Raw genomic sequence first — 57671 nt, forward strand, 5'->3', positions numbered from 1 at the left:
GGCCTCGATTGCTGCGATCCATTCGGGCTTGGATGACCCCGGCACGTTGGCTCATGTCCTGCTGGCAGGCCTGTTCGGACATGCCCCCACCGCCAGAGCTCGCCGCGCTGTTAGCCTTCCTCACGTCAGGCTGCGGCATTAACCTCTATCTCCGGATTTAACAAACTACCGCTAATTCTCGATGCAGATGGGTCAGCGTATAACGCTGATGGCCTCCGGCATTCATTGGAATATGGCCTGCGATGCTGCTTGCAAATAACTGAGCGTTGTGCGGCGTCAACCCGAGCGCTCGGCTCAGTTCGCTGATGAACTGTTGAAGCGGCGGCTCGGTGCGCTCCGCTGCCACATGGTGCATGGCTGGTGCTGTAACGTGATGATGAATCCATTGTTCCGACGTGACGCTCTCATATTGCAAGGCGTCCCTGAACGTGCCCGTCAGCAGCGAGAAGGCATGCAGCGAATTACCGATCGGCAGCTTTTTCAGGCGTTGGTCAATAGGGCTTCCCAGTTCCGACTTCATTTCGCGAAGCGAATCGAATACGAAACTCAATACCGGAGGGACCTGTCGGTATTTTTGTGTGTGGGGTCGGGTTAGTTGATGGCGTTGGTGAAGCGCTCGCCGAACATGATGGCGAACTGATTGGCCGCTTGCTTCCATGTCCGCTGCGGCATCTTCCAGTCTTTCTCAATATTGCGCAAGGCCAGGAACAGTAGCTTGGTCGCGGCCTCGTCACTGGGGAAGTGGCCCCGGTTCTTGACGATCTTGCGCAGTCGCATATGCAAGCTCTCGATCGCGTTTGTGGTGTAGATGATGGTCCTGACCTCAGGGGGATAGGCAAAGAAGGGAATCACCTGCTGCCATTGACGCTTCCACATCGCCGCCACCGTCGGGAACTTACTGCCCCACGGGCCAGCAGCAAACTCCTCTAGCGCCGCCGCTGCCAGGTCCGCGTTCGCCGCCTGGTAGACCGGCTTGAGCGCTGCGGCCAGATCCTTGCGGTCCTTCCATGCTGCCAGTGTGGTCGAGTTGCGGATCAGGTGCACGATGCAGGTCTGGATCTGTGCCTGCGGATAGACCGCCTCAATGGCTTCCGGGAAGCCGCGTAGACCGTCAACTACGGCGATCAGGATGTCGTTCAAGCCACGGTTCTTCAGATCATTGAAGACCTTGAGCCAGAACTTGGCACCCTCGGTCTGCTCGATCCACAAGCCCAGCACTTCCTTGCGACCGTCAGCACGTACGCCCAGCGCCAGGTACACCGCCTTGTTCTTGACCGTTCCTTCGTCACGGATCTTCAGGCGCAGCGCGTCAAAGTAAACGATGGCATACGTAGCCTCCAGTGGCCGTTGCTGCCAGTGCGTCACCTCCTCGATGACTTCGTCGGTGATGGTGGAAATCAGGTCAGGTGATACTTCGGTGCCGTAGAGCTCCAGCAGGTGGCCCTGGATCTCCCGCACTGTCATGCCACGGGCGTACATGCTGATGACATGATCATCAAAGCCGGGCATGCGCCGCTGGTGCTTGGCCACCAGCTTGGGCTCGAAGCTAGAGAGCCGGTCACGCGGCACATCAAGTTGCAGTTCGCCACCCGGTGCCAGTACCTTCTTGGGCGACGTGCCGTTGCGGTGGTTCTTGCTGGACTCGCCTTCGTTCTCCAAATGGTGGGTCAGTTCGGCGGCCAGCATGCGCTCAGCCAGCATCTTCTTGAGCTGCCCGGCCAGTCCGGACTCGCCCAGAATCGATTCGGCATCCTTGTTCTGGACCGTTGCCAGCAACTGGTCGATCAGTTCGACCGGAAACGGCGGTGGTGCTTTCTGTTTTTTAGGCTTCTTGGTGGTCATTACGTCGGTCATGGAACGTCCCTTTCGGTATTATTTCATGACCCCGCTTTACACAAAAATCCTGACAGGCTCTACCAGAGTTGCATCACCCGCGCGCGGCGGTCTGCGCATGCCCGGAGCTTGTCCGCTCTCCGATTGATCAATAGTTCCTGCTGACGGAAGAGCAGGCGATAAGAAGCAGCTGGTGCCGCCATACTGTCTGAAGACCGCTCGGAAATCGGCACCGCGCGCCTGCTTCCAGGGAAGATTGCCACATTGTTGCAAGTCGATTCCCGGCTGACCCGCTACATTGGGATTCATGTTGCGTGCAGTGAATTCCGTAAATGCATCGCTATGAATATGCCTGCCCAGATGCCGGACATACTCCTGCAAGGCGGCCTGGTTCGCCTGCGGATTTCCGGGCATGTTCTGCATCCCGGCGTGCGTGCGCCACGCCGCTTCACTGACGGCATGTGCCAGCGCCTGCTGGAAGGTTTTCGGATTATCGATGCGCACCCATTTGCTCGGATCGTTCGGCGGCAGACGGTCATACAGGACAAAACCGCCGCGATTGCTGACGCCGTCGCTGGAAAGGGTGCCTTGCTTGATGTCTGCATCGTACTGGAGCATGAAGCGATTCTTCATGACTGCCTGGATGTCATTGAAAAGATGTGTGCTGAGCGGCTGCAATGGCGTGGATCGAAAGCGTGCGTCGGCTGCAAGCTGCCGGGTCAGCATGCCGGTATGCCGCGCCAGCGATCCGAGATCCGGCCTGCCTGGAATATCGGGGCCGAACAAGGCGGCAGCGCTGAACATGTCGACATGAATAGCTTGGCGATCGATCTCCGCCGCGCCGGCCAGGGTATATTCCCATGCACGCAGCAGCCTTACGTCTTCCCTTCCCGCATAGGCGTTCAGCGCGCTTGCAAGCGGATTGCCGGGCAGCGCCGGATTGGCATGATTGCGAGCGATGTGCTCGAGTATGCTCCGCTTGCTGACGCGATAGGTGATGTCTCCTTGCAGATTCATCTGCCTCAGGGCCGTGGTCACGGCCTGCTCCATCATCGGCTGCGGGATGCCGAGCGCCGTCAGCGCGGCCTGCATGCCGGGCGTCTCATGCAGCCTGTATGAAGGACCGCCATTGCCATTATTGGACGCATTGCCATGGCAAGTACCGTCCGCCCGCATCAATACCTCGATATCGAGATCGCCGGTACTGATGCGCTTGTTCAGCGGCATATCGAATTTCGTGCCGTTCCTGTCGAAGACCAGCTTGTTGGTCTCAAGCAGAGTTTTTAGATCTCTAGCGACGACTTCCGGCGCGTCTTCGTGCAGAACGATCGCCGCGGAGGTGGCGAAACAGGAACCGACCTTCCCCTGCCGCAGGTTGCCAAGCAGCGCCATGGCTGCGGCCTTGCGCGCATGCACGGCGGTCAGTTGCTGGCCGGGAGGCAGGTTGAGCGTGGCGCGCACCAGGTCGGCGGCGGGTCCCCTTAGACGTACTCCCGGATGGGCGCAAATGCTGTTGAGCGTAGTCGCCAGCTCACCGCCCTGTCCCATGTGGGCAAGCGTGCGCATCAGGTTCTCGCGGTGATGGACCGGCAATTGTGTATTGATGTTGACGTCTTCCATCAGACGCATGATGGCTCCACAATCCAGTTTGCCGCTGTCGTCGAACAGGCGTTCTACCGCCTGACGGGCGAAATCGGTGCACAGTATCCCCGGTTCGCCTTGCGTGCCGTAGTGCGCGTGGCCGGCTAGCCTTATAGGCACATAGGGACGCGGCGGCAATGGAGCTGGGAAGCGGGTCGGCGGCTGGAGTATCCATGGCCGGGCCGGCACCGGCGGTGCCGCCTGCACGGTCGTCCCATACTCTGGAGAGCCTGGCGCCGTCGACGTGCTGATCGGCGCATTGATCGGCGGACTCGGCAACTGTCTCGGCGCTGCTCTGTTCGTCATGCCTTTTGCCATGAAGGCAAATCTCCCCGCGCCATAGCCCCTCGAACGAGGAGACGCCGCTTCAACAGGTTTGGGCGGCAAAGGCGGAGGCGTTGAGGGTGCCGCCACGCGCGTACCGTCGGTGCGGCTGGAATGGGAAATGATCTGGGGCGGCGGGCCGGGATACCGGATCGGTTTCATGGCAATGGGCTCAACTCTCTCTACGTCGCTGGAAAACATGACAGCGCAATGCACTGGAACGCGAGATGCGGCGTGCTGCCTCATCCGCACTGGAACGAGCCGTGCAATTCGATGCGCTGAATGATTCGGCTGCTAGTTGTATGTAGCGAAATCCCGTTTACGGTTCCAAGACCAAATGATGCGTCCCACGGCTTGACTTGCAAACCAGTAGGCTTCAGCAGTGCAAACCGATGGTTTGCAGAACCCGCTCACGCCGCGCCTGCAGGAGAAGGGGAAGAAGTTGCATCGGCCGACTGCAAATTCATGGAACTTCATCGTCCGTCACGACACTCAGTTGCCGCAATGCCGGACATGTCTTTTCCCGGTGTCGTTTCGAACAACAGCTTGATCGAGTACACCTTGGACACCAACTTTCCACCACGTTATCTCACTCATCCTGCAAATCAACGTCCGCCTGCCGGCGTTCGCGAGGAACAAGCCACTGGACGGGCTTCGTCTCGTCCTGCTCCGCATTCGGAGCCACTATCCGGACCGCCGCATGCCATGGCAAACCCGTCGGTAACCTCTCTCAGGACGGCCGAGAATCAAATGCCGCATATCCCGAACATGCGCGGTTCGCGCCGGAATCTGCCTGGCGCCGGTCAAGGCGCCGACCAGCCGCCGCATCTGCGCTGGCTGCTGGACGGTGCGGCAAGGCATGCCAACGTTGCGGTAAGAGACGCCTCACAGGTAAGCAACGCGCGGCGGCAGTTTCAGAGAGTCCTCAGGAGTCACGGCAGGAATGCGCTTTATCTGCACGACACGGATTCGCTCGGAGATTTCGAACAGACGATTCAAGTCGGCAGCTTTGGGCGGCTCAAGCTGGCGGCTGGCCCCTTCACCAAGCTGCTCAACGACGGCGGCACGCTCATTCTCAACGTGCCGAATTTCTCGCCGCAGCATCTGGAGGCGTTCAATGCGCTGTTGACCGACGGAGTCTGGCAGGGAAAGAAGCTGAAGCGTCCGGTGCGGCTCGTCTTTCTTTGCGATGTCGCGACCTTGAAGAAGCATGTGCTTTCCGGTGCTCAGATTTCGCGGGTAGAGTTCAAGGACTTTTCCAACGTCTCTTTCGACGATGTTCCACAACCGCCCATCGCACAGCCGCGCGTCCGATACGAGGCAATCGACCGCATCATCGATTTCAAGTCGGAAACAAAGTGGCGCGATCTCGCCTACGGCGCTCCGGAACTGCAGCCCAACGGACAATGGACATACAAGCCGGGATTTATGGAAAATCTCCCCGAGGGCACGCTTTTCTTGCGCAACGCGCCGATGAATGACCCTTATTTCGAGGATTTGGTTCACGAGCTGAGAAGCAAAAAAGTCAGGGTACGGCTTGAGCAGGGTATTCCCGAAAGAAGACTCAAGGAGCGCCTCGCAACCAAGGGCCCGTTCACGGGAAGGATAGAAGACCTCCGCGCCGGAGCAGTTTGCACGGTCAATGCATCCAACATCGACATGACGTTGAAGCCGCACTACGGCATAGCGCCATCCGGGCTGACAAGGCAGCCATCGCTGCTGCAGCAGGCGCAGATGCGGCTTGGGGAAGGAAGGCGGCCTGTCGTCCATGTGTGCGAACAACTACCCGACCAGCATTGGGCCAGGTTGCTGACGTATCCACTGCCATTCGATGTGGCTGCATCGCCGGGCGTCGAAGTACCGGACAGATACAAAGCACACGTAGCAACGCTTGCGGGACTGCGGAGGATTGCCCGCAGGGCCGCCTTCGATCATGATGCGACTGCAGGCACACCGGTGACTTTCCTTCTGAGCGCCGATTCCGCACTGGTTGATTTTCCGACGGACGCCCAGCACATTTTCGTCACGCCGGCCATGCGTGCCGATACGTTGATGTGCGGCGTGGAACGCACCCATCTGACGCTGTGCGAGCGAGCCGCCGAGGGAACACTGAGACCTAACGGACTTTCCATCAAGATGGGGCAAATGCTCGTCGATCTGAGGGCAGGCCGAACCGTCATCCTGCATGGCCACAATCCCGCGCTGGAAGACGATCTCGCCACCCTGCTGCACTGGCCGCACTACTACACCACTCCCGACGGTCGGCTCTGGCACTTCGGCGAAGGAGGAGGCTTGACCGGACGGCTGATCGCCGTCACGCAGCATCAAGCAATGCTCGACAAGCATGCGCTGACGCCGGCCTGCGACGACGGCATGAACGACGATCAGGCATGGACCAACGCCATGATCGCCAAACTCGCCGCCGCATTTCCCGCGCTAGCGCCGCAGGGCCATGGCAATATCGCGGAGCAATTGCGGAGAACCGTCTGCTTTTTCAACACCTTGACGCACGATGGCCTGCTGCCCGCATGGGAACATCCTGTCAGCTACAGGACCATGGAAAAACTGTTGCGCCATCTCGACCCCCGGCAACGCGCGCATGCCGGTGACTTTGTCCAAGAAATTTGGGAACGTATCCGGCCCATGGTTTTCAAGGACATGCTTCTCGGCGACCACCGCCAGAGCGATCCGGAAAGTGAAGAAAGATACTCGAGGCTGAAGGCGATACTCAAGGCATTGTTTCCTGAACAGATGAGTGCGATGCCCCGAACAAGTGTGGATCTGGCTCGCCTGGAAAACCTTCTGATACGCGTCAAGCATCCAAATGACGTTTGCAACAATGCATACCGATTTCTCAACGTGTTCAGTCCTGACGTGATCAGAAGCATCATCGGCGTAACCAGCCCGTTGCCGGATCGCGTGGAGATGCCGGACGATATCAATGACCGGATACTGGACTGGCTGCATGCGCAGGCACCTCTGGTCCGGCCGGCGCTGCGGCCGCTGCTTACCAATACCGTCGCACTGCAGATGGGCGGAAATGCGACTTCTCCGTCCGCAAGGCGGCTGACACGCTATGACCGCCCGCCGGTGCTGTCGCCACTGCGGAAAAACCGGTTCAAGACGATCATGGCTCAGCGGCAGAGCGGAGCCGTGTTCAAGAAAGGGCCGCCAGGCACGGGAAAGTCTGCCTCCACCACGCGGCACGCGACCAAGCCGTATCGTGCGAACATTGCGACAATCAACTCGCCTGAATATGAAGAGGTAATGGAAGACTGGGCACGCGACACCGAGCCTCGGATGCTGGTGGTGGACGAGGCCAACCTAATCAGCGACGAGAGCAGCCATGATGCCCTCAAGGCGAAATTCATGAATGGAACGATCGTCGTCAACTGCGTGCGGCATCACCTGCATCCGGACAAAACGATAGTCTTCACCGGCAATGCGGACAGCTATCCCGGGCGCAAGCGCTCGCCCATGGCGGCTGAATCCTTCATCACTCAGTATTTCAAACCGATGAAACCGGAGCAGCTGAGAACGCTTTTCGTGAACCCCTTGCTGGAACATGCCGGCGACAGCCGAGAGAACGAATGGCTCGTCCAGCATGCGGTAAACATCCATACCGCCTTGCACCATGCTTATCCGGAAGCGAGCCTGTCGCCGCGCAATCTGGAGGAATACGTTTGCCAGGTGCTGAGCCATCGGCAGCGATTTCCGCACGCGGCACTTGCGCCATGGATGTTCCGCCTGGCACTCAACGTGTATGGCGGCGTCCTGCCGGCCGAAGATGCGCCCGTGATCGAATCCTGGCTTCGCTGGACGTTTGGCATCAATTCAGGGGAGGAACCGCCTGCACTGCCGCATGCGGACCTGAGTCAGTCAGGGCTTCTGCCGACGGCAAGCACGCAGGCGCTCGCAGATGAAGTGCTTTGGTGGCTGGATACGCAAAAGCTCCGTCAAAGCTTGAATCCCGGTAAAGCAGTGCTCGGACAGAGAGCGCTCCTCATCGAAGGTCCTGCATCACGCGGCAAGGATGCCGTTGTGATGGCCGTTCTCGATGCGGCGCATATCAGCTATGTCCGGGTCAATGCCGACCCCAGCGACTTGAAGCATTTGCGAACCTCGCTCAAGAATGGCTGCAAGAAGGGAAAGGTTGTCGTCATCGACGAGCTCACGAACCTGCCTTCCGGCATTCTTGAAGGAGAACTGAATGCAGTACTTGCGGGCGACAAGGAAGTGCACAGGAATTTTGCACTGATCGCGACGGTCAATCCGAGTGGGCATGCCGGCGGTTATGCCGGACGCAAGCCGATGTCGGATGCGCTGAAAAACCGCATGCTCATCAAGAAGATCGATGATTATGCGCCAAATGAACTGCAAGAGATTGCTCATCATTTCGCCCGTAACCTCTCCGCTCGCCAGCGGGGAAAAATCCGCTTTCCGGCCGTTCCGGATTCGACAATCCATGCATTGGTCCGCGACCATTTGGGTTTGGCCGAACGGCTTGCGGATGTTCCCGACGAATTCAAGCCGAAGCTGCGTGAATTGTTCAGGGCGCTGGAAGACGTCTTCAGACAGCCCCGCCTGCGTTACGATGCGGCATTCTCCAAGGCATATGCCTATTACCTGTTTCAGGCAAACAAGGCGGGGGGAAGCGCACCGCACAGGAAGCAGCCGGCCGATGCCGACCGGTCATCGGAACTTGCAGGGCAGCTTCGACGCGCGTTCATGCTTGTTCATCCCGACTGGCTGACATGGCCGCAAATCATCGCAGACAATACACTCCTTGCGACCCGGTCGGTACGATACGACGCCAAAGAGCATTGCATCAGATTCAATCCAGGCCATGAACTGGAACAACTGTGCACGGCGGTGCTGCGGATCGACATGGGGGATTCTCATGCACCGCAACCTCAAGCACACCAGCACGACACACACGGGCCCGAGCGACGAACGACGGTACGGTCCCCTCTCGATGCACCGGTCGCCCACGCTGCAGCTGCGGGCGCAACCCATCCCTGGGCACCAGTCACCAATTTCGATCCGGCGCTCCCGTTCAATTCCGCCGTCGGCAAGGAAACTCCGAAGGGAGACATCGGCCGTGTCATCAACGCCGCGGGGCAGGAACTCTATTTGGAATTAGAACGCCGTACGCTTGGCAATGAGGCCGTCCCTTTCCCGCGCGTGCGATTCGAGAACAATCAATCGGCTCTCGCCTCCACAGTATCAGACATCGAACTCCATCGCGTCCACGTGAACAGATCACTTTCTGGCAGGTCTCGGGTCTATCTTCTTGCCTCAAACGGTACCAGACCGGCCGGAGTACGGCTCGACGGCATCATGTCCGGATCAATCCGCCGTGATGATTATGGCGGCTGGTACGTCAACTTCAGTACGTCGGAAGCATCTATCGACACAGTGAGATATTCCCTCGTTCCGTTTCATGAAGAGGGACAAGGCGGAAGGAATCGAAAGGCGGGCTATCAACTTTTTTCCGGCCTCGAATTCTCCAGCGAAGGCCGCGAGGCCATGCAGGCCATTCTTGCGCTGCAAACGAACATTAAAAAATCTGGAGTGGCGTCCTATTCGGCGAAGAAAATTGCCGCCGCGTTGGCGAAAATCTTCCTTGATCCACGCTATTTTCAATACTCGCATGACGATGCAGATGCGCTGAACAATACGAATGGCATTGCCGCACGATGCCAGCGTTTTCTGGAACAGGGGGAAGGTGTCTGCGTCGAATTCGCCTACGCTTTCGCAGCGGTTCTTGAACAACTATTTCACATTCCCGCCCGCGTGTGTGGGGGTCATCGTGTCAAATCCGAAACCATTCCGGCAGCTTCACATACCTGGGTGGAATATGAAAACGAGAAGGGAAATTGGATACGGATCGATCCTACGCCGGTAGACTTGCAAGCATCCTATCTTCAGGGGGAGACCGCTTCGCGTTTCCATTCTGCTTTGATTTCGTCAGTGAGCACCATCTTCCAAACCAAGTCGTTTTACAATATCGATCGCCAGCATCTGGACATTTCCCAACAACTGCTCAAGCAGCATTTTGATCCCGCCACGCTTGATCTGGCTTACTGGGACACCGAACGCGCGACGAAGACATACAACGCTGTTGCCGGCACTCTCGACCTGAAGCGCTACATGCAGGGCAAGCCGGATTTCTATCTCGATAGCAGGCCGAGCACCAGCCTTAAACACCGTGCCATCTACATCGAAAGCCTGCCAGAGCAGAGTGACGCAAAGGAATGGATTCGATTCCTTGTCAGGATGGTTCGTCCCATTCAGGCACTGATCCATAGCGACATCCAGATCTACTACTATGGCAGCATAGGCGAACTGCTTGAGCTGAAAGAAGCGCCCGACATACAACATGCTTTGCCGATACCCGATTCGTCGGCCAGGAAGCGGAACGACGATGAAAGCGCGCTTCGCGTCACTGGCGACAGTAAAGCTTATCTTGACCGCATCGCTGCCACCTATTATGAGGCTGTGCTGGATTACAGGAATGTGGATCGCAATGACGAAAAGGCTGTGATGGATTGCTTGATCGAGGAACTCTGGTTCTTCGTCGATAAGCTCAGCAAGTCGGATGACGGCTTGCCGATCCAGATACCCCTGCATGGCAGGACACTGAGCATTACCAAGGAAGCTGTCCTTACGGGCTCCATCGCGATAAACAACAGGAAATTTTTACGGGAAATCAACCTTAGAATAGAGGATCTTATTCAGCGCGGCATGAACAATGCCGATATAGTTGATAAACTGGTCGAAGCAACCAATGTCGCCGTCTTAAATCGCGTGAATTCTTACAGGCCCACCATATCAACAAAACTTCAACTCTTGCGCGATATTCTGGTGGTGATTCAAGAGATTTGTCACGACTCCAATCGAAACAGGATGGCGCCGGCATGCATGAACGTCGCAATCTTCCTCACCAACATTATTAAAACCCGCGACATCGATTCTCCGCCCGCGTCCGCCGATGAATGGCTTGCGCAATTCCTTTCGGGATACCTTGCGGAGGCCAATCAAGACTTGATCGACCAGGCTATTGCAATATTGGGCGTGCTTCCGGCAATGCCCCGTAATTCTGGATTTCAAGAAAAAGGCGATGAATTGGTCGAGTTGGTCAATGACAGTCTTTCCATAAAAAATTCTCAAAAAGCCGCCCTGTCGGCGCAATGCCGCCGCATACTTGGATAAGACTCTCGCAATTGCACCCGCAGCCGCAGACTAGACCAAGCAGGCGGACGCGACTTGCAGGCCAGCTTCCTTGCCTACGCCACCAGCGCGGCGGTGAAAGAAGAAGTACACCGCCGGCTTTGGCCATCCGGGAACGTCAACGTGGCAGCACATGATCGATGACCGTCATGACCAGTCATTGCACGCGCCGCAGATGCGGCTTGCGCCTCTCGGTGCGCTGGCGGCCCGAACGCAGCAGCCACCAGCCGCCCGCCAGCATTGCTGCGCCCCAGGCGAGGAAAGCAAGATCCCAAACCAGCCACTGCTCCGTCGGCACGGTCTCGTTCACATGATGGATCTGCAGGACGTGGTGATCGACAATGCCTTCGACGACGTTGAAGAGGCCGAATCCCATCAGCATGCTGCCCGCCAGCATGCGCCCCGACCACCAAAGATGGCGGCGGTGCGCCGCGCGCCAGAGCAGGACCAGTCCGATCACGACGAAGACATAGGTCGATGCATGAAAAAGGCCGTCCCATAGCGTATTGAATTTCAGATTCGAAACGCTGTCCGGAGGATAGCCGGCACTGGTAAACATGTGATGCCACTGCAGTATCTGGTGCAGCACGATGCCATCGAAGAAGCCGCCCAGGCCCAGGCCGAAGAAAATTCCCGCCGCCGTGGGAAAGCGTGGACCGTCATCGCCGCGTTGATTCATGGTGTATCCGTGATGAGAGAGTCAGGAGTATCTGACTCATGCGATGAACGGCGGCGGGAAAAGTTCAGGCCTTGGTTCAGGCCTTGCCGCCTGTTCCGGCGAGCAAGGTCATGCGCTTGAATTAAAGCCTCATGGCCTGCGCGCCACCTCTGCATTGCCGAAGATCAGCTGCTGAACCAGGGGCTGGGAAACGAAGCGGTCCGGAAAGATCGGTGCCGGCGCACTCGCCTGATCGAGACGCGCAAGCTGCTCGTCGCTTAAACGCACGTCGAGAGCCGCGAGGTTTTCCAGTGCCTGCGACGCGGTGCGCGCGCCGATCACGGGCGAAACCACAGCGGCATGGCGCAGCGTCCAGGCCAGCGCAACCTGTGCAGGCGTTGCGTCGGTTTCACCGGCCACGGCGGCCACGACTTCGGCAATATCCAGCGCGCGCTCGGTCATGTGTCCGGAAGACGCGATGACGCCCTTGCGCGTTGCGGATACCTTGGCCTCTCCTTCCTGCGCCAAGTCCTTGCGGCCGTATTTGCCGGTCAGCATGCCGCCGCCCAGCGGCGACCACGGCATCACGCCCAAGCCCAGAGCCTGTGCCATGGGCATCAGCTCATGCTCGACCGTGCGCTCCAGCAGGTTGTACTCGATCTGCAGCGAAATCAGCGGCGACCAGCCGCGCAGGTCGGCAATCGTCTGCAGCCGCGACACCTGCCAGGCCGGCGTATTGCAGATGCCGAGATAGAGTACCTTGCCCGCGCGGACCAGATCGTCGAGCGCACGCATGACTTCGTCCGGCGATGTCGTGAAATCCCAGGCATGCAGGTGCAGCAGCTCGATGCGGTCGGTGTCGAGCTGCCTCAGGCTTGTCTCCACGGAGCGCACCAGATTCATCCGGTGGTTGCCGCCGGAGTTGGGATCGGCCGGATCCCTTGCCATCGTGAATTTGGTGGACAGCACGATGCGGTCGCGCCTGCCCTTGAGCAGCCGGCCGACGATGCGTTCCGAAGCGCCGTTGGTGTAGTTGACCGCGGTATCGACGAAATTGCCGCCGCGCTCCACGTAGGCATTGAAGATGCGCGTGGCCTCCGCCTCGTCGGCACCCCAGCCCCAGTCCGACCCGAAGGTCATGGTGCCCAGCGCCAACGGCGAGACGCGCATGCCGGATCGTCCGAGAAGACGATAGTGATCAAGAGAAAAATGTCCAGTCATTTGCAAACTCCTTTCAAGCGATCAAAGTGGAACGCCTTGAAGTTTGCAGGAGGCTCGCCGTTGAGCGATATCAGGAAAGTCCTTTATGATTGCACGATTGTCCGAATGAACAGCCTGGGCCAGGCGCCATCAAACTCATGGAACTCATGAATCCGCTGACAAAGCTTGCTGACATCATCGCCCGTCATGCGCCCGGCGATGGCATTTACGATACCGCGATTCCCGGCGCAAGCCTGCTGCGCGCATCGGCGCCGACCATGCCGATGCCGGTTCTCTACGAACCGACGCTGTGCCTGGTGGCTCAGGGCCGCAAGCAGGCGGTGCTCGGCACGGCAACCTATGTGTATGACGCGGCCAAGTACCTCGTGGCATCGGTCAATCTTCCCGTTACCGGCTCGGTCATCGAAGCCAGCGACGCGAGGCCCTATCTGTGTCTTCGCCTCGATCTCGATACCGCCGAACTGAGCGAACTGGCGTTGCGCCATCCCGTAAAGGAAGACAGTTCCGATCTGCCCTCGGCCGGTATATCACTGGGCGAAACGACGCCGGAACTGCTGGACGCGGCGGCACGGCTGGCCGGCTTGCTGGACCAACCCGCCGACATCGAAGCGATTGCCCCTCTGGTGACACGCGAAATCCTGTATCGCCTGCTCACCGGACCGGGCAACCGCGCCGTGAGGCAGATGGCTCAGGCCAACAGCCGCCTGAATCAGATCGTCAAGGCCATTGCCTGGCTGCGTGCGCATTACACCGAGGCATGCAGGATCGACGACGTAGCGGATATCGCCGGGATGAGCCGTTCCAGCTTTCATGCCAATTTCAAGGCGGTGACCGCGTTGAGTCCTCTGGAGTTTCGTACGCAGCTGCGCATGCAGGAGGCGCGGCGCTTGATGGTGGCCGAGGGCATGGAGGCTGCCACGGCGGGTTTCCAGGTGGGTTATGAAAGCCCTTCGCAATTCAGCCGTGACTATGTCCGCATCTTCGGCATGCCCCCTGCGCGGGATGCGAGCCGCCTGCGGGAGACGGCGGATTCTGCTGCGCACTGACACGGGCTGCCCCTGCAGTGCGGCCGCGGTGCGGGGATATGCGCCGATCGATCACAGCAGGGCATTCCCGGTGGAATCGCTTCCGCAATGCAATTCAGCAAGAAACAGATTGCGAGTTGCCTGACGGTGCATCCAACACCTTATTCATTTTTCGCGGCCCCCGTCGCAAAGGTCTTGTTGTCATTCGAGAAGGTGCGAGCACTCGTGTTATTCGACAATGCCGGCAGGCGTTTCTCATTCCATTCACTCAGGCAAATTCCAGAATCTTACAGTGTCGCTTCCGTTTTTCCACTTTTTATTAAAGCCCGCATGCGCTAATTTACTGAATATCGAATTGCCAATTTTTTCGACACAGACCTGCAGCACCTGAGGCCGTGCTTGCCTATCGCAACGCGGCGCATTATCAATCGCCCATTGGAGGAACCATGAAAATTCTCATTGCCTTGGACGGCAGTGACTGTTCCAAGCTTGTGCAGAAATATGTGACCACGCACCCCGCCCTTTTCGATGCGCCGCATGACTGCATGGCGCTGACCGTGGTGCCGGATGTGCCGCCGCATGCGGCTGCGGTCGTCGGGAAAAACGTCGTGACCAACTACATCAGGGAGGAAGCCGAAAAAGTACTCAGTCCCGTGCGCCGCTTCTTCGAGGAGAACGGCTACAACATCAAGACGCAGTTCAAGCATGGGCATGCTCCGGAGATTATTGCGGAGACGGCAACCAAGGGCGCCTACGACCTGATCGTGATGGGTTCCCACGGACATTCCGCTCTGGGAAGCCTCGTCACCGGGTCGGTCACTGCGAAGGTGCTTGCCTATTGCAAGGTGCCGGTCCTTATCGTGCGCTGAATCACCGTCCCAAAAAACATCCGTAAAGGGGGAGTAGCACGCGGCAGGCGCCGTGGCGGCATCCCGTCAATCCGGATTCGTGGCAATCACGATCCCGGGCCCGCATTGGACCGGCAAGGTCCACCAGCAAGACCCTTTACTCATATCGACAAACTACTTGCTGGAGTTTATCAATGAGTACCATTGCGCCTGATTGGCTGCTTGTCTTCTTTGTTGCCAGCGTCATTGCTGCGCTTTACGTCGATTTCGTCATGCTGCGCAAGCAGGGCGCCCATGCCGTCACGGTGAAGGAAGCGCTTAACTGGTCTCTCGCCTGGATCGGCCTGAGCTTTGCCTTCAATGCGCTCTTCTGGTGGGCGGTACGCGATACGACCGGCGATACCGCGCTGGCCAATGCCCGTGCGCTGGAATTCCTGACCGGCTACCTGATCGAGAAGTCGCTCGCGGTAGACAACATTTTTGTTTTCCTGATGATCTTCACCTACTTCTCGGTACCGGCCGAATACCAGAAGCGGGTATTGATGATCGGCGTGATCGGCGCCATCGTCCTGCGCACCATCATGATTCTGATCGGCGGCTGGCTGGTGACCGAGTTTCACTGGATTCTCTACGTCTTCGGCGCGCTGCTGGTCGTGACCGGCATCAAGATGTGGATGGCAGCGGGCAAGGAGCCGCACCTCGACGACAATCCCGCGCTGAAACTGCTGCGCCGCATATTGCCTGTCTCGTCCCGATTCGACGGCGAACGCTTCTTCACACGCGAAAACGGCAAGCGCATCGCCACGCCGCTGCTGATGGTGGTGGCAATGGTAGGCATCACCGACATCATCTTCGCGGTGGACTCGATACCGGCGATTTTCGCCATCACCACCGATCCGTTCATCGTGCTGAGCTCGAACATCTTTGCCATCCTCGGCCTGAGGGCCATGTTCTTCCTGCTTGCGGCGGTTGCGGCAAAGTTCCATCTCCTCAACTACGGCCTGTCCATCATCCTGCTCTTCATCGGCACCAAGATGCTGCTTGTGGACTTCGTGAAGATTCCCGTTGCGATTTCGCTCGGCTTCGTCGTCGTGGTACTGGCAGCCACCATGCTGCTGAGCGTAAAGACCGCGCCCAAGCTTGACCGGCAGAGCCAGTCATCCTGAAGGGGAAGGTCGATGCGCAGCACCTTGGCCGGGCCGGGACGAAGCTTAAAGTTTCCCGGCTCGTCACCGATATACATGGAAGGTGAGGGAAAACTCCATGAATATCAAAATCAACCCGGCAAGTGCCGGCCTGAACTGGCTTCCAAAGCCGGCGGCCGGTCCGCGCCCCGATTTGTCGCCGGCCAAAGACCTGGCCGTGCAGCCTGCACTGGCGGAAGTGCCTGCGCCCGCTGCGGCGGATGAGAGTGCGTTGTCAGCGGCCAGCCTGTTCCAGCCGCTGATACGAGGCTTGGGCGAATGGAGCCGGGGCGTCTCCGGTGCCGCGAATGAGGCATCGTCGGCGCAGCAAGGCAGCGGAGCGCAGGCAAACGGACGCCCCGACTATGCCGGCTCCTTTTCCCTGACGGTGAAGACGCGCGACGGCGATACCGTCACGCTGCATTTCGACGAAGCCCGCACTCATGGCCCGCAGACGAGCCAGTCCAATGCCGCCGCGTACCGCGTGGAAGGCAATCTGTCCGAGTCCGAGCGCGCAGCGCGGGACAAGGTGGTCGCCAAGATGACCGATATCGCGGACTCCTTCTTCAGCGACACGGTCGGTTTCGGCAGGCTGGTCGTGATGGATGACCTGGGCTTCTTCGATGCCGGCGAACTGGCCGGCTTTGCATTGAACGTCAGCCAGGACCGCCAATTCCAGGGCGGCAATGCCGAACGTGCATACAGCAGCCTGTCGTTCAGCTATGAAACCGATCTGGAAGCAAAGACGCAGCGCCTGAGCTCGGAAATGCTGGATGGCTACCAGCAGAAGGATGGAGCGGGCATGCACCGCTATGCCTATGACCTGACCAGCAGCATCTCTTCCGCGAGCAAGGCGCTCCTCAACGGCATGGATGTCCGGGAACTCGGCCGTCCCGGCGTGTACCAGAGCGCCCCCACCGCCTTGCCTGCCTACTATCAGGGAGCATTGCAGGCATTGGCGGGCAATATCGACCGGCTGGCGGCATTGACCGAGGATGCCGATGCGCAGGCGGCCGGCCTGGCCGATGCCAAGTCCGTCAGCGATCTGTTCCGCGGACTCGCCGCCAACCATCCTGCTTACAAGAATGCAGCCGAGCCGGTGCAAGCCGGCCTGAACAGGATGTTCGATCTGCTGCCGCCATTGATGAAGCAGGCCAATGAACTGCTCGCAAGTTTTCTGAACGGTTCGCTGCAGGTGAAGGCTTGAGGCTTGAGGCTTGAGGCTTGAGGCTTGAGGCTTGAGGCTTGAGACCTGAGCGGACATTGACAAGGATTGCCGTGCGGACCGGATGCCGTCTCACTGCGCCGGCCTTGTAACGGGCAGGAGCCGCCGTGTCACTGCCCAGAACATTAGCGCGGATGCACTGACGCCGGCGCCGAGTATGCAGACGCCCTGCCAGCCCGCGGCCGCATAGGTTGCCGTCGTCGCCATTGCGCCGGCGCCGCTACCGACTGCATAGAACATCATGTACACCGCGACAAGACGGCTGTGCGCCTGCGGGGAAGAACGGAAGATCAGGCTCTGGTTGGTGACGTGAATCGCCTGGCCGCCGAGATCCAGCAGGATGATGCCGACGGCCAGCGCCCATAGCGACAAATGCATCCATGAGAGCGGCAGCCATGCCGCCAGGAGCAGCAGCAGCGCCGCCATGCTGGTCTGCTGTTCGAAGCCCCTGTCCGCCAGACGCCCCGCCCAGGTTGCCGCAAGCGCGCCCATGGCGCCGACCAGTCCGAATGCGCCAATGGCCGTGTGCGAAAAGCCATAAGGCGGCGCACTCAACGGCAATACTAGCGCACTCCAGAAAATGTTGAATGCGGCAAACATCAGCAGCGCAAGGACGCCGCGGATTTGCAGCACCCGATCCCGCATCAGGAGAGCAAACATGGAGGCGATCAGGTCCTGGTAGCTCATGCGGCGCCCGGGCGCACGAAGAACGGGCAGACAACGCCACAGCAGCACCGCAAGCATCAGCATCGCGCCCGCGGAACAGAAATACACGCTCCTCCATCCCGCAAGATCGCTGATGCCGCCCGACAGCACCCGCGCCAGCAGCAGGCCGATGAAGACGCCGCCCTGCGCCGCGCCGACCACCCGGCCCCGCTCATGATCTGCCGCCGCACTGGCGGCATAGGAGATCAGGCCCTGCGTCATTGCCGTACCCAGCATGCCGGTCAGGAGCATTGCCAGGAGCAGCACAACGGCGGAGCGCGCCACCCCGACGGCGACCAGCGCCGCGGCAAGCATGAATACCTGCGCCAGCATGAGACGGCGGCGGTTCAGAAGGTCGCCAAGCGGCACAAGGAGAAGCAGCGCCAACGCGCAGCCGATCTGGGTCGCGGTGATGACGCCTCCCACGGCGGCATGGGAAATCGAGAAATCGAACGCCAGGGCATCGAGCAGCGGCTGCGCATAGTAGACATTCGCAACGCTCATGCCGGCAGCGCAAGCGAAAAGCAGGAGCGTGCCTCTGGACATGGGCCTGGCTATCTCCGGCTTGGGATGGCAACCGGCTGCGTTTGCGCAGGAAGCTTGCATGACTGTCCTTTCAAATTCAGTTTCAAATTGAAACCGTTTGAAGCCTAGGCGAATTGGTTTTAAAATGCAACCAACATTTGTCTTTTATTCCGGGTTTCGAATGAACAAGCGCAACGACCTTGGCACTGAACCTTGTCCGGTAGCCCGATCGATCAGCGTCGTCGGCGACCGCTGGTCGCTGCTCCTTGTGCGCGACGCCTTCGATGGCGTCTGCCGGTTCAGCGACTTCCAGCGCAGCCTCGGGGTGGCGCGCAATATCCTGGCGGAGCGCCTGCGCCGCCTGGTCGACGCAGGCATCCTCGAAACCAGGCCCGGCAGCAACGGCGGCGCCCACCAGGAATATGTGCTCACCGCGCAGGGACAAAGCCTGTTTCCGGTCGTGGTCGCACTGCGGCAGTGGGGGGAGCGGCATCTGTTCGAACAGGGCGAGCCGCATTCCGAATTGGTGGAGAAGAGCACGGGCCAGCCCTTGCATTTCATGGCGCCTCAGGCAGCAGACGGGCGGCCGATCTCGCCCGGCGACACCGAGGTGCGCAAACTGGCCTGAGTCGGCGATCAGGCGAATGGACTCTCGCAGCTAACGCGGTCTTGAACCCTTCTTCCCGCATCAAGCTGCCTTTCCTGATGCCAGCTTGATGCCCGACAACTTGGTTTCTCGTCAACGCTGCGGATGAGTCGAATGACACGGGCAAGCAGCGCTTGCGGTACCATGAGGGCATCCGGCTTTTCTCGCACATCATGTCCTACCTGCTGCAACTGATCGAGCAATACGGCCTCGCCGCCGTGTTTTTCAACGTCCTGATCGAACAGGCCGGAGTGCCGGTACCCGCCTACCCGACCCTGGTATTGACAGGCGCGCTCGCGGACCAGGGCGCCTATTCGCCGGCTACGCTGCTGGCGGTTGCAGTACTTGGCGCAGTCATTGCCGATACCGGCTGGTACTTCGCCGGCCGCCGCCATGGACGCCGCATTCTCTCCTTGCTGTGCCGGCTGTCGCTGTCGGTGGATACGTGCGTGAGGCAGACGGAAACCATTTTTGCGAAATGGGGCGCGCCCTCGCTGCTGGTGGCAAAGTTCGTTCCGGGCTTCGGTTCGGTGGCGAGCGCCATGGCAGGCGCCACGGGCGCGAAGAGCAGCAGCTTTCTTTTGTTCGACATGCTGGGCGCGGCCCTGTGGGCCGGGTCGGCCATCGTCATCGGCGGCCTGTTCAGTTCCACGGTCGATGATCTGCTGAGCGTGCTGGACCAGCTCGGCACGATAGGCCTGATGCTGATCACCTGCGCGCTGGCCGCCTTCATTGCCGCCAAGTGGTGGCAGCGCAAGCTGTTTCTCAAGACGCTGCGCATGGCGCGCATTTCGCCGGAAGAGCTTTACCGCATGCTGGAAGGCGGCGGCCGCCCGACCATCATCGACGTGCGTTCCGCGACTGCGCAGCAAGGCGGGCGCATCCCCGGCGCATTGACCGTGTCGCATGATTTTTCCTCCGGCCTGCCGCCGGGCGGCAATCCCGAGCTTGACGAAGTCATCGTCTACTGTGCCTGTCCCAACGAGGCGTCCGCCGCCATCGTCGCGCGGGAACTGATGAGGCGGGGCTACCGCAAGGTGCGGCTGCTGCACGGCGGCATCGATGCCTGGGTTGCGAGCGGTTATTCGATTGAAGAGACGGGCGAAGCTGTCAACGTCTTCTGATTCGCCGTCACTTCACTTCCTATCTTCCGGACCGCTCGGCATCGAACACGGTAAAGGCGCTTTACGCAAATCACCGATCCGCCAAGGCCACGCCTATTTGTGAGCCACCATCACATGGCCCAGCCTGGCGAGTTTCATTCCGAACGCATTGAATTTGAGATGATCCCGGCGGTCCTTGAAAAATCGACTGTTCAATTCCTCTGCGCTTATGTCGCTCACTTGCGAAAAGCCCATCGCCGTCATTTCCGCGGCAAGCATCTCAGGTTCGAATAATCCTTTCCACGGCTCGCCGAGTCTTGCGAAGCGATAGGCAAGCATCCTGAGAAACAGCTTGCCGAGCGGGCCGCGTGACGAATAGCCGGGAACATAGTCGAACACGATCCCGCTGCCTGGCGTGCCTGCCGCGACGAACTGCAAGGTTTCCATCACGGCGCTCCTGCCGAGGTACATCGTGACACCGAGACAGGAGAACTGACCGGGCGCAGAAAAATCGTATCCTGCCTGCCGAAGGCGTTCGCCCAAGGATTGGGTTTCGAAATCGATGCCGACGAAACGAAGATCGCCCGGCACCGCGATGGCTGCCTCGGCAAGCCGCTTTTTCTTCCAGGCCTGCGTTGCCGGATGGTCGACCTCGAATACCTGCAGGGCGGCGCGAGGATAGGGATTGCGATACGCGAAGGTATCGAGCCCGGCGCCGAGCACCACGTACTGGCGCACGCCCCGCTTTACCGCCTCATGCAGTTCATCTTCCGCGATTCTGCTGCGCGCGACGAGTCCGGCACGGAAGGCCCGGGCGAGCAGGCCGCCGGACGAGCGCTCCGATCGGAGGCTGTCTTCTTCGGCGCTGCCGAGTATGCGCAGCGACAGCTGGTCTTCAAAAATGAGCGGCGTATCGAAAAGCTGATGCTTGGCACGGCTTCTTGCAGCGCGCATGGCCGTGATGCTTGGCTGTCCTGCTTGCATGGTCTCCTCCTTCAGGTCTGCTATGTTTTTGTTTTGTTCCACCGAACCGGCATGTTTTGAGGAAACGTATACGCACATTGCGTGCCACGCTGAGAGAAAGGCAAAAGCGGCAGTTTTCAGTTGGCTTGAACCGGCGATGCGCGGGGAAAGGCTTCCGGCCCTGACCATCATGAGTCCGATAATCCGGAATATGCGCCCTCCGCTTTTCCGGAAAACCACTCTGCCCCTGTGTCGCTGGCAGAACTTTAATGATGAAAGCGAATCGGACAGCGACCGGTTAATTTTCATGCCTGTTACGCAAGAAGTGAGGAACTGCCATGGATGTTCAGCAAGCAAAACATATCGCCGATCGATTCATTGAACAGCTGCACCGCCTGGAGGACGGCGACCCCCTGGTTGCGGACCAGATCGCGGACATGTTTGCCGACGATGCCGAATTGACCAATCCCGTCATGAAGCGCGACGGCGGCGCCCGCCGGGGACGCGGAGAGATTGCCGAATTCTGGCGGCAATATGTCTCGGCTTTCGGCGACATCCGTTCGGAGTTCTACGACGTCACGACGAGCGATCATTCCGCAGGCCTGTTCTGGAAATCCACCGGGAAAAGTCCGGCCGGCGAGGACCTTGCCTATGACGGCGTCAGCCTGCTTGCCTTCGACGACGAAGGCAAGATTGCGCGATTCCAGGGCTTCTTCGATTCCCGCCAGCTCAGCCTGCACGGCACTTCGCATTAAGCATTGATCGTTTGCTGCTGCATCCCGGTATCTGCGTGCAAGCAACCGGGGCGCATTCATGCGTCAGAGATACTTCCTCCATAATTCGTTGGAAAATTTTCCCGCGGGATCAAGCTTGTCCTTCAGCGTCCTCAGCTGTTCGGCTTCCGGATAAGCCCGGCTGAATTGCCTTTCCGTCGCATGCAGCTGATAGGGAAGGTAGTACCGTCCTTCATTGTTCAGCGCCAGATCGATCAGTTCGCGCGTCCAGCATCCGACCTCCGCACGGGCTTGCGCATGCGTGCGCTGCTTGTAATACAGAACGAAGCAGAACACGTCTTCCTTCGCCCAGGGAAGCAGGGTGAGGGTATCGGCCGGCGAATGCCGGATCGAGACATTCAGCGCCTCGACCTCATGCTTGCGCAGGATGGTCCGCATGCATTGAACGAACCTGGAAAAATGGCGGACCGGGATGAAATACTCCTGCAGTGCATAGGTGCTCAACACCCGGGTCCGCGGTTCCAGCTCCGCGGCATCACGGCTCGCTTCATGGTTGAGCCACTTCACGATCGATGGCTTCAGCAGATTGGGGCGTATCACCTTCGCCTGCAGCCATTCTCCGCCCGGCATTTCCGTCGCCGCCCAGATCGCGTTCTTCTCGGTCTGGTATGACAGGTCCTTCGGTATCAAGCGCTGCGCTTGCGTAAGCGCCTTGCCGGTTCGTCTCCAGGTAACGGCAACGGGCGCATCGAATTCCGGCGGCAGCAGATCGGCGTTATGCAGGATGTTCGCGCGGTCGAACTCGACACGCGTCTTGAAGAAGTCTACGTATTGTGCCAGCGGCACGTCCTGCACGACACGTTCGATCCTGACGTTGCGGTCGAGTTCGAGCTCCACCTCGGTGATGATACCGAGCGCGCCATAGCCGCCAATGGCCGCCGCGAACAGCGGGCGGTTGTGATGCGGGCCGGCCTCGACAATGCTGCCGTCCGCCAGGACGATCTGCAGCGCCCTGACCGTGTGGCAGATCGGCCCGTGCCCGACATAGCGCCCGTGCGCATTCACCGATACCGAGCCGCCGACGGTGAAGTTCGAATAGCTCTGCATGGTCTTTACCGCAAGCTGGTGCGGATCGATCAGGTCCTGAAGCTCGCGCCAGCGCATGCCGGCCTGCACCCTGACGACGGCCTCTTCGGGCCTGAACCAGACAAGGCGGTTCATGGTCCGCATGTCGAGATGCAGGCCGCCTTGCAGCGCAACCTGTCCGCCCATGCTGTAGCGTCCTCCGCCTGCCGCTATCCTTCCCGGCCAGGTTCGCACGAGATTCGCGACCTCGGAAGTGGAAGCCGGCTGCGCTGTCCTTGCGACGCTGACGGAATACAGGCCCGTGACATTGGCCACCATGATGTCCGCCGCGCATACCGGCAAGGCCATGCTCAGGGAGCAGTAGCCGGCGGCGCCGAGCGCTTGAACCAGAAATCGGCGTCGAGCCGGGATTGCGGGGGCGGTGCTGCCGGGTGTCGAATCGGTCATCATCTTCTCCTGATTGATGACCCGCAGCGTAGACAGGCAGAAGCCGTCGAACCAATCCCGATTCCGCAGGTATCGAAAACCGATGCCTGCGGTGGCAGCCCGGCGACTCATTCCGCTAGCCTGCTGCAGTGACTTCAACCTCCCAACGCGAGCCGGCCCCTCTGTCGGCCTGCACGAAATCCGACGAAATCGCCACAGCGTGTAACAGGCTGCCTCTGCGGCGTGCCGTGCAGGTATAGTGCACCCTATACAATTGCTCAAAATCATCCGGGTCCGCATGAAACGAAGCCTTCTTATTGCTCTTCTCCTTCTCGGCCTCGCAGGCTGCAGCAGCGTTCCGCAAGCACCGAAAGGCCGCATTACCGCAGATATTTTTCAGAATGAGCGCGAGGCCTCGCCCGCGGGGCGCGAAGTCGCCATGCATGCGCTGATGCTGCTAAGGACCGGATACCGCTTCGGCGGGAAGAACCCCGAAGCCGGCCTCGATTGTTCGGGAATGGTGACCTACGTATATCAGCAGGCTGCGGACGTGCCTCTGACCGGAAATGCGGCATCGCTCGCGCGCCAAGGCCGGGAAGCGGGGCTGGAAGAATTGAAAGCCGGCGACCTGGTGTTCTTCAATACCCTTGGCCGGCCGTTTTCGCACGTGGGCATCTATCTCGGCAAGGGCGAGTTCATTCATGCGCCAAACTCGCGCGGCAGCGTGCGCGTGGACAAACTGACAAACCGCTACTGGTCCGAACGCTTCGAGACGGCCAGGACGCTGGTGAACTGACAAGCCGTTCATGAGTGAACGCATGCCGTCAAGGCGACGGCATGCGCCCGGTGCAGCGCCGTATCAGAACGGATAATGCCGCGCCGTCGTCTGCACCGTCATCCAGCGCAGCTCGGTGAACTCGGCAATGCCCGCCTTGCCGCCGAAGCGGCCCATGCCGCTGCCCTTCACGCCGCCGAACGGCATCTGCGCCTCGTCATGCACGGTCGGGCCGTTGATGTGGCAGATGCCGGACTCGATGCGCTTGGCGACATTCATTGCACGCGCGATGTCGGTACCGAACACCGCCGATGACAGGCCGAATTCATTGTCGTTGGCGCAGGCCACCGCTTCCTCGACGCCGTCGACGCGCACGATGCCCTTGACCGGACCGAAGGACTCCTCGTGGTAGATCTTCATCTCGGGCGTGACATGATCGAGCAGCGTGGCAGGCATCAGCGTGGAGTCGGCCTTGCCGCCGCAGAGCAGCTTCGCGCCTTTGGCCAGCGCGTCATCGATGAGTTCGTTGCAGCGGTGCACGGTGCTCATGTCGACCACCGATCCCAATACCACCGGACCCTTGCGCGGATCGCCCAGCGGCAGCTGGCTGGCCTTGGCGGCCAGGCGCTCGGCGAAGGCATCGGCGATCTTGCGGTCGACGATGATGCGTTCGGTGGACATGCAGATCTGGCCGGAATTGGCGAAGGAACCGAAGGCAGCGGCATTGACGGCGGCGTCGATATCGGCGTCGTCCAGCACGACGAAGGGCGCCTTGCCGCCGAGCTCCAGAACCGCCGGCTTCAAGTGCTTGGCGCAGTAGGCGGCGATGATCTTGCCCACGCGCGTGGAGCCGGTGAAGTTCACGCGGCGCACGGCGGGATGGGCGACCATCGCTTCCACCACTGCCGCCGCGTCCTGCGGCGCATTGGTGACGAAGTTGACCACGCCGGGCGGCAGGCCGGCTTCCTGCATGGCTTCGATGATGAGGCCGTGCGTGGCCGGGCAGAGCTCGGAACCCTTCAGCACGACGGTATTGCCGCAGGCGAGCGGCATGGCGATGGCGCGCACGCCGAGAATGACGGGCGCGTTCCAAGGCGCCATGCCCAGCACCACACCCGCAGGCTGGCGCACGCCCATGGCGAGGCTGCCGGGCACGTCGGAGGGAATGATTTCGCCGCTGATCTGCGTGGTCATCGACGCGGCTTCGAGCAGCATGCCGGCCGCGAGATGCACATTGAAGCCGGACCACATGGCCGAGCCGCCGGTCTCGGCGGCAACCGCGGCGGCGAATGCCTCGCCCTTGGCTTCGAGCGCATGGGCAGCCTTCATCAGCAGCGAGCGGCGCTCGCCCGGCCCCATCGCGGCCCAGGCGGGAAAGGCCTTTGCCGCCGCCTCGACCGCTGCGATCGCATCTTCGGCGGTGGCCGCAGGCGCGGTGGTGGCGACGCTGCCGTCGAGGGGATTGCGCCGCTCGAATTGCGCACCGTTGCGGGCCTGTACGCGTTCGCCGTTGATCAGCATGGAGATAGTGCTCATTGTCGGTTCCCTATCATGTTGAATGTGAGTGAAATGCGGCCGTCTGGTTACGTAAGGCAGACGGCTTCTTACTGCTCTAAGCAGGGCAGCGGAATTTGTTTTCAGCCTTCGTGTCATTCTCCCCTCTCCCGCCTGCGGGAGAGGGAGTGAAAGATGCACCGGGGTTTTATAAAAATTCCTGCGTGCGTGCTTAGAGCCTATTTACAACCCAAGATACGACTTCCTGATGCGCTCGCCCTGCAGCAGTTCCTGCCCCGATCCCTCGGCCACCACCTGACCCTGTTCAAGGATATAGGCGTGATCGCAGACCGAGAGCGCCTGGCGAACGTTCTGTTCCACCAGCAGCACGCCCGTGCCCTGGTCGCAGATCTGCCGCAGGATGCGGAACAGCTCGGCCACCATCTTCGGTGCCAGGCCAAGCGAAGGCTCGTCGAGCAGCATGCACTTGGGCTTGCCCATCATGGCCCTGCCCACCGCCACCATCTGCTGCTCGCCGCCGCTCATGGTGCCGGCCAGCTGCCTGCGCCGCTCGGCCAGACGGGGGAACAGTGCGAGGACTTGATCCATCAATCGCTTCCGTTCGGCGGCAGGCAGCAGGTAGCCGCCGAGCTCCAGATTTTCCTCGACCGTCATCTGCGCGAACAGATGGCGTCCTTCCGGCACCAGCACCAGGCCGTTGGAGACGCGCCTCGATACATTGAAGGCTTCCACCGAATCGCCTGCAAGCGCCACCCTGCCCTGGCCCAGCGGCAGGATGCCTGACAGCGCGCGCATCAGCGTGGTCTTGCCGGCGCCGTTCGGTCCGACGATCACCGTCAGCTGGCCCTGCAGCACGCGGACGTTGATGTTGCGGATGATTTCCAGCGGTCCGTAGCCGGCCGACAGGTGTCTTGCTTCAAGGAGCACGTTCATGTCATTTGCGGCATTCATGAGATTCATTGCGGCGCTCATTCGACCACCTCATCGCCGAGATAGGCACTGATGACCTTGGGATCGGCGGCGATCTCGGCCGGCGTGCCGTCGGCCAGCAGCTGGCCGAAGTTGAGCACGGCGACGCGGTCGACCGTTTTCATCAGGGTGCGCACCGCATGCTCGATCCAGACCACGGTGAGGCCGTAGGTATCGCGCAGGCGGGCGATCAGCCGGGCCACGTCTTCCACCTCGCCTTCGGTAAGGCCTGCAGCCACTTCGTCGAGCAGCAGCAGGCGCGGCGCAGTGGCGAGCGCCATCGCGATTTCCAGCTGGCGCTGGCGTGCCGGGGGCAGCGCACCGGCAAGCTCGGCTCTCAGGCCGTCCAGATGGGTTTCCTCGATCACCTTGTCGATCAGGCCGGCATCGCCGATCCGGTTGCCGAACAGGAAAGCGAAACGCACGTTTTCCAGCACCGTCATGTCGCCGAAGATGCGCGGCGTCTGGAAGGTGCGCGCCACGCCGGCGCGGCAAAAGGCGTCGGGGCTCTTGCCCTGCAGCTCGCTGCCGCCGATGCGCACCGTGCCCGAGGTGGGAACATGCACGCCGCTGATGGCATGGAAGAACGTGGTCTTGCCTGCGCCGTTGGGACCGATGACGCCGACGAACTCGCCCTTCCTGACGTCCATCGTCACGTCGGACAGCGCCTTCAGGCCGCCGAACTGCATGCCCAGCCCCTGCACCGATAGCATGGATGTGCTCATGCCGCCTCCTTGCGTCCGGCGACCATGCCGCCGTGATTGCGGCCGAAGAGCCGTTTCCATTGAATGCTGGCGATGCCGCCCGGGATGAACAGCACGCACACGATCAGCAGCACGCCGAGAATGATCAGGTAGGCATGCGGAAAATTCAGGCGCAGCGCGTCCGACAGCAGGCTCAGGCCGATGGCGGCGATCACAGGTCCGCGCCAGGTAGTTGCGCCGCCGATCATGGCGATCAGCACGGTCTGGAAGCCGATCAGCGGACTGAACGCGGAGTGCGGATCGATGTAGGTCCAGCGCACCGCCATCGCGGCGCCGACCGCGCCGGCGAACCAGGCGCTGAGTGCGAAGCCGATCAGCTTGGTGGCGCGGGTATTGACGCCGAAGGTGGCGGCGCGCTGCTCGTCGGCGCCGATGCCGCGCATCGCCATGCCAAGCCGCGACGCCGATACCAGCTTGTAGGTGACGATGGCCAGCAGCGCCAGCGCGAGCATGGTCCAGTACAGGGTTTCGTTGGACGGCACTTCGGTGAGGACGCGGCCGACGGTGCCGAACACGCTTTTCTCGGTATAGGTGATGGAGTGGCGCACCAGCTCGCCGAGGCCGAAGGTCAGCACCGCGAAATAGGTGCCGCGCAGGTGCATCACCGCCGCGCCGACCAAGAGGGCGAACAGCGCCGACACCAGTCCGCCTGCGAAGATCAGCAGCGGCCAGGGCAGGTGCTGCATTGCCATCGCGGTGGTGTACGTGCCGAGGCCGAACAGCGCCGAGGTCGCCAGCGAGAGGTAGCGCGTGGTGCCGCTGAACATGGCCCAGCTCACCGCCAGCGCGGAGTACATCATGCAGGTCATTGCCAGCGACAGCCAGAAGTCGGAGAAGACCCAGGGGCCGGCGGCAAGGACGATGCCTGCGGCCGCCACAAGACTCATGAAGGTTTTCATTTTGCGAACAGGCCTTTCGGTCGGGTCATCAGGATCACGACGAAGATGCCGTAGCTCAGCAGCATCTTCAGCGAGGGATTGGTGAAGTGGGTGCCGAAGCTTTCCACCAGGCCGAGCAGGATGGCCGCGGCAAAGCTGCCGCCGATGCTGCCCAGCCCGCCCAGCGTGATCACGATCAGCGCCATCACGGTATAGGTCTCGCCGATATTGGGCGACACTTCATAGATCATGCTCAGGAGCGACCCCGCCAGCCCGGCCATGGCAATGCCGAGCGCGAACACGAACGGATGCAGGCGCTGCGTATCGATGCCGACCAGCCAGGCGCCCAGCGGCGACTGCAGCATGCCGCGCACCGCCTTGCCTAGCAGCGTACGCTGCAGCAGGAGGATCAGTCCCACGCTTGCCGCCACCGCCAGGAACAGTACCAGCAGGCGGTTTTGCGTCACGACCACGCCGGCATACTTGACCGGCTCGCTCATGAAGTCGTAGCCGCGGATGTCGGCGCCCCAGATCAGGTTGGCTGCGTTCTGCAGGATGAACATCAGGCCGAAGCCGATGATCAGGCTGCGCTCCTCCACCTGGTCCAGCGACCTGGAGGTCGCGGTGAGGCGACGGAACACCAGCCTGTGCAGCAGCAGTCCGCCGCCGAAGCACAGGGCAACGACCACCGGCAGCCACAGCAGCGGGCTTGCGCCGGTGACCGTGTGCAGCGTGAAGGTGAGAAACGCGCCGATCATCAGGAATTCGCCATGGGCGATGTTGAGGATGCGCATGAGGCCGTACTGCAGGTTCAGGCCGATGGCGATGACGGCATAGATGCCGCCGATCACCAGGCCGTTCACCGCAAGATCGGCAAACAGGGAAAGATCCATTTTTATACTTGACGAGTGCGATTGCTATGAAGCGTTATGAAGCGCCGGCAGCGGAATGCCGGCGCAGCGGCTTACTTCCAGGCCGGCTTGGCTGTCACCAGCTTGGCGGTGGCGCGTGCCGGCGGCCACACCACTTCGAACTCGCCGCCCTGCCACTGGCCGACGGTGCCGGGAATGCTGGCGTTCTCGCCGCGCTGGAAGCGGATCTTGCCGAGGATGGTGTCGAACTCGTTGTTTGCAATATGCTCGCGCAAGGCCTTGCGATCAAGGCCGACCTTTTCCACCGCCTGCTGCATGATCTGCAGGCCGGCCCATGCATGGCCGCTGGCCCAGCGGTCGGGTTCCTTCTTCATCTGCGTCGCATGCGCATCGAAGTAGGCCTTTGCGCCCGGCGACACTTTCGGATTCCATGAGCCCATGCCGAGCACGCCTTCGGTGTTGGCGGCGATGCGCTGCTTGTAGAGCGGGAAGGCGGTGCCGACCGAGGCGTAGAAGAACTTCGGATTGAATTCGATCTCGCGCGCCTGGGTCGAGGCGAGAATGGTATCTGGCGGATAGGTGATGCCGATGAAGGCATCCGGATTGAGCGTCTTGATGCTCTTGAGCACCGGGGACAAGTCCTTCACGCCCAGCGGATAGCTCTTGCTCTCGATGATCTGCATGCCCTTGTCCTTCAATGCGAGGCGCAGCGAAGCCATGTTCTCGATGCCGAACAGGTCATCCATGTAAACCACCGCCACGGTCTTGACGCCGTTGGCGGAGAGCATGTCGGCGAGCGCGCCCATCATCTTGTCGGGCTGCTGCAGCAGCGAGAAGAAGTAAGGCAGCTGCATGTCGATCAGCTTGCGCGACAGCGCGGTCGGCGCGAGGAAGGGATAGCCGTAGCGGTTGGCCAGCGGCGCGACGGCGAAGTTCATTGCCGAGCCCCAGGGCGGCAGGATCAGGTCGACCTTGTCGCTGCCCATCAGCTTTTCATAAGTGCGCACCGCGGTCTCGATCTCGCTGCGGTCGTCATAGGCCACGAGTTCCACCTTGCGTTTCTGGCCCTTGACCGACAGGCCGCCGGCGGCATTGACCTGCTCGGCCCAGAGCAGGTAGTTCGGCTCCTGCGACACCTGTGCGCCCGGCGCATAGGGGCCGGTGCGCGACATGGTGTAGCCGATGCGGATGGGCTTGTCGGCCTGGGCGAAACTGACGGCAGGCGCTGCTGCGGCGAGTGCGAGGGCGGCGGCGAGGGTTCTGCGTTTCAGGTTGACGTTGCGTTTCATTGAGTCTCTCTCCATTGTTGTAGTGCGTGGTTGCTACACGAATCTTCCGTGGTGTTTCTGATGCTGCGATCCCTACAGGCAAAGCGAGGCCTCGCCTTTCCCGGGAGGGAAAGGACGATTCAACGCAGTTTCGTTTCAGACCGAAGCCGGGTCTTTATGACGCCAGGCGCAGAATGGGAATCGGATCGTCTTCGCCGCTGTGTTCGGTTGCGTGCTTCAGGTTCTGCAGCGCGATCTGCCTGTGCTCTTCCGCCAGCGCCGCAGCGCGTGCGCCCTGCCCGCGCCGGAGGGCGTCGACCAGCATATGGTGCTGGCGCTGGGCAAAGCGCATCAGTTCATCGCTGTGCGCCTGCTTGGACTGGAAAGGCAGCATGCCGCCGGCCGAAGCGAAGGGAATGCGGTCTATCGATGCCAGGCATTGCCTGAGCACGTCATTGCCGCAGCCGTCAACGATCAATTGATGGAAGCGCTGGTTCATGTCCAGGTAGGCGGCAACGTCTTCCAGCTCCATTTTCGGAACCGAGGTGATGCGGTCGCCTTCATCAAGGCAGGCCTGCAGCTGATCGCCGAGACCGCGCGCCACGCCCTGCTCGGCCAGCAGGCGGGCCGCCATGCCTTCCAGGTTGGCATGGACCGCGATGGCCTGCGAAATCTCGCGCGCCGTGTACTTGCGCACCACATAGCCGCCGCCCTGCACGCGCTGCACCAGGCCTTCCTGCTCCAGCATCAGCAGCGCCGAGCGCACCGGCGTGCGCGATGCCTGCAGCCGTTCCGACAGCGCCGCTTCCACCAGGCGCTCGCCGCCGGCGAAGGCGCCCTTCATGATGAGATCGCGGAGTTCAACCAGCAGGCGGGCGGTCTGGGTATCCATGGCTGTGTCTCGTGTCTCGGATTTAATTTGTTGGAATGGCTATTAAAGTACACCGGGATTTATTTAATGTATACCGAACACCCCGGCTTTCACGAAAAGTCATGGAATATGGCACGATTTTTCATGGAAAAGCAGGGCTTCGGTATACCAAGGAGCGCCGCACCATGAACTTTCAGGCTGGAAGGACCCGGACCGACAGGCTGGCACTTAACCTCCCGCGCCTTGCGACGCGGTGAGCCTGCGCAGCTCCTCGACCAGCTTCGCCGCCGGCCCCGGCAGCAGGCCTTCGCGGCGCCGGAAGGCAGTGAGCGTTCGCTCCGCATGGGCACTCTTGATCGGCAGCGCATCGATGAGGCCGGCCTTGCGCTCGACTTCATACATCGGCGCCGGCATCCAGCTGAGAAATCCGGCATTGATCACCAGGCTTTTCAGCACCACGATGGAGCGGGTTTCGACGACGATGTTGGGCAGGCCGAAGCCATGCCTGGCGAACATGCGGCGCATGTCTTCATAGGGCGCGGTGCCGCGCGGGACGATGACCCAGCGCTGATCCAGCGTATCGGCCAGCGCGAGATCCGGCTTTTGGGCGAGTTCGTGGCCGGCGGCGGCCACCACGTAGCTGGTATCGGTCCAGCGGCAGTCGGCAATGGCGCAGATATCCTCGCTGTCTTCCATCTGGGTGCCGAGCGCGATGTCGATTTCATGGGTGACCAGCGCATCCGCGAGCCTGTCCCATACGCCTTCGACCACTTCGATGCGCAGATTGGGCCATCGGGCCAGGACTTGTTGAATGGCAAGCGGCAGGATGGAACTGGCAATGCTGCCGATGGCGCCGACCCGGATGGTGCCCTTGCTGAGCCCGCGCATGGCCTGGATTTCTTCGGTGGCGCGCAGCGATTCCTGCTGCAGCAGGGTCGCCCGCGGCAGCAGCGCCTCGCCGAACGGGGTCAGCCGCATGCCCTTGGAATTGCGTTCGAACAAGGGAGCGGCGAGTTCATCTTCCAGGCGCTTGACGATGCGGCTGAGCGCCGGCTGGGTGATGTGCATGGATTCGGCCGCTCGTCCGAGGCTGCCGTGGGTGGCGATGGCGAGAAAGGCGGCGATCTGGCGGCTGTCTAAAGTCATACCGAAATGTAATGACTTTGGTTGAAGAAAGCAATTCCGCGGCAATGGCGGGTTTGACATACTGGCGTCCTAAGATTCGACGCCATTCGAGGCATGAAACGCTCCCCTCTCCCGCAGGCGGGAGAGGGGCTGGGGGTGAGGGCGGCAGCATAACCACATGCGCTCTTGCGATCCCCCTCATCCCCAGCCCTTCTCCCGCCTGCGGGAGAAGGGAGTGAATGCTCCGGCCAATTTGCCTTTCTTTCCGAATTCAAGACTACCCCTCATGCCCCAATCCACGCCAGCCGCATCCCAGCCCACCTTCACCGTCCGCGACGCCGTCATCGACCTGCTGCGCCGCTTCGGCATGACCTCCATCTTCGGCAACCCCGGCTCCACCGAACTGCCGCTGTTCCGCAACTTCCCCGACGATTTCCGCTACGTGCTCGGGCTGCAGGAATCGGTGGTGGTCGGCATGGCCGACGGTTATGCGCAGGCCAGCCGCAACGCCTCCTTCGTCAACCTGCATTCGGCGGCCGGCGTCGGCCATGCGATGGGCAACATCTTCACCGCCCACAAGAACCGCACGCCCATGGTGATCACTGCCGGCCAGCAGGCGCGCGCCATCCTGCCCTACGATCCCTTCCTGTTTTCCGGGCAGGCGACCGAACTGCCGAAGCCCTACGTGAAGTGGAGCTGCGAGCCGGCGCGTGCTGAGGACGTGCCGCTGGCTATCGCACGCGCCTATTACATCGCGATGCAGGAGCCGCGCGGACCGGTGCTGGTGTCCATTCCGGCGGACGACTGGGACCGCCCTGCCGAGCCCGTGCCGCAGCGCGTGGTCAGCGCCTGCGCCCGCCCGGACCCGGCGGTGCTCGACGGCGTCGGCAAGGCCCTCGACGCCAGCGCGCGGCCGGCCTTCGTGGTCGGCGCGGCGGTCGACCGCGGCGAAGCCTGGGACGACGTAGTCAGCCTGGCCGAACGCCACAATGCGCGGGTGTTCACCGCGCCGATGTCGGGCCGCAGCGGCTTTCCGGAAGATCACCGGCTGTTCGCCGGCTTCCTGCCGGCGATGCGTGAAAAGATCGTCGGCCTGCTGGAGCCGCATGACTTCATCCTGGTGATAGGCGCACCGGCCTTCACCTATCACGTCGAAGGCTTCGGACCGCATGTGCCGCCCGGCGCGACGCTTTGCCAGCTGATCGAGGATCCGGCGATCGCCGCATGGACGCCGGTCGGCACCTCCGCGGTCGGCAACATCCGCCTCGGCGTGCAGGACTTGCTGGCGCGCGCCGCACCGCCTTCGCGCCCGGCACCGGCCTTGCGGACGCCGCCGCACCGGGCCGAGCCGCCTGCGCCGGGAGCCCGCATGTCGGTGGCCTTCGCACTGCAGACGCTGGCCGAACTGCGCGCGCCCGATTCCATCGTGGTGGAGGAAGCGCCGAGCTCGCGGCCGGTGATGCACAATTACCTGCCCATCCTGCGCAGCGAGACTTTCTATACCATGTGCAGCGGCGGGCTCGGCTACGGCTTGCCGGCGGCGGTCGGCGTGGCCATGGTCAAGCGCGACAGCAAGGTGATCGGGCTGATCGGCGACGGTTCCGCCATGTATTCCATCCAGGGCCTGTGGAGCGCGGCGCAGATGAAACTGCCGATCACCTTCATCATCCTGAAAAACCGCAGGTATGCCGCGCTGCAGGAATTCGCGGCGGTCTTCGGCTTCAAGGCCGATGAAAGGCTGGAAGGCACGGACCTTCCCGACATCGATTTCGTATCGCTGGCAAAAGGCCAGGGTTGCGAGGGCGTGCGCATCGACAAGGCGGAAGACTTGCGCGACGTGCTGGCCGAAGCCCTGCGCTCGCCGACGCCCGTGCTGGTGGAGATCGAGGTTGCCTGATGGATTGCCGCATCACCCGATGCAAGACGTACGATAACGAGAACACCAAGGAGAGAGACATGATTTCGAACACCAGAAGAGCCTCCCTCGCCCTGATCGCCGCAGCCGCCCTCGGATGCGGTCCGGCGCTGGCCAAGGATGCCTATCCGACCAAGCCGATCAAGATCATTGCGCCCTTCGCGCCCGGCGGCGTGGCTGACGTGATGGCGCGCCTGATCGGCGAGCGGCTGTCGAAGTCGCTCGGCCAGCCGGTGATCGTCGAGAACCGGCCGGGTGCGGGCGGCAACGTGGGTGCGGACGTGGTCGCGAAATCGGCGCCCGACGGCTACACGCTGCTGATGACCTCGGCCGGCATCCTGTCCATCAACGGCAGCCTGTATTCCAAGCTGACCTTCGATCCGGCAACCAGCTTCACCCCGGTAACCATGGTCGCCGACATGCCGATGGTGCTGGTGGTAAACAATAACGTCGAGGCCAAGACCCTGCCCGAGTTCATCGCCTATGCGAAGAAGAATGACGGCAATGTGTTCTTCAGCTCGCCGGGCAACGGCACCACGCCGCATCTTGGCGCGGAGCTGTTCCAGCGCGCGGCCGATGTGAAGGTCACGCATGTGCCGTACAAGAGCGGTTCCGAATCGCTCACCGCCATCGTCTCGGGCCAGGTCACGGGCGCCATCGAAACGCCGCCGTCGGTGATCGCGCAGATGAAGTCGGGCAAGATCAAGCCGATCGCGGTGGCCGGTCCGCGCCGCCTGGAGCAGCTGCCCGACGTGCCGACCATGGCCGAAGCCGGGGTGAAGGATGCGGAAGTGCTGTCCTGGTTCGGCCTCGTCGCGCCGGCGAAGACCCCGCCCGACATCGTCAACGTGCTCTACAAGGAAACCGCGAAGATCCTGAAGGAGCCGGAAGTGGTGCAGAAGCTGGCATCGCTCGGCACCCGCGCCGACGGCTCGTCTCCCGCCGAGTTCGATCGCTTCATCAAGAGCGAGAGAACCAAGTGGGACAGGATCATCAAGCAGGCCAACATCAAGATGGAATGAGCGGGGAACGCGGCACGTCCGGCTGATGCCGGTCTGCCGCGCCCGTTCGACACCCTCTATCGCTTCATCACGGCGAAGATGAACAGAGGAACGGCCATCGCCAGGAAATATCCGCCCACCGCAGCGCCGAAGAGCTGATAGCGGGTCCAGACCTTCACCAGGCGTCTTACTTCCGGATCGTCAATGGTGTTTGCGACCGCAAGTATGATGCCGAATTCCGAGGGAAGCCTGCCGACATGCGACACGAGCAGGTTCTTGAGCTGCCGGTCGGTGCGCGTGACGCCCGGCCTGAATGCCAGCGTGACAATGGCGATCAGCACGAAAAGCGTGTTCAGCGGGTTGGCGCCGCCGTTCTTCGGGTCGCCGAAGAGGGCAAGATGCCCGGCCGTTATTGCAGCACACACCAAGGCACCCAGCATGACGAAAGCGTAATAACGCTTCTGGTGGGCGACGATCTGCGGCGCCATTGAAGGCGGAGCGAAATAAGCGCGCACCCGGTCCTTGTCTCCCGAGCTCATCGTTCCTCCCTTGCGCTGTAAGGCCTTTCTTGCATCCTTGCGTGTTTTTCCCGCATGCCGTCATGACGGCATGCTTGCGGCGCGCAGCATACCCAGACGGATTTCGGTGCACGGAAGCGACGGTGCGAAATCATGCCGCGTTGTCTTGTACGGCAGCATCTCCACGTCGTGCACCACGCAGCGGTAGATATCATCGACATCGAACGGCGCGCCGGTGCGGACGCTCGTCACCCTGACGCGGGGATCCCTGTAACTCAGCAGCACGCAAGGCAGATAGTCGAGGCCGAGCAGCAGCGCGGCGCGAGCGCGATGGTTGCCGTCCATGATGATGCCGGTATGGATGTCGATCGGAATCGGCGTGGTCCAGACATCGGCCTCTCGTATGCTGTCGGCGAGCGCCTGCACCGCGCCGTCGTCGACTTCTTTCGAGCGGCGCAGAAATGAAATCGGCTTGATGTCCACACAATAGGATGGATGAGCGAATGAATATTCCCGCATGTGTTTTCCTTTCGCAAGTGAATCGATGGCTTTCAGAACAGTGCCGATTTCGTGCACGGTGCTGCAGGCATGAATGGATGCGCGCACGAGTCCGAGCAATCCGCGCTGCATGCCTTGCCTGTCCTCCAGACCGTTCATGAAAATGTCTCTCTGCATCGCAGACCTGCCTTAACGTGAAGCTGGTCAAACCACATCGTCCACGATCACATGCCCGATTCCCAACGAGCAGCGCTCGATGCGCGCCGCGATCCGGTACACGCTGCGCAGCATCTCGACGGTGATCACTTCCTCACTAGGCCCGCTGGCCTGCACCGTGCCGCCGGCAATCACCAGGGCCTGGTCGGAGAAGCGCAGTGCCTGGTTGAGGTCATGGATGGCGATGAAGACGATCATGTTGCGCTGCCGCGCCAGCTTGCGCATGAAGGAGAGCACCTGCACCTGGCGGTGCAGGTCGAGCGCGCTGGTCGGTTCGTCCATCAGCAGGATCTCCGGGTCGCGCGCGAGCGTCTGCGCAATCGAGGCCAGCTGGCGCTGCCCGCCGCTGAGCTCGCCGAGGTTGCAGAACGCAAGGTCGGCAATGCCCAGCGAAGCCATCACTTCGTCGATCAGCGCCAGGTCGGCATCGTGCACCGCCCAGGACGGCGTCTGCTGCTTGCGCGCCAGCAGCACCGATTCGTAGACCGTGAGCCGCGCATTGGCGCTGATGTCCTGCGGCATGTAGCAGATGCCGTCCTCGCCCTTTTCCGACTGCTCCAGATGCACCCGGCCCGGCCCTTCGAGCAGGCCTGCGATGCGCTTGAACAGCGTCGACTTGCCGGCCGCGTTCGGACCGATCAGGGCGACCACCTCGCCGGCGCGGAAGACAGGCGTGCTGATGCCGGCAACTACTGGCTGGCGTCCGTAGCCGGCGCCGACGTTTTCGAGTCTCAGGCTTACCATGCATTCCTCCTGCTGCCGAGGATGAGCGAGATGAAGAAAGGCACGCCGATGAGCGAGGTGACGACGCCGATGGGGAAGATGGCGCCGGGAATCAGCGTCTTGCTGACCACGGAGCTGACCGACAGCACCAGCGCCCCGGTCAGCAGCGACGCCGACAAGAAGAAGCGCTGGTCCTCGCCGATCAGCATGCGGGCGATATGCGGCCCGACCAGGCCGACGAAGCCGATGGTGCCGACGAAGGCAACCGGAATCGCGGCCAGCAGGCTCACCAGCACCAGGGTCTGGAAGCGCAGTCTCGGCACATCGACGCCGAAGCTCGCCGCCTTGTCCTCACCCAGGCGCAGCGCGGTCAATGCCCATGCCCTGCGCGCGAACAAGGGCAGCGTTACGGCGATGACGGTGCAGGTGACGGCCAGCTTGCTCCAGGTCGCCTTGGTCAGGCTGCCCATGGTCCAGAAGACGACCGCGGCTACTGCCTGTTCGGAAGCGAAATACTGCACCAGCGCAAGCAGCGCATTGAAGGTGAATACGAGCGCAATGCCGAGCAGCACGATGGTCTCGGCGGTAACGCCGCGGCGCATCGACAGCATGTGGATCAGGAAGGCCGACAGCATGGCCATCAGGAAGGCATTGATCGGCACCAGGTATTCGGTGCCCACCGGCAGCAGCTTGACGCCGAAGGCCAGGCCGAGCGCCGCGCCGAAACTGGCGGCGGCGGAAATGCCGAGGGTGAAGGGACTGGCGAGCGGATTGTTGAGGATGGTCTGCATCTGCGCGCCGGCCAGCGACAACGCAGCGCCCACGGCCAGCGCCATCAGGGCCACCGGCAGGCGGATCTCCCACAGCACCACCTGCAATTGCCGCGGCGCTTCATCCGGCATGAAGAGCGCGCGGATGACATCACCGAAACGATAGCTGGCTGGGCCGAGCGCCAGGTCCAGCAGCACGCTCAGCAACAGCAGCAGAACGATTGCCGCAAGCATGAGCTGCTTGCGCCGCACCAGCCTGCGATAGGCATCGCGCTGCACGGTTTCCGCTTGCAGGACGGCGCTCATGGACGGCCCTCCGCCTTGGACTGCCCGGCAAGGTTCGACGGGTCTGCATTCAGCGAAACGAAATAACCGGGCTCATGCGCGAAAGGCAGGAAGCGCTCATGCAGGGCGCGGAAACCGGCGTCCGGGTCGAGATCGGCGAACAGCGCGGGATGGAACCACTTGGCCAGCTGCTGGATGGCGATGAATTCATACGGGCTGTTGTAGAACTGGTGCCAGATCGCATGGAAGGCACGGCGCTGCTGGGCGGTAGTGCCGGCATAGGCAGGACGCGCAGTATAGGCTTCCAGCTTGCGCGCGGCCTCCTTCAGGTCGGCGCCCGGCCCCACGCCGATCCAGCTGCCGCCCGGCGCATAGGCTTCCCAGTTGGCGCTGGTGACGACGATCTGTTCCGGATCGGAGGCGACCACCTGTTCCGGGTTGAGCTGCCCGAACGTGCCCCGGATGAATTGCTTGCCGATGTTATGGCCGCCGGCCAGTTCGACGAACTTGCCAAAATTCTCATTGCCGAAACTCAGGCAGCAATCCTGGGTATAGCCGCCGATGCGTTCGATGAACACTTTCGGCCTTGCCGGCTTGCCGGCTTCGATCACGTCGGTGACGCGCCGGATCTGCTCGTCGCGGAAGCGGATGAATTCATCGGCGCGCGCCTCCTTGCCAAACAGCTTGCCGAACAGGCGCATAGTGGGTTCGGTGTGTTCGATCGGGTAGTGGCGGAAATCGATGTAGACCACCGGAATGCCGAGCGCGCCGAGTTTTTCGATGTAGCGCGCATCCTCGGTCGCGCGCTGGGCTTCGATATTGAGGAAGATGACATCCGGCTGTTGCGAAATCGCCTGCTCGATGTCGAAAGTGCCGTCCTCGAAGCCGCCGAAGGTGGGAATGTCGGCGATGGCCGGGAATTGCTTCAGGTAGCGCTTGTAGGTGTCGGGGTCGGCCTGGATCATGTCCTTGCGCCAGCCGACGATGCGCTTGATCGGGTTGTCGGTATCGAGAGCCGCGACGAGATAGAGCTGCCGGCCTTCACCGAGAATAACGCGCTGCACCGGTACACGGACATCGACCTTGCGCCCGAGCAGGTCGGTCACCGTGACCATGCTGCGCTCTTCCTGTGATGCGTCGGCGGCATGCTGCGCTCCATTCTGGCCCGCGCCGCCGGGCGTCTTGAGAAAGAGGAAGTATGCGCCCAGCATGCAGCCGAGGATGATGAGCAGAAGCACGGCGATGCGGCCGGATTGCGTTGCCGATGGAGTTTCCGATTGAGTTGCCATAAGGGTTGACTCGTCTGAATATTGAAGGCTTATTGCCCGGGAGAGGTTTCGACACGGCCTGGCGCAGCCTGCCCGCGCCACAGCCACCAGACGGCAGCGGCCGACAATGCGTAGGAGAGGGTCACCAGGAAATAGGTGTATTCCAGCCCCGCCGCCTGCATGAACCAGCCGCCCAGCGCAATGCCGGCGATCGAGGAAAACTGCGTGGTGCTCTGCGCGATGCCGAGCACATAGCCTTGGCGCAGGCTGCCCGCAGCCTTCGAAATCAGCGACATCAGGACCGGCGTGGTGGCGCCGAGCAGCAAGCCCCACGCAAAGTGAACCGTAGTAAACACGGCGATGCTGCGTGTGACGGCAGCGACAGCGGTCAGCACGGCGCAGGCCGAAGCGATGTACGCCATACGCCGCAACGACTCTGGCAGGGACTTGCTCTCGAAATGACGCGCCCAGAGCGAGGCGGATGCGACAAATCCCAGTGCAAGCAATCCGTAGCAGAAGCCGACCACCCAGTTGCTGACGCCGAAAACGGTACGCACGTAGAGAGAAAACGGCGTCTGCGTGATCATCCGGCTGACCAGCAGGATGCCGATGATGAAAAGCAGGCCGAGTATGGGCTGTGAACGCCACGCCGGCACTGCGCCATCCACTGCGCCATCATTACGCAGCGGCTCGGGCCGCGTGCCTGCCGGTGCCAAGGAAGCCTTGTCCTGCGATGGCTGCACCGCGGGCAGGATGAACGCGACTGCAGCAGCGCACAATGCACACAGGATTGCCGCCACCACATTGATGCGGAAGAAACTGGCCTGGTCGAGGATCAGCCCGCCGGTAACCGCGCCGGCGAGCGAGCCGACGTTGGTTGATACCTGCAGATAGGCAAACAGGCGAGCGCGCCGCAGCGGCGATACGATGGAAACACCGTAAGCCTGCGCCGGCGCGATATAGCCGGCGCAGGCCCCCTGCAGGAAGCGCAGTGCGAGAATGGTCCAGACATCGGTCGTGAATGCCAGCGCCAGCTGCGTCAGCGACAGGCCGAGCAGGGCGCGGATCATCATCGGCTTGTGCCCGAAGCGGTCGCCGATGCGTCCCCAGAAGGCGCTGGTCAGCACGATGCCGAGCATCGGACCGACATAGACGGCGACACTGGCGAAACCGAAGACCGCGTCCGACCCGCTGAGTGTCTTCAGGTGAACCGGCCAGAACGGTCCGCTCATTTCCATCGCGCCCATGGAAACGAGCTGGATCACGAACAGCACATGGATCAGCCGCTGGGACTGTTCGGTTCCGATGTTGGTATCGGCGTTGACTTCCCGCATCGTTCAGACTTCCCTGTTTGCCGCCAGAAGCGGATTCGGCAAGGCATGCTGCAGCCGGTAATCCGTGTACTTGAGCAGATGCATGCGCAAGACCGAGCGTGTCGGCCAAGGCTGCTCGAGGAAGGCAGCCCGTTCCGCCTGCAGGAACCCGGTTGACAGGCGCGGCGCATAGGCATCGAAGCAGCGCTCGGTTTCCCGGCGAAGAACTTCCCAGAGCCGGGTCGGCGCAAGGCCGTATTCGCCGCTAAGCAGCAGGGCCAATTCATGCAGATGGCAGACCAGGCAGGCATCGATCACGAAGGTACGCACCGGTTCGATGTCGTCCGTAAAGACCGTCGGCAGGATGCCGGGATGCACGTAGGGCTTGAGCTCATGTCCGCGCGCGTTGAGCAGCGGGGCGTAGGTACGGCCGTCGCCGAAATCGCGGATCAGCAGGCTCTTCGCCGTGCCGCCGGCATCGAACAGCACCGTGGTGTTCTGCTGGTGCGCTTCCAGGCCGATGCCGTACAGCAGGTAGATGCCGACGACCGGATGGAGAACGGTTTGCGCATATTGGCCGAACCAGGCCTCCACCTGGGCCGCAGGCGCCCTGCCCTTGCCGCGCTCGATCAGCTCTGTGACCAGCGGCCTGCCGTCGACCGGCGATGCCGCGAACAGGGCGGCGACCGTCACCGGCAGCAAGCCCTCGCTGCGTCCGAAGGCGTCGCTGCAGGCACGGAAGGCGACGGAGAGATGGCGGCCAGGCCGGTCTTCCCTGCGTACCGCATGCCGGTAATGGTAGGCCACCTCTTCCGGAAAGATGTCGAGCGTGTTGCCGAAGTTGTTTTCCTCCGCGAGAATGCGCTTGATCAGCGTGCTGATTCGCGGCCCCATGTGAATGGACTTGGCCTGCAGGCTGCGCTGTTCGCTGGTCAGCCACAGCGCCACCGGCAGCTTGATGAACGGCGCCTTGGCATTCGTATCGGCGGCGGGCGCCATGGTGCGGAAGGACATGGTGGGCAAGGTCTCGATATCCGGTCCGTCCAGGATGAGGATGCCCTCGCCGATTTCTGCCGCATATTCGCGCCTGACGAAATGTTCAAGATGCCAGGCATGGATGGGAAGCGGCAGCCAGTCCTTCTCGTCGAGTCCGCGCGCATTCAGTCGGGCTGTCCAGTCTGCCCATTGCGCGGGGAAGCGCTCGGCGAACCATGCGCGCACGTCTTCGACGTGCGGCATGCGCTCCACGTAGGCCATGTCGCCGCGCAGGGCGGCAATGCGCAGCTTGACCCTGGCATTGAATTCCGGCGACAGCCGCGCCACTTCCTGGGGCGACAGGTCGGGCTTGGATTTCCAGGTCGGATAGAAGGGATGCCCTTCCAGTGCGCCCCATTGATCGAGCAGCACGGCCGCATCGCGGGTGCCGGTCGTTTTGCGCAAGCCGTCGAGGAAGGTCGAGGCGCCGGCAGTCTGTGCCATCGCGCGCAGCTCGGCATTCCAGGCGTCTCGATAAATTCTTGCCAGCGCATCGTTGGCGATGCTGTTGGCCATGTCCGCCTTCAGACCGGCGATGCCTTCATCGGATGGCGCGAAGTCGAAGTGCGGCCGCAGCAGTTGAATCAACTCATCCGGCGTTTCTATCGCGGTGCGCACGCCGCCGTTTTCGACGAGAGTGATATCGCCGCGATTGATGAAGGTGCCGGCGGGTGCGGCCCACAGGTTGTCGAAGAAGAGCAGCGCATGCGCCTGCCACAGCGGCAGCCATGCGCCCTGCCCATGCGGCGCGAACACCAGCAGCTTGCTGTCGATGATGTTTTCCGCAAACAGGCAGCGTACCAGCCGGCGCAGGGCGTTGCGGCGCGCCGTTGCCAGCGCTTCATTCTTGCGCTCCGCATAGAAGCGGCTCTCGGGGTGCAGCAAATTGAGTTCGGGTTTCATGGTTGGCAATTCGTTCAGTTCATTCGGATAAGGTTGGATTCGGGCCAGGCCGGAGGCAGGTAATCCAGTGCGGAAGCGCGCAGCCCGCCCATGTAGTTCACATGCCAGTCGAAGATTTCCTCCAGATGCGGCGCAGCGACCTTGAGGCGGCGCGCCATGCCGACCAGCAGCGCAAGGCCGTAGGCGACGTCTTCATGAAAGGCGCGGCTGCGCCTGTCGATCAGGTAACCGGCAAATTCTTCCGCCGGCACCAGCGGCGCCTCGATGTCTTCATAGGCACGGTTGGTGCGCAGCACGCCGAGCATGGTGGCCTGGTCGCGGATCTGGTCCTGGTAGGCTTCGATGATTTCCTGCCGCAGCGGCTTGACCGACGACAGGTCGATGCCGAGCCGCTCCTCCAGTGCCTTGCACAGGCGCTGGCTCTCCTCGTCGCAGCGCTCCAGGAAATAAGCGCCCAATTCGGGACAATCCGTCCACCAGCGCAGGCGCGTCGGCAGCGGCCTGCCATGCCATTGCCCGTAGGGACCGATCAGGCCGTACACCACCGAGGGATGCATGATGGGATTGCCCGGCGTGAGCGTGATTTCCAGATAGTCGTCGAGCAGTTCGACAGGCGCCCCGTAGAGCCTTTGCAGGTGGCCGAGCAGCGTCTTGCGCGAAGCTGCGCTTTCGCGCCGGTGCGCGGCGGCGTACAGCCGGCTCTTGGCGCCGCCCATGCGTACCGAGATGCCGGGCTTCAGGTCGAAGGCGGTGTGCGGCACATCCTTCATGCCCCAGATCACCGCATTCGGCCGATCTGCCAAGGCCTTCTCCGCGAGCCAGTCGAAGCCGCAGAAACCGGGAATCGCACCGACATGCACCGGCTTGTCTGCGGGCAGCACCGCTGCAATCGCTTCCAGCAGTCCGGGTCTTGCCTGCGCCGGGACAGTAATGATCACCATGTCGGCATCTCCCATCACTTCCCCGGCATGGCGGGATACCGCATCGAGTCTCGCATGCAATGCCTCGCCGTCGGGCAGCATTGCTGCAAGCGCCCTTCCCTCCCGGTGGCTTGCGATCAGCGCTTCATTCTGCGTAAGCATCGATACCCGCACGCCAGGCAACTGCTTGAACAGGATGGCGTTCAGGTGTCCGGTGCGGCCGCCGCCGCAGATGACGACGTTGAGCATCTCGCTGCCTGCTTCGCTCGCCTGCTTCATGCAACGCTCAGGCGCGGATGCGTGCGCGGCGCCTCTTCCTGGTTGCCGTCGCTCAGCCATCCGTCCAGCTTTTTCCAGATGTCCGGGTCGAGCAGGTTGCGCGACTTCAGCCAATCTTCGTTGAACACCGTATGCAGGTATTTCTCGCCGCCGTCGGCGACCGCGGCAACGACATTGCCGCCGATCAGGCCGCAATGGATGAATTCCAGCGCCTTGTAGATGACGCCGCCGGTGGAGCCGCCGACCAGCAGGCCGGTATGCTTGGCAATGTAGCGCGCCGTTTCGAAGGCTTGCGCATCGGTCACCTGCACGCCCATGTCGATGCAGCTGTAATCGAGCACCAGACCGACCGTGTCGCCCTTGGGCGTGCCGGTTCCCGACTGGTAGTAGGGATGGCCAGGCTGGCCGAAGACGATGGAGCCGTCCGGCTCGACCGCAATGGTGCGTGTATTCGGGTTGTGCAGCTTCAATCCGCGGGCGATGCCGGTCATGGAGCCGCCGGTGCCGACGCAGCCGACGTAGGCATCCACGGGGCCACCGATCTGGTCGACCACTTCGCGCACGAAATCGAAATAGCCGCCGGCATTGGCCACGTTGTCGGACTGGTTCATGAAGACCGAGCCCGGAATCTGGGCTGCGATCTCGGCGGCGAGGCGCTGGCGTTCCACCACGGCCACCTCGTCTTCGCGGTAGCTGCCTTCGACATAGCGAATCTCGGCGCCGAGCGCGCGCATCACGCCGATCTTGTCCTGGGCCGCATGATGGTCGACCACGGCGATGAAACGCAGGCCGAATTCGATGGCCGCGATGGCGAGGCCGATGCCGGTGTTGCCCGACGACGACTCGACGATCACGCCGCCCGGCTTCAGGCGCCCGGACTTGAGCGCCGCGACCACCATGTTGCGGGCCATCCTGTCCTTGATGCTGCCGCCGGGATTGTTCTTTTCTATCTTCAGCAGCAGCCTGGCATTCTTTGCGGGGACCGGCACGCTCAGGATAGGGGTATTGCCGATCAGATCAGTGACCTTGTTCAGGATCATGGTATTCCTCCGTTCAGTCATCAGGGGAGATATGCTGCCGGCCGGCCGCATCGATGGTGAGGACGATGCGGCGCGGCATTGGGTGGCGGTGAAATTCGTTTTCCAGCAGGTCCATCTGGTAGCCTGCGGTGTTGGCATAAATGAGCAGATCGCCGGCGCGGGGTTCGCGCTCGAAAGCGAGCAGACGGTTGGTAATCACGTCGTCGTCGAGGCAGCTGTGCCCGGCGATATAGGCTTGCACCGGGCCGGCCTGCGTAGCATCGTTGCCTTCGGCTGCCGAGATCAGGATCGGATCGACCAGAAATTCGGAATTGAACCAGGTTTCGCAGGCGCTGAAGCTGCTGCCTTCGACGAAGATCGCATGCCCGCCGCCGGCCAGCTGCTTGACGCGGGTGATTCTGAATACCGAGATCGCAGCCTGGTCGGCCAGGCTGCGGCCGGGCTCCAGCGCCAGGATCAGGTCGTTGTCATTGAGCCAGGCGGCCACGGACTGGGTCGCAGTGCAGGGCGACGCGAGCAGGCCATCCAGCCATGCGGATGCATCAAGCCGGTTGCCGTAGGGGTAGAACGACTCCGGCACCTTGGCGTTGCGGTAGTGCTCCTTGCACTGGTATTGCAGGAAGGCGTCATAGTCGTCGCTGTCGACATAGCGCACCGGCATGCCGCCGCCAATGTCGATGATGCGCGGCCGCAGCCCGAGTCCGCTTGCGGTCTCCATCAGGGGCAGGAGTTCGTGCAGCGCTTGTACCCGCGTCTCGACGGCATAGCCGCTCAAGTGGAAATGAAAACCTTCGAAGGTAAAGCGGTCCTTCATTCTCGCTAACTGCTGCAGGCAGGACAGCATGTCTTCTTTGCCCATGCCGAAACGGCTTGCCTCCGACGCGTCCGGCCGGTAGCGAAGCAGCAGGCGCGGCCTTGAGGATGGCGCGATGGTGGCCGAGGATTCGATCAGGTCAGACAATTCTTCCGCCGAATCCACCGAGATGAGCGCTGGGCCGGCAAGCAGTTCCGCATGAAACTCGCTGGTCTTGGCGGGCCCGGTCGCGCACAGGTCCGGCATCTTTGCTCCTGCACGCAGCGCGTCGCGCATTTCATGCAGACTGGAGACGTCCACGCCGATGCCGCACTCGACGGCCGCGCGCACCAGCGCCTGCGACTTGTTGACCTTGGCGCCGTAGTAAATCGCATGCCGGACCCGGTGCGCCTGCAGTACCCGCCGAAACGCCTGCACATTCTGATTGAGCATTTGCGGCAATACGATGTTGAGAGGCGATCCATACTGGTCGGCCAGCTCGATCAAGCTGCCGGGTGATGCCTCGATGAAACCACGGATGGCTTCATCGAGAATCGGCTTGAGCAGTGCCGGCGCATGGGCGCTTGCAGACCTCGGATGATTGACATGTCCGATGTTGCCGATGCCGCTCCGCTGCAAATCGTTCCACATGGATGCCTCCTTCCCTTGGGTTAAAAGTCTACCGATGCCGACAGCAGCAGGGTGCGCGGCGCGCCTTGGGCGAAGCCGCCGTACGATGCCACGCCCGACCAGTAATCGCGGTCGAAGGCATTGAGCACATTGGCACGGAAGGTCGTCGCCTTGCCTGCGATGCGGGTGGCATAACGCGCGCCGAGGTCGACCCGGGTCCACGCCGGCAGGCTCTGCGTGTTGGCCTGGTTCACGTACTGCTTGCCGGTATAGGCCACGCCGCCCGTCAGCGTCAGGCCGGGCAGCCAGGGGGTGTCCCATTCGGCGCCGACATTGGCCTGTACCTCGGGCACGCCGACCGGCGTCTTGCCGAGCGTGGCGGCGCTGTTGGTCTTCGTCAGCTCGGCATCGATCAGGGTCACGCCGCCGAGCAGGCGCACGCCTTTCGCCGCTTCGCCGAACAGGCTGAATTCCAAGCCGCGGTTGCGCTGCTCGGCATCGACGCCGTAGACATTGCCGGTGAGCTGTCCGCTCGGCTTCCTGATCTGGAACAGGCTTACCGTGGCGATCATGCTGCCCTGGTCGAACTTGACGCCCACTTCATGCTGCTTCGCCTTGTAGGGTGCGAACACTTCGCCTGCATTCGCCGCGGTGAGCGGTGCGGCATCGCCCTTGCTCAGGCCCTGGATGTAATTGGTGTAGAGGGAAACATTCTTCCACGGCTGCACCACCAGTCCGAACAGCGGCGTGACCGCGCTCTTGTCGTAGGACGAGGTGATGGCGACGTTGGCCGGGTTGAAGTTGTCGGACTCGACCTGCTGGCGGCGCGCGCCGAGCGTCAGCAGCACGCTGTCGTTGAGCATCGACAGCGTGTCGGTCAGCGCCACGCCGGAAAGCCGTGTTTCGGAAATCGTGGGCACCGAGGCGGGCGCCGCGACGAACGGCGTTGCCGTGTAGCGCGGTGCGTAGAGATTCGACAGCACCGTGGGACCGTTGACCGAGCCGCGGTCGAGCTGGTCGCGGTAGCGGCTGGCCTGCAGGGTCACGGCGTGCTGCACCGTGCCGGTAAGGAAGCGGCTGCGCAGGCCGACGTCGGCGCTGGAACGGTCCACATCGAACTTGAAATAGCCCGGCGTATTGCGGGTGTCGCCGGCGGCATTGATGATGGTCGGCGTGCCGAACAGGCGGGACACATCGGTCTTCGCGCCGCCGGCATTGGCGAACAGCGTCAGCTGGTCGTTGACATCGTATTCGGTGCGCAGCAGCAGGGCGCGGTCTTCAACCTTGCCCCACTCCCACGGCTGGGTGACATTGCTCTTGCCGCTCGGTGCGGCGGGAATGGCGATCGAGGCATCGGCGAGGAATGGCCGCGACGGTGCATCGAAGCGCTCCCGCTGGTCGAGCACGTCGAGGCTGGCCCGGAAGCGCTCGCCCTGATAATCCAGGGCGACGGAGCCGACGGTGGCCTTGCGCTCCTGGTTGTCCACCGGCGTATCGCCCTGGCGGTGGCTGCCGTTGAAGCGGATGCCGAATTCCTTGCTCTCGCCGAAGCGCCGGCTGGCGTCGATATGCGCGCCGCCCTGCCATCCGGAAGAGGCTTCCAGCGTCAGGCGCGTCAGGTCTTCCGCGCCGGCACGCTTGGGCACGATGTTGATCACGCCGCCGATGCCGCTGTTGGGCGACATGCCGTACAGCAGCGCGGCCGGTCCCTTGAGCACTTCGACGCGCTCGGCGTAATCCGAGAAGATCCGGTAGTTGGGCGCCACGCCGTACTGGCCGTCGAACGCGATCTCGCCCACGTTGCCTTCGCCTATCGGAAAGCCGCGGATATAGAAGGCGTCGAGGATGCCGCCGACATTCGCCGTCGAGCGCACCGAAGGATCGCGCGCCAGCACGTCGGCGGCCGTTGCAGCCTGCTGGTCGCGGATCATCTGCGAGGTATAGCTGCTGATGCTGAAAGGCGCCTTCATCACATCCTGATTGCCCAGAACGCCGAGCCGTCCGCCTCGCGCCACCTGGCCGCCGGCGTAGGCTTGCGGCAGGCTCTCGGACCGGTCGGCTGTCACGCGCACGGTGGGAAGGACAGTGGCGGACGGCTCGGACGCGGCGGAAGCAGGCGCATCGGCGGATTGCGGCGCGGATTGGGTCTGTGCCTGCGCGGCGCAGCCCAGACCGAGGAGTCCGGCGGCGGCAATGCGCGCGGCAAGCGCAAGCGGCTTGAGCCGCGATGGCGCAGCGGCGATTGAATTAAACAGGTTTGAAACAGCGGCGGTATGGGCGGCAGCGGCGGCAAATGGCTTCGGCATGATTGCGAGTCTTTTCGTTTTTTTAGGTTGGACACAATGCATGCAGGGAAACGCCGTGAAGGCGCATGCCTCCCTCTGCGGCAGCCGCAAGGGGAATAAGGACATGCGTGAGGCAAATGAAGGAGACTCACTGCCAGCCGGTGAAAGTCGCATGTTGCGCTTCCATGCAAGACATCAATACACGCGGCTGGCAGCTCTTCGGAGAAGAAGGCAGGCTGGCTATGAGCGATACTGGATACTGAATTTGGGATTAGCCGTGCGGCGGGAAAAACCGCCGTGCGGGCAGTCGCCGACCAGTGAGACGATCATAGATCAAATAAGAATCATTCGCAATAACTTCGATGATAAAAAATTATCGCTTTGTTTGCAGCTTCGGACGGCGATGCAACTCGCTATCTATCCCAGATCCGCATTCGCCGAAACGGCGATAATCCTGAAAGAACTTAACCGGACTCATGTATTCAGAAAAATGAAGCTGGCCATATTGCCGCTTTCCTGGCGTCATCGACCGCCATTGACCCTATCGACGAGAATCCCCAAATGAACACGGCCCCGCCTGTCGTACGCAGCCTGCTGGAAAACGACCTGTACAAGTTCACGATGTGGCAGGCGATGCTGCATCGCCATCCCGATGCCCAGACGGAGTATGTCTTCGCCTGCCGCAATACGCCGGAGTATCCGCTGGCGGACTTGAAGGACGACGTCGAGCGCGAGCTCGATCATCTGTGTGCGCTTTCCTTCCGCGAAGAGGAGCTGGAGTATCTGCGCGGCCTGCGCTTCATCAAGAGCGATTTCGTCGACTTCCTCGCCGTCTTCCATTTCCAGCGCAAGTTCATCCGCGTGGAAACCGACGGCCCGGCGCTGCGCATCGTTGCCAGGGGTCCGCAAGTGCACGTGATGGCCTTCGAGATCTTCGTGCTGTACATCGTCAATGAGCTCTATTTCCGGCGCTTTCCCCAGGAGCCGGCCATTGAAGAGGGCCGCCGGCGCCTGACCGCCAAGATCGCCATGCTCAGGGAATTCGGCAAGGAACCCCAGGGACGCCAGCCCTTTGAATTCTTTGATTTCGGCGTGCGCCGCCGCTTCTCCGGCGCCTGGCAGGAAGAAGTGGTGGCCACGCTGGCGCGCGAGGTGCCCGAATTCTTCAAGGGCACCTCCAACGTTTACCTCGCGATGAAATACAACTTGGTGCCGATCGGAACCATGGCCCATGAATACCTGCAGTCCTACCAGGCCTTCGGCGTGCGGCTGCGCGATTTCCAGAAGGCGGCGCTGGAAGACTGGGTACAGGAATACCGCGGCGATCTCGGCACCGCGCTGACCGACGTGGTCGGCATGGATGCCTTCCTGGCCGACTTCGATCTCTATTTCGCCAAGCTCTTCGACGGCCTGCGCCATGATTCCGGCGACCCTTTCGAATGGGGCGAAAAGGCGCTGGCGCACTATGCGAAGCTGCGCATCGACCCGATGACAAAGCGCATGGTGTTTTCCGACGCGCTCGATTTTCCCAAGGCCTTCGCGCTGTACCGCCATTTCCGCGACCGCACGCTGACCGGCTTCGGCATCGGCACCAATCTCAGCAACGACACCGGCCACAAGACGCTCAATGTCGTGATGAAGCTGGTCGCCTGCAACGGCCAGCCGGTGGCGAAACTGTCGGATTCGCCCGGCAAGACCATGGCGACGGATGAGACTTTTCTTGCTTATCTGCGGCAGGTGTTTTCGTATGTGGCGCCGAAGGGGGATGGGGAGAAGTCGTAGGGGTGCGAGCAGTGCTTGATTTGCATAAGCGTCATTGCACTCTCTGGCAAGTTACGGCGAAGACAGAAGTATAAAAAACGTTCCTCCCCTTTCAAGGGCGGCCGGCGAGGTGGGAGGGTCGGGGTGGGGAAGGGTTTAAACGCATGCATAAAACCCATCCCCACCCCGACCCTCCCCTTGAAGGGGAGGGAGCAGGAGTTCTATAACGCATGTGAAATTTCTATGCACCAGCGAGTTCAAGCCGCCCTCACCGAACCACCACCGGTACACTCCCCAACCCGCTCCGCTGCAACCACGCAAAAATCGAATCAACCGTCACCGTCTCGATGCGATCCGAAAAGCGCTTCGCCGAAGGATGATCATCGAACGCGACATTGGCCGCGCTAATTCGTCCGCCGAGGCGGGTCAACGCATCGATCCTCAGTTCGGACGGCTCATACCCGTGCAGCTGCAGCCAGGCCTGCGCCTGCAGCCGGGTGCCGATATTGGGCGCCATTGCCAGCGCCATCGTTTCGATCACCCACTGGTTGGACTGCTGGTACTTCTGCCCCCAGGCATAACTCACGATGCTGTAGGGCTTGACATGCAATGCCAGCGCTTCGTCCCGCTTCATCAGGAGAGCATGCAGTTTTTCCTGCACCTGCGCATTCGGAGCGATGAACGCGCCTTCATACCGCCAGGGGTCGTCGAGAAAGAATTCGCCCAGCCCCTGCAGGTAAAGGGCAGCGTCGCTGGTGCCGCACTGGTTGAGCTTGTGCAGCACGCGCCAGGCATGACCGCCCTGGCCATCAGGCTGTCGGTAGGCGATGCCCAGGTGGGAATAGCGCAGGCCGTATCTGCTCAGGTCCTGCCCGGCGCGCGCGAGAAGCACCACCTGGTGTCCGCTGCGGTCGAGCTGCTGCATCGTGCGCTCGGCGAGCGCCATGCCGCGCGTGATGTTCTGCACCGTGGGGCGGTTTTCCTCGCAGCTGCGGCCGGCTTGGGCCTGTGCCGTCATGACCGCGCCGGTGATGGCGAGCAGAAGCGGCATGATCAGTTTTCGCATGATGGCTCCGGCTCTCAGTAAGTCAGGCGTTCGTTGTGCAGCAGGGCCTTGCCGATGGCGTTCGGCACGAAAGCGATCACTTGGCCGGCGGCGGACAGGATCGCACCGCTGGCAATCACGGTAACGCCCACCGCCGAGCCGGCCGCCAGCGTGGAAGCAGCCAGTCCGGTGCCGGCGATTTCCATGCTGACCGCGGCGCCATCGGAAAGCCGCTCCAGCACCAGCGCCGTGCCCCTGGCGGTGCTTTCCACGGTCTTGACCACCAGTACCGCGCCGCTGGTCGACAGCGCAACCGGCAGCATGACCGCCGATGCAGCCGCGGCACTTGCGCCGACCGCCACCGATGCCAGCGGCAAGGCGGAGATCGCGCTGATGGCCGAAGCATCGTTATGCGCCCTTGCAGGCAGGGTCAGCGTTGCAGCGGCCAGCGCCAGCGTGGCCAGAGGGATGCGGAAGGACTTGATGAACATGGCATTGCTCCTGTTGATTGAATTCCTGTTGGTTGAATCGGTTTGGTTTTCTTATTGCGTCTGTTGCGTGCTCTGGCGCTCGGCGCGCTGCTCCAGCAGATCGGCCTCGTGGCGGTCGCGCAGGGTCTTGGCGAGCGTGAAGGCGCTGGAAATCAGGTAGAGCCAGCTCACGCCGAGAAAGGCCTTGTAGGTATCGTTGATTTCCATGCGCACCATGCCCCAGGCGGTCAGCGCCATCGCCAGGAAGAAGCCGCCCCAGACCACGTAGCGGAACATCGGGCTGTCGACGGCCTTGCCGCGCAGGCGGTTCCTTTCATTGTCGCGGACATGCTTGGCCAGCACGAAGACGTTGGTCAGGCAGAACAGGTAACCCATGACCATGAACGCCCTGTCGAGATCCTTGCCCGGCAGGTAGGCGAGGCCGACGGCGCACAGAAAGACGGCGGCTCCGAAGGACACCCAGACTTGCAGGATCCAGGCACGTGTATCGCGTTGATGAGTGACTTGCATGTTGCGCTCCCCTCTTGCTTGATTGACGATGAACGCAGTGTCGCAGGGAGGCGTGTGAAAGTCTAAATATACGATGCCAGTACTGAATATGCCAACCAAAAGCATCGTTTTTTAATACTTTAATGCCGATATAGGCAAGTAATACGCTCGTTGAGTCGTGAAAGACCCCGAAGTAAGAGGACTCTTGATAGTGCGCGCATGAGTATCGTCAACTTTAAAAACTATTGAAATATTTTAATAAATCAATTTTACCTATTAGAGGCTCTCCTTAATAATCGCCCTCGGTATCAACGAAACGCAGACAAGCTGCAGCCCACAATAAACATCAACCGAGGACAAGATGAACAAACTGACCACCGCCGCAGGCGCTCCCGTCGCCGACAACCAGAATTCCCTTACCGCGGGCGAGCGCGGCCCGATGCTGCTGCAGGATGTGTGGTTTCTCGAAAAGCTGGCGCACTTCGACCGCGAAGTCATCCCCGAGCGCCGCGTGCATGCAAAGGGTTCGGGCGCCTATGGCACGCTGACCATCACCAGCGACATCAGCCGCTATTCCAAGGCGAAGCTGTTCTCGCAGGTGGGCAAGAAGACCGATCTGTTCCTGCGCTTTTCCACCGTCGCTGGCGAGCGCGGCGCGGCCGATGCCGAACGCGACGTGCGCGGCTTCTCGGTCAAGTTCTATACCGAGGAAGGCAACTGGGACATCGTCGGCAACAACACGCCGGTCTTCTTCCTGCGCGACCCGCTCAAGTTTCCCGACTTCATCCATACGCAAAAGCGCGATCCTAAGACCAACATGCGCAGTCCAACCGCGGCCTGGGATTTCTGGTCGCGCCATCCGGAATCGCTGCACCAGATCACCATCCTGATGAGCGACCGCGGCCTGCCGCAGAACTACCGCCAGATCCACGGCTTCGGTTCGCACACTTTCTCCTTCATCAACGCCGCCAACGAGCGCTTCTGGGTGAAATTCCACTTCAAGTCGATGCAGGGCATCGCCAACTGGACCAATGAAGAAGCGCTGGAAGTGATCGGCCGCGACCGTGAATCCGCGCAGAAGGATTTGTTCGACAATATCGAGCAGGGCAATTTCCCGAAGTGGCGCATGTGCGTGCAGGTCATGCCCGAGCGCGATGCGGCGACCTATCCGATCAATCCCTTCGACCTCACCAAGGTGTGGCCGCACAAGGATTACCCGCTGATCGAAGTCGGCATCCTGGAACTGAACCGCAATCCGGAAAATTATTTCGCCGAGGTCGAACAGGCGGCGTTCACGCCGGCCAACGTGGTGCCCGGCATCGGCTTCTCGCCGGACAAGATGCTGCAGGGCCGCCTGTTCTCGTACGGTGACGCGCACCGCTACCGCCTGGGCGTGAACCATCACCAGATCCCGGTGAACGCGCCGCGCTGCCCCTTCCACAACGGCTTTCACCGCGACGGCGCGATGCGCACCGACGGCAATCTCGGCGGCCGTCCAAACTATGAACCGAACCGTTTCGGCGAATTCGCGCAGGACGCCAATGCGGCGGAACCGGCGCTGGCCGTGTACGGCGCGGCAGACCGCTACGATCATCGTGCCGACGGCGACTATTACAGCCAGGCCGGCGCGCTGTTCCGCCTGATGGATGCGTCGCAGAAGCAGCAGCTGTTCAGCCATATCGCCGCTTCGATTGCAAGCGTTCCGGAAGAGATCAAGCGCAGGCAGCTCGAGCATTTCGCCAAGGCCGATGCGGAGTATGCGGCTGGCGTGGCCAAGGCATTGGGCATGCCGCATGAAAAGTCTGACCACGCTGCTATAGTCAGGCGAGGATGAAAGGAAAGCCGGAGGGCCGGCGGGTAACCGCCGTTCTCTTGCGTTGGCGGCGCAGACTGCATGCCGTGGACACGGTCGTCGTCCGCCTCCCGGTATTGGTGCCGTTCCAAGGTAAGGGTTTCGGCTCTCTTGTTGCCTCAAATTCCTGTCCGGCCCGGCATTGGCGGGCGGGTTCGATCGGCGTGAGACGATCCAACGCACATTAACAAAGAATCAACCGGCCATCACATGCTGCCCTCCGTCCACTGGTATCACCGTGCCGGTTAACATTTTTCCGCCGTCCCCGACCAGGTATGCTGCCAGTGCGCCGACGTCATCGATACCGGCCAGACGCTTCTGCGGAGCCTGCGCGGCCGCTCGTTCCAGCAGTTCATCAAAGCGATCGAGACCGCTGGCTGCTCGCGTGCGCATCGGCCCAGGCGAGATTGCATGCACACGTATATCCTGCGGTCCCAATTCCGCTGCCAGGTAGCGCGCCGTACTCTCAAGTGCAGCCTTGACCGGCCCCATCAAATTGTAGTGCTCGACAACCCGTTCCGATCCATAGAAACTCACCGTGAGCAAGCATCCTCCCTGGCGCATCAACGGTTCAGCCAGCCGTGCAATGCGGATGAAGGAATGACATGACACATCCATTGCCATTGCAAAGCCCGCTGCCGAACAATCCGTGACGCGGCCATGCAAATCCTCCTTGGGTGCATAGGCGATCGAATGCAATACGAAGTCCAGCCCGCCCCATTCCCGTTCGATACGCTCGAACAGCGCTTCGAGCTGACCGGGAATGCGCACATCACATGGTGCAGTGATGGAACAGCCAAGCTCTTCCGCCAGCGGTGCAACAAAGGGCTTGGCCTTGTCATTCACGTAAGTGACCGCCAGTTCTGCACCTGCCACGCGAAAGGCGCGAGCGCAGCCATAGGCGATGGAGTGTTCATTGGCAATTCCCAGTACCAGCCCACGCCGACCGCGCAAGCTGAACGGTGCCGTAACCGATCCCTCCTCCAACGGAGTCAGCCTTGGCGAAGCCGGTCCAGCGGAATGCTCTGTCGACGCCTCGCCTGCTTCTTCGGATCTTGAAGGAAGGCTCCCTGCATCAAGCCGCTCCCGGTAACGCTGACGGTGTGCGACCGCGACTTCCGGCACGTCGATGGCGGGCCGCCGGATTTTTTCCAAGGGCGCAAGCACTTCTGCCGTGCCGGTGACAACGTCTTCGCCTTGCTGATTGGTACAGCGGCAATCAAAGTAAATCACTTTGCGCGCGGCGTCCTTTTCTCTTGCGGTCACGGTGACGGTCACGGTGTCGCCAATCCCGACCGGACGCATAAAACGTAAATTCTGCCCCAGGTAGATCGTGCCGGCACCCGGCAATTTCGTCCCCAGCACCGCGGAAATCAAGGCTCCGGCCCACATGCCATGGCCGACCACCTTGTGGAAGCGATTTCCTGCCGCATAGACCGGATCGAGATGCGCGGGATTGACATCGCCGGATACTGCGGCAAACACCTCAATGTCTTCAGGTAACAGCGTGCGAACGAGTTGTGCGTTGTCACCGATAGCGACTTCATCGAAGGTTCGGTTTTCGACTATTCGAGCATTCATGCAGGCATCCTGGCATTGGTTGAGCGAGGCCACAGGATAATTTTCCGCATTCCTGATGTACTTGATCCAGGTCAGTTTTTTTTGGTAAGTGTTTGTCTATCCTCGACGGATCAGCTTCCCCAAGATTTAGGCCATGGATCACGCACCCTGGAACATGCTCCACCATCCTGAACGGCTTGCCAGTGCCTGGCTCGGTGCCCGCTACAGGGAAAAGTACTCGCCCGATGACCGCAACAAGGATCTGGATCGCATCTTGATGGCGGCGGTTGGAAGGCTTACCGGAGGCATATCGCCGATTGCCCTGTGGATGGCCTACGTCGACTGGATCACGCACCTCCAGCTGTCGCCGTCAAAGCAGCATGAATTGCTCATTGACGGCTGGCATAAAGTCTCAAGGTGGCAAGGGTATGCCTATGACGCCATGCGGCACGCAGATAGCAAGCTTGAACCCTGCGTGGACCCTCTGCCTCAGGACAAGCGTTTCGCCGATCCCGCATGGCAACAGTGGCCATTCAACCTGATGTACCAGGGCTTCCTGATGTCCCAGCAATGGTGGCATCGTGCAACAACAGGAATCAGCGGCGTATCGGAACACCATGAGGAGGTGATGACCTTTGCCGCGCGGCAGCTGCTCGACATGTTGTCGCCATCGAATTTTGCCAGCATGAATCCCGTGGTGATCCACGAAGCGATTCGAAGCCGGGGTCAGAATTTCATTCGAGGAGCCGCAAATGCCGCCAGTAACTGGGTGCATGAGTTTGCATCCAAGCCACGCGATCATGCATTCAAGGTTGGCGAGACACTCGCTGCCACGCCGGGCAAGATCATCTTCCGGAATCGGCTGATCGAACTGATCCAGTACGCGCCGGCATCATCGACGGTGCATGCGACTCCGGTACTGATTGTGCCGGCATGGATCATGAAGTATTACATTCTCGATTTGTCACCGCACAATTCACTGGTGCGCTATCTGGTTGAACAAGGCCACACCGTATTCATGATCTCCTGGAAGAATCCGGACGCCGCCGATCGCGATTTCAACATGGATGACTACCGTACGCTGGGCATCATGGACGCCATCGAGGCCATCTGCAAGGCGACGCAATCGCCCACGCTCCATGCGGTCGGCTATTGCCTCGGCGGCACCTTGCTGTCCATTACCGCCGCGGCGATGGCGCGTGACGGCGATCAACGCCTGGCAAGCATGACCTTGTTCGCATCGCAGGTCGACTTCAAGGAGCCAGGCGAGCTGTCGCTGTTCATCGATGAAAGCCAGGTCGCATTGCTCGAGGCATTGATGTGGGAACAGGGATATCTCGACAGTCGCCAGATGGCCGGGGCGTTCCAGATGCTTCGCTCCAACGACCTCATCTGGTCACGCAGGCTGAATCACTACCTGCTCGGCCTGCCCGAAAAAGTCACGGACCTGATGGCATGGAATATGGACACCACCCGCATGCCCTACCGGATGCATATCCAGTATCTGCGTGACCTGTTCCTCCACAATGACTTGGCCGAGGGCCGTTATAGCGTGAATGGACAGCCGATTGTCTTGTCCGATATTCGCGTGCCGATCTTTGCGGTCGGCACCATCACCGACCATGTCGCGCCGTGGCGATCGACTTACAAAATCCATCTGCTTA

The 57671-nt window shown here is 61.5% G+C and carries 46 protein-coding genes and 1 pseudogene (1 of these 47 running past the window's edge); 15 read left to right on the plus strand and 32 right to left on the minus strand.

Annotation, left to right across the window (positions count from 1 at the left end; genetic code table 11):
* Positions 1 to 157: 157 nt before the first annotated feature.
* From IGW03_RS18030 to IGW03_RS18040, 3 genes are all read right to left on the minus strand, one after another.
* The gene (locus IGW03_RS18030) at positions 158 to 520 is read right to left on the minus strand and encodes a MerR family transcriptional regulator (RefSeq protein ID WP_194723955.1); all 363 of its coding nucleotides are present in this window, start codon (positions 518 to 520) and stop codon (positions 158 to 160) included.
* A 71-nt stretch (positions 521 to 591) separates the two neighbouring features.
* Positions 592 to 1842 carry an IS256 family transposase gene (locus IGW03_RS18035; RefSeq protein WP_194724030.1) on the minus strand — a complete coding sequence of 417 codons (1251 nt, stop codon included), beginning with the start codon at positions 1840 to 1842 and terminating at the stop codon, positions 592 to 594.
* A gap of 48 nt (positions 1843 to 1890) precedes the next feature.
* A complete protein-coding gene (locus IGW03_RS18040) occupies positions 1891 to 3780 on the minus strand; it encodes a hypothetical protein (RefSeq protein WP_194723956.1) in 1890 nt (629 codons plus the stop codon).
* Between the two features lie 483 nt (positions 3781 to 4263).
* Between IGW03_RS18040 and IGW03_RS38165 the strand changes: the two genes are divergently transcribed.
* Positions 4264 to 11013 (plus strand): transglutaminase-like domain-containing protein, encoded by a 6750-nt coding sequence (locus IGW03_RS38165; RefSeq protein WP_228535730.1) that lies wholly within the window; start codon positions 4264 to 4266, stop codon positions 11011 to 11013.
* Between the two features lie 175 nt (positions 11014 to 11188).
* On the opposite strand, the gene IGW03_RS18050 is transcribed toward IGW03_RS38165, so the two are convergent.
* On the minus strand, positions 11189 to 11710 hold the full coding sequence (locus IGW03_RS18050) for a DUF2243 domain-containing protein (protein ID WP_194723957.1): 522 nt from the start codon (positions 11708 to 11710) through the stop codon (positions 11189 to 11191).
* Between the two features lie 129 nt (positions 11711 to 11839).
* Positions 11840 to 12910 (minus strand): aldo/keto reductase, encoded by a 1071-nt coding sequence (locus IGW03_RS18055; RefSeq protein WP_194723958.1) that lies wholly within the window; start codon positions 12908 to 12910, stop codon positions 11840 to 11842.
* 146 nt (positions 12911 to 13056) lie between these two features.
* Between IGW03_RS18055 and IGW03_RS18060 the strand changes: the two genes are divergently transcribed.
* The 4 genes from IGW03_RS18060 to IGW03_RS18075 all read left to right on the plus strand — a co-directional run bounded on the left by IGW03_RS18060 (position 13057) and on the right by IGW03_RS18075 (position 17174).
* On the plus strand, positions 13057 to 13956 hold the full coding sequence (locus IGW03_RS18060; RefSeq protein ID WP_194723959.1) for an AraC family transcriptional regulator: 900 nt from the start codon (positions 13057 to 13059) through the stop codon (positions 13954 to 13956).
* 425 nt (positions 13957 to 14381) lie between these two features.
* Positions 14382 to 14804, plus strand: coding sequence for a universal stress protein (locus tag IGW03_RS18065; RefSeq protein ID WP_194723960.1), 423 nt, complete (start codon positions 14382 to 14384; stop codon positions 14802 to 14804).
* A gap of 173 nt (positions 14805 to 14977) precedes the next feature.
* Positions 14978 to 15949, plus strand: a complete 972-nt coding sequence (locus tag IGW03_RS18070; protein ID WP_194723961.1) for a TerC family protein — start codon at positions 14978 to 14980, stop codon at positions 15947 to 15949.
* A gap of 97 nt (positions 15950 to 16046) precedes the next feature.
* Positions 16047 to 17174, plus strand: coding sequence for a hypothetical protein (locus IGW03_RS18075; RefSeq protein ID WP_194723962.1), 1128 nt, complete (start codon positions 16047 to 16049; stop codon positions 17172 to 17174).
* Between the two features lie 90 nt (positions 17175 to 17264).
* On the opposite strand, the gene IGW03_RS18080 is transcribed toward IGW03_RS18075, so the two are convergent.
* Entirely contained in the window at positions 17265 to 18503 is a 1239-nt protein-coding gene (locus tag IGW03_RS18080) for an MFS transporter (RefSeq protein ID WP_438943658.1), read from the minus strand.
* Positions 18504 to 18603: 100 nt separating this feature from the next.
* Between IGW03_RS18080 and IGW03_RS18085 the strand changes: the two genes are divergently transcribed.
* Both IGW03_RS18085 and IGW03_RS18090 read left to right on the plus strand, forming a co-directional pair.
* Positions 18604 to 19050 (plus strand): winged helix-turn-helix transcriptional regulator, encoded by a 447-nt coding sequence (locus IGW03_RS18085; RefSeq protein ID WP_194724032.1) that lies wholly within the window; start codon positions 18604 to 18606, stop codon positions 19048 to 19050.
* A 191-nt stretch (positions 19051 to 19241) separates the two neighbouring features.
* A complete protein-coding gene (locus IGW03_RS18090) occupies positions 19242 to 20192 on the plus strand; it encodes a rhodanese-like domain-containing protein (protein ID WP_194723964.1) in 951 nt (316 codons plus the stop codon).
* Between the two features lie 93 nt (positions 20193 to 20285).
* On the opposite strand, the gene IGW03_RS18095 is transcribed toward IGW03_RS18090, so the two are convergent.
* A complete protein-coding gene (locus tag IGW03_RS18095) occupies positions 20286 to 21155 on the minus strand; it encodes a class I SAM-dependent methyltransferase (RefSeq protein WP_194723965.1) in 870 nt (289 codons plus the stop codon).
* Between the two features lie 317 nt (positions 21156 to 21472).
* Here IGW03_RS18095 and IGW03_RS18100 point away from each other — a divergent pair, with 317 nt between their 5' ends.
* On the plus strand, positions 21473 to 21889 hold the full coding sequence (locus tag IGW03_RS18100) for a nuclear transport factor 2 family protein (protein ID WP_194723966.1): 417 nt from the start codon (positions 21473 to 21475) through the stop codon (positions 21887 to 21889).
* Positions 21890 to 21952: 63 nt separating this feature from the next.
* On the opposite strand, the gene IGW03_RS18105 is transcribed toward IGW03_RS18100, so the two are convergent.
* On the minus strand, positions 21953 to 23512 hold the full coding sequence (locus tag IGW03_RS18105) for an FAD-binding oxidoreductase (RefSeq protein ID WP_228535732.1): 1560 nt from the start codon (positions 23510 to 23512) through the stop codon (positions 21953 to 21955).
* A gap of 166 nt (positions 23513 to 23678) precedes the next feature.
* Between IGW03_RS18105 and IGW03_RS18110 the strand changes: the two genes are divergently transcribed.
* Complete coding sequence (locus IGW03_RS18110; RefSeq protein ID WP_194723967.1) at positions 23679 to 24176, plus strand: C40 family peptidase; 498 nt, start codon at positions 23679 to 23681, stop codon at positions 24174 to 24176.
* Between the two features lie 63 nt (positions 24177 to 24239).
* Here the strand turns inward: IGW03_RS18110 and IGW03_RS18115 are convergent, their stop codons facing one another.
* The 8 genes from IGW03_RS18115 to IGW03_RS18150 form a co-directional block, all read right to left on the minus strand.
* Entirely contained in the window at positions 24240 to 25691 is a 1452-nt protein-coding gene (locus IGW03_RS18115; protein ID WP_194723968.1) for an aldehyde dehydrogenase, read from the minus strand.
* A gap of 201 nt (positions 25692 to 25892) precedes the next feature.
* Positions 25893 to 26603: an ABC transporter ATP-binding protein gene (locus tag IGW03_RS18120; protein ID WP_194723969.1), complete on the minus strand. Its 711-nt coding sequence runs from the start codon at positions 26601 to 26603 to the stop codon at positions 25893 to 25895.
* 35 nt (positions 26604 to 26638) lie between these two features.
* Complete coding sequence (locus tag IGW03_RS18125; RefSeq protein WP_194723970.1) at positions 26639 to 27364, minus strand: ABC transporter ATP-binding protein; 726 nt, start codon at positions 27362 to 27364, stop codon at positions 26639 to 26641.
* On the minus strand, positions 27361 to 28290 hold the full coding sequence (locus IGW03_RS18130) for a branched-chain amino acid ABC transporter permease (protein WP_228535734.1): 930 nt from the start codon (positions 28288 to 28290) through the stop codon (positions 27361 to 27363). Before IGW03_RS18130 ends, IGW03_RS18125 begins: the two co-directional genes overlap by 4 nt.
* An 8-nt stretch (positions 28291 to 28298) precedes the next feature.
* Entirely contained in the window at positions 28299 to 29174 is an 876-nt protein-coding gene (locus tag IGW03_RS18135) for a branched-chain amino acid ABC transporter permease (protein ID WP_194723972.1), read from the minus strand.
* Positions 29175 to 29245: 71 nt separating this feature from the next.
* Entirely contained in the window at positions 29246 to 30442 is a 1197-nt protein-coding gene (locus tag IGW03_RS18140; RefSeq protein WP_228535735.1) for an amino acid ABC transporter substrate-binding protein, read from the minus strand.
* 154 nt (positions 30443 to 30596) lie between these two features.
* Positions 30597 to 31313: a GntR family transcriptional regulator gene (locus IGW03_RS18145; RefSeq protein WP_194723974.1), complete on the minus strand. Its 717-nt coding sequence runs from the start codon at positions 31311 to 31313 to the stop codon at positions 30597 to 30599.
* Positions 31314 to 31520: 207 nt separating this feature from the next.
* A complete protein-coding gene (locus tag IGW03_RS18150) occupies positions 31521 to 32438 on the minus strand; it encodes a LysR family transcriptional regulator (RefSeq protein WP_194723975.1) in 918 nt (305 codons plus the stop codon).
* A 265-nt stretch (positions 32439 to 32703) separates the two neighbouring features.
* Between IGW03_RS18150 and mdlC the strand changes: the two genes are divergently transcribed.
* Together mdlC and IGW03_RS18160 are read left to right on the plus strand one after the other, a co-directional pair.
* Positions 32704 to 34314 (plus strand): benzoylformate decarboxylase, encoded by a 1611-nt coding sequence (mdlC, locus tag IGW03_RS18155; RefSeq protein ID WP_194723976.1) that lies wholly within the window; start codon positions 32704 to 32706, stop codon positions 34312 to 34314.
* Positions 34315 to 34373: 59 nt separating this feature from the next.
* Positions 34374 to 35354 carry a Bug family tripartite tricarboxylate transporter substrate binding protein gene (locus IGW03_RS18160; RefSeq protein WP_194723977.1) on the plus strand — a complete coding sequence of 327 codons (981 nt, stop codon included), beginning with the start codon at positions 34374 to 34376 and terminating at the stop codon, positions 35352 to 35354.
* Positions 35355 to 35410: 56 nt separating this feature from the next.
* Here IGW03_RS18160 and IGW03_RS18165 read toward each other — a convergent pair whose 3' ends face one another.
* From IGW03_RS18165 to IGW03_RS18215, 11 genes are read right to left on the minus strand one after another with little or no spacing between them, the layout of a single operon-like run.
* Entirely contained in the window at positions 35411 to 35872 is a 462-nt protein-coding gene (locus tag IGW03_RS18165; RefSeq protein WP_194723978.1) for a hypothetical protein, read from the minus strand.
* 60 nt (positions 35873 to 35932) lie between these two features.
* On the minus strand, positions 35933 to 36508 hold the full coding sequence (locus IGW03_RS18170; protein WP_228535738.1) for a ParB N-terminal domain-containing protein: 576 nt from the start codon (positions 36506 to 36508) through the stop codon (positions 35933 to 35935).
* A gap of 45 nt (positions 36509 to 36553) precedes the next feature.
* On the minus strand, positions 36554 to 37309 hold the full coding sequence (locus IGW03_RS18175; RefSeq protein ID WP_194723979.1) for an ABC transporter ATP-binding protein: 756 nt from the start codon (positions 37307 to 37309) through the stop codon (positions 36554 to 36556).
* Complete coding sequence (locus IGW03_RS18180; protein ID WP_194723980.1) at positions 37303 to 38364, minus strand: FecCD family ABC transporter permease; 1062 nt, start codon at positions 38362 to 38364, stop codon at positions 37303 to 37305. The genes IGW03_RS18175 and IGW03_RS18180 overlap by 7 nt, the downstream gene beginning before the upstream one ends.
* A complete protein-coding gene (locus IGW03_RS18185; RefSeq protein ID WP_228535740.1) occupies positions 38361 to 39632 on the minus strand; it encodes an ABC transporter substrate-binding protein in 1272 nt (423 codons plus the stop codon). The genes IGW03_RS18180 and IGW03_RS18185 overlap by 4 nt, the downstream gene beginning before the upstream one ends.
* 29 nt (positions 39633 to 39661) lie before the next feature.
* A complete protein-coding gene (locus IGW03_RS18190) occupies positions 39662 to 40945 on the minus strand; it encodes an MFS transporter (protein WP_194723981.1) in 1284 nt (427 codons plus the stop codon).
* 3 nt (positions 40946 to 40948) lie between these two features.
* Positions 40949 to 42862, minus strand: a complete 1914-nt coding sequence (locus IGW03_RS18195) for an IucA/IucC family protein (RefSeq protein WP_194723982.1) — start codon at positions 42860 to 42862, stop codon at positions 40949 to 40951.
* A gap of 14 nt (positions 42863 to 42876) precedes the next feature.
* Positions 42877 to 44061 (minus strand): NAD/NADP-dependent octopine/nopaline dehydrogenase family protein, encoded by a 1185-nt coding sequence (locus tag IGW03_RS18200; protein ID WP_194723983.1) that lies wholly within the window; start codon positions 44059 to 44061, stop codon positions 42877 to 42879.
* Positions 44058 to 45101: a PLP-dependent cysteine synthase family protein gene (locus IGW03_RS18205; RefSeq protein ID WP_194723984.1), complete on the minus strand. Its 1044-nt coding sequence runs from the start codon at positions 45099 to 45101 to the stop codon at positions 44058 to 44060. The genes IGW03_RS18200 and IGW03_RS18205 overlap by 4 nt, the downstream gene beginning before the upstream one ends.
* Before the next feature lie 13 nt (positions 45102 to 45114).
* A complete protein-coding gene (locus IGW03_RS18210) occupies positions 45115 to 46545 on the minus strand; it encodes a Y4yA family PLP-dependent enzyme (RefSeq protein ID WP_194723985.1) in 1431 nt (476 codons plus the stop codon).
* Between the two features lie 20 nt (positions 46546 to 46565).
* The gene (locus IGW03_RS18215) at positions 46566 to 48830 is read right to left on the minus strand and encodes a TonB-dependent receptor (protein ID WP_228535742.1); all 2265 of its coding nucleotides are present in this window, start codon (positions 48828 to 48830) and stop codon (positions 46566 to 46568) included.
* Positions 48831 to 48870: 40 nt separating this feature from the next.
* On the opposite strand from IGW03_RS18215, the gene IGW03_RS18220 reads away from it, so the two are divergent.
* Both IGW03_RS18220 and pncB read left to right on the plus strand, forming a co-directional pair.
* The gene (locus IGW03_RS18220; RefSeq protein ID WP_194723987.1) at positions 48871 to 49374 is read left to right on the plus strand and encodes a hypothetical protein; all 504 of its coding nucleotides are present in this window, start codon (positions 48871 to 48873) and stop codon (positions 49372 to 49374) included.
* Complete coding sequence (gene pncB / locus IGW03_RS18225) at positions 49371 to 50591, plus strand: nicotinate phosphoribosyltransferase (RefSeq protein WP_194723988.1); 1221 nt, start codon at positions 49371 to 49373, stop codon at positions 50589 to 50591. Before IGW03_RS18220 ends, pncB begins: the two co-directional genes overlap by 4 nt.
* A gap of 247 nt (positions 50592 to 50838) precedes the next feature.
* Here pncB and IGW03_RS18230 read toward each other — a convergent pair whose 3' ends face one another.
* From IGW03_RS18230 to IGW03_RS18240, 3 genes are read right to left on the minus strand one after another with little or no spacing between them, the layout of a single operon-like run.
* Positions 50839 to 51636, minus strand: coding sequence for a DUF2145 domain-containing protein (locus IGW03_RS18230; protein ID WP_194723989.1), 798 nt, complete (start codon positions 51634 to 51636; stop codon positions 50839 to 50841).
* Positions 51637 to 51650: 14 nt separating this feature from the next.
* Complete coding sequence (locus IGW03_RS18235) at positions 51651 to 52106, minus strand: hypothetical protein (protein WP_194723990.1); 456 nt, start codon at positions 52104 to 52106, stop codon at positions 51651 to 51653.
* A gap of 51 nt (positions 52107 to 52157) precedes the next feature.
* Positions 52158 to 52616: a YiaA/YiaB family inner membrane protein gene (locus IGW03_RS18240; protein ID WP_194723991.1), complete on the minus strand. Its 459-nt coding sequence runs from the start codon at positions 52614 to 52616 to the stop codon at positions 52158 to 52160.
* 340 nt (positions 52617 to 52956) lie between these two features.
* On the opposite strand from IGW03_RS18240, the gene IGW03_RS18245 reads away from it, so the two are divergent.
* Positions 52957 to 54429 carry a catalase gene (locus IGW03_RS18245; protein ID WP_194723992.1) on the plus strand — a complete coding sequence of 491 codons (1473 nt, stop codon included), beginning with the start codon at positions 52957 to 52959 and terminating at the stop codon, positions 54427 to 54429.
* Between the two features lie 213 nt (positions 54430 to 54642).
* Here the strand turns inward: IGW03_RS18245 and fabI are convergent, their stop codons facing one another.
* Both fabI and IGW03_RS38175 read right to left on the minus strand, forming a co-directional pair.
* Positions 54643 to 55401, minus strand: coding sequence for an enoyl-ACP reductase FabI (fabI, locus tag IGW03_RS38170; protein ID WP_228535755.1), 759 nt, complete (start codon positions 55399 to 55401; stop codon positions 54643 to 54645).
* Between the two features lie 237 nt (positions 55402 to 55638).
* Positions 55639 to 56028, minus strand: a pseudogene (locus tag IGW03_RS38175) (MaoC/PaaZ C-terminal domain-containing protein); the annotation flags it as partial.
* Between the two features lie 133 nt (positions 56029 to 56161).
* Between IGW03_RS38175 and IGW03_RS18255 the strand changes: the two are divergent.
* Positions 56162 to 57671, plus strand: the 5' portion of a protein-coding gene (locus IGW03_RS18255) for a PHA/PHB synthase family protein (protein ID WP_228535743.1). Its footprint extends 281 nt past the window's final position; 1510 of the gene's 1791 nt are visible here — the first part of the coding sequence; its start codon is at positions 56162 to 56164; its stop codon lies off the right edge, out of view.

This window comes from Noviherbaspirillum malthae, from assembly GCF_015352985.1.
GTDB lineage: Bacteria > Pseudomonadota > Gammaproteobacteria > Burkholderiales > Burkholderiaceae_D > Noviherbaspirillum > Noviherbaspirillum malthae.

Excerpts from the sequence above, each read along its gene's own strand:
- IGW03_RS18105 (WP_228535732.1), bottom strand. The coding sequence starts at position 23,512 with ATGAGTCGCCGGGCTGCCACCGCAGGCATCGGTTTTCGATACCTGCGG.
- IGW03_RS18140 (WP_228535735.1), bottom strand. The coding sequence starts at position 30,442 with ATGAAACGCAACGTCAACCTGAAACGCAGAACCCTCGCCGCCGCCCTC.
- IGW03_RS18135 (WP_194723972.1), bottom strand. The coding sequence starts at position 29,174 with ATGGATCTTTCCCTGTTTGCCGATCTTGCGGTGAACGGCCTGGTGATC.
- IGW03_RS18170 (WP_228535738.1), bottom strand. The coding sequence starts at position 36,508 with ATGAACGGTCTGGAGGACAGGCAAGGCATGCAGCGCGGATTGCTCGGA.
- IGW03_RS18035 (WP_194724030.1), bottom strand. The coding sequence starts at position 1,842 with ATGACCACCAAGAAGCCTAAAAAACAGAAAGCACCACCGCCGTTTCCG.
- IGW03_RS38165 (WP_228535730.1), top strand. The coding sequence starts at position 4,264 with ATGGAACTTCATCGTCCGTCACGACACTCAGTTGCCGCAATGCCGGAC.
- IGW03_RS18075 (WP_194723962.1), top strand. The coding sequence starts at position 16,047 with ATGAATATCAAAATCAACCCGGCAAGTGCCGGCCTGAACTGGCTTCCA.
- IGW03_RS18090 (WP_194723964.1), top strand. The coding sequence starts at position 19,242 with ATGTCCTACCTGCTGCAACTGATCGAGCAATACGGCCTCGCCGCCGTG.
- IGW03_RS18195 (WP_194723982.1), bottom strand. The coding sequence starts at position 42,862 with ATGAAACCCGAACTCAATTTGCTGCACCCCGAGAGCCGCTTCTATGCG.
- IGW03_RS18030 (WP_194723955.1), bottom strand. The coding sequence starts at position 520 with ATGAAGTCGGAACTGGGAAGCCCTATTGACCAACGCCTGAAAAAGCTG.
- IGW03_RS18145 (WP_194723974.1), bottom strand. The coding sequence starts at position 31,313 with ATGGATACCCAGACCGCCCGCCTGCTGGTTGAACTCCGCGATCTCATC.
- IGW03_RS18185 (WP_228535740.1), bottom strand. The coding sequence starts at position 39,632 with ATGGCAACTCAATCGGAAACTCCATCGGCAACGCAATCCGGCCGCATC.
- IGW03_RS18125 (WP_194723970.1), bottom strand. The coding sequence starts at position 27,364 with ATGAGCACATCCATGCTATCGGTGCAGGGGCTGGGCATGCAGTTCGGC.
- IGW03_RS18190 (WP_194723981.1), bottom strand. The coding sequence starts at position 40,945 with ATGCGGGAAGTCAACGCCGATACCAACATCGGAACCGAACAGTCCCAG.
- IGW03_RS18060 (WP_194723959.1), top strand. The coding sequence starts at position 13,057 with ATGAATCCGCTGACAAAGCTTGCTGACATCATCGCCCGTCATGCGCCC.
- IGW03_RS18175 (WP_194723979.1), bottom strand. The coding sequence starts at position 37,309 with ATGGTAAGCCTGAGACTCGAAAACGTCGGCGCCGGCTACGGACGCCAG.
- IGW03_RS18040 (WP_194723956.1), bottom strand. The coding sequence starts at position 3,780 with ATGACGAACAGAGCAGCGCCGAGACAGTTGCCGAGTCCGCCGATCAAT.
- IGW03_RS18240 (WP_194723991.1), bottom strand. The coding sequence starts at position 52,616 with ATGCAAGTCACTCATCAACGCGATACACGTGCCTGGATCCTGCAAGTC.
- IGW03_RS18050 (WP_194723957.1), bottom strand. The coding sequence starts at position 11,710 with ATGAATCAACGCGGCGATGACGGTCCACGCTTTCCCACGGCGGCGGGA.
- IGW03_RS18095 (WP_194723965.1), bottom strand. The coding sequence starts at position 21,155 with ATGCAAGCAGGACAGCCAAGCATCACGGCCATGCGCGCTGCAAGAAGC.
- IGW03_RS18080 (WP_438943658.1), bottom strand. The coding sequence starts at position 18,503 with ATGCAAGCTTCCTGCGCAAACGCAGCCGGTTGCCATCCCAAGCCGGAG.
- IGW03_RS18245 (WP_194723992.1), top strand. The coding sequence starts at position 52,957 with ATGAACAAACTGACCACCGCCGCAGGCGCTCCCGTCGCCGACAACCAG.
- IGW03_RS18180 (WP_194723980.1), bottom strand. The coding sequence starts at position 38,364 with ATGAGCGCCGTCCTGCAAGCGGAAACCGTGCAGCGCGATGCCTATCGC.
- IGW03_RS18230 (WP_194723989.1), bottom strand. The coding sequence starts at position 51,636 with ATGCGAAAACTGATCATGCCGCTTCTGCTCGCCATCACCGGCGCGGTC.
- IGW03_RS18085 (WP_194724032.1), top strand. The coding sequence starts at position 18,604 with ATGAACAAGCGCAACGACCTTGGCACTGAACCTTGTCCGGTAGCCCGA.
- IGW03_RS18110 (WP_194723967.1), top strand. The coding sequence starts at position 23,679 with ATGAAACGAAGCCTTCTTATTGCTCTTCTCCTTCTCGGCCTCGCAGGC.
- IGW03_RS18150 (WP_194723975.1), bottom strand. The coding sequence starts at position 32,438 with ATGACTTTAGACAGCCGCCAGATCGCCGCCTTTCTCGCCATCGCCACC.
- IGW03_RS18215 (WP_228535742.1), bottom strand. The coding sequence starts at position 48,830 with ATGCCGAAGCCATTTGCCGCCGCTGCCGCCCATACCGCCGCTGTTTCA.
- IGW03_RS18065 (WP_194723960.1), top strand. The coding sequence starts at position 14,382 with ATGAAAATTCTCATTGCCTTGGACGGCAGTGACTGTTCCAAGCTTGTG.
- pncB (WP_194723988.1), top strand. The coding sequence starts at position 49,371 with ATGAACACGGCCCCGCCTGTCGTACGCAGCCTGCTGGAAAACGACCTG.
- IGW03_RS18055 (WP_194723958.1), bottom strand. The coding sequence starts at position 12,910 with ATGACTGGACATTTTTCTCTTGATCACTATCGTCTTCTCGGACGATCC.
- IGW03_RS18200 (WP_194723983.1), bottom strand. The coding sequence starts at position 44,061 with ATGAAGCAGGCGAGCGAAGCAGGCAGCGAGATGCTCAACGTCGTCATC.
- IGW03_RS18130 (WP_228535734.1), bottom strand. The coding sequence starts at position 28,290 with ATGAGTCTTGTGGCGGCCGCAGGCATCGTCCTTGCCGCCGGCCCCTGG.
- IGW03_RS18070 (WP_194723961.1), top strand. The coding sequence starts at position 14,978 with ATGAGTACCATTGCGCCTGATTGGCTGCTTGTCTTCTTTGTTGCCAGC.
- IGW03_RS18160 (WP_194723977.1), top strand. The coding sequence starts at position 34,374 with ATGATTTCGAACACCAGAAGAGCCTCCCTCGCCCTGATCGCCGCAGCC.
- IGW03_RS18235 (WP_194723990.1), bottom strand. The coding sequence starts at position 52,106 with ATGTTCATCAAGTCCTTCCGCATCCCTCTGGCCACGCTGGCGCTGGCC.
- IGW03_RS18205 (WP_194723984.1), bottom strand. The coding sequence starts at position 45,101 with ATGATCCTGAACAAGGTCACTGATCTGATCGGCAATACCCCTATCCTG.
- IGW03_RS18210 (WP_194723985.1), bottom strand. The coding sequence starts at position 46,545 with ATGTGGAACGATTTGCAGCGGAGCGGCATCGGCAACATCGGACATGTC.
- IGW03_RS18165 (WP_194723978.1), bottom strand. The coding sequence starts at position 35,872 with ATGAGCTCGGGAGACAAGGACCGGGTGCGCGCTTATTTCGCTCCGCCT.
- IGW03_RS18220 (WP_194723987.1), top strand. The coding sequence starts at position 48,871 with ATGCAGGGAAACGCCGTGAAGGCGCATGCCTCCCTCTGCGGCAGCCGC.
- IGW03_RS18115 (WP_194723968.1), bottom strand. The coding sequence starts at position 25,691 with ATGAGCACTATCTCCATGCTGATCAACGGCGAACGCGTACAGGCCCGC.
- IGW03_RS18120 (WP_194723969.1), bottom strand. The coding sequence starts at position 26,603 with ATGAACGTGCTCCTTGAAGCAAGACACCTGTCGGCCGGCTACGGACCG.
- IGW03_RS18100 (WP_194723966.1), top strand. The coding sequence starts at position 21,473 with ATGGATGTTCAGCAAGCAAAACATATCGCCGATCGATTCATTGAACAG.
- mdlC (WP_194723976.1), top strand. The coding sequence starts at position 32,704 with ATGCCCCAATCCACGCCAGCCGCATCCCAGCCCACCTTCACCGTCCGC.